The sequence below is a fragment of the Synechococcus sp. MU1648 genome (assembly GCF_023630615.1).
Classification (GTDB): domain Bacteria; phylum Cyanobacteriota; class Cyanobacteriia; order PCC-6307; family Cyanobiaceae; genus Parasynechococcus.
The window spans coordinates 1-57,671 of the sequence record NZ_JAKUHI010000007.1 but is presented as its reverse complement, the minus strand read 5'-3'; the positions used below and the strand labels follow the sequence as shown (position 1 = coordinate 57,671).

Genomic DNA, 57,671 nt, shown 5'->3' with positions numbered 1-57,671 from the left:
AACCTGATGGTGGTTCAGGCTCTGGCCTGCTGGGGAGCCGAGGTTCCAGAGTCAGTTGTAGTGAATTGCCTGCATCACCCAGGCCAACTGCACCGCCTCGCCGGTCTGCAACTGCTCAGCTTCCGGTCCCACTGCCTCGACGACGGCGAACTGCTGCAGTTCTGCCAAGAAGTCTTGAATGATTTTCGCGATCCAGTCGTTGTGGCCGCTATTCGGGTTCTGCAACGCCGCGATGGCGGGTTGATCAGCGAAAAGCTGGCAGAACTGTGTCGCAACGGTTCCCTCCCTGTTGCAGAGGCAGCATTCCGCGCGCTGGGTTGCATCGCCACACCTGCCAGTCAGCGCTGTCTGCTGGAACTGAGCGAAGAACTGAATGACGACACTCGAAGGAAGATGGCAAGCACCCAGCTCAGCCAACAGTTTCGCCAATAAAAAAGCCCCGCTTTTGCGGGGCCTTGATGTCTTTAATCAAGACAACTGGTTGTTCACCACTTTTTGTAAGGCAGAAACTTGCCGCACATGGTGATTTTGACCCGATCACCTTTGGGATCTTCCACTTTGTCGACATCGAGGGTGAAATCGATCGCGCTCATGATGCCATCACCAAAATGCTCCTGGATGACATCCTTCAGAGGCATTCCATAGACCTGCATGATCTCGTAGAAGCGATAGATCAAGGGATCGGTGGGGATCACAGGATCAAGACTTCCCTTGGTGGGGAACTCCTGCAAAGCCGCGGTGATGGCCGGATCAAGGGAAAGAAGCGCAGCCAGCTTGTCAGCCTCTTCCTTCGAGGCCGTGGCTTGACCGTAGAACAATGAAGCAATCCAGACCTCATCAAGGCCCATGGCCGCTTCCAGATCGGCAAAGCTCATTCCCTTGGCTTTCTTGGCAGCCATCAAGCTGGCTGTGACGGTCTCCTGAGAAGGAGCTGACAACGACGGGGTCGAAGGAACAGCTGAAACAGTCATGATTAAACGAAAAGTTGTTATTGCCGCCTCAAAAACAGCGTTCCAAACCGGAACGTCTCAGCAGCTCAGAAACTGTTGCGCAAACACTGACTTAACAATGAAGCATCAACTACAAAACAACAGCCTGTTTTGAAGCAATCGGCACAGCCAACAGGCTCATGGTGCGAGTGAAATTGAATTCAAAGAAGAATTTCGATGAGCCAATTTTTCCAATCCATGGCAAGCCTGCTTCAGGGGCAATTCCTTCCACCGACCACAGCACCCCAACTGATGCTGGAACGGCTCTATTACGCCGATGGCCGCCACCACCCGGAGCATCCACGTCATGGCAGCTTCGAGGGGCTATCCCGTCTAGGCGGGCCCTGAGCTTTCGTAGCAATTGCTACCCCTGCCGGGTCAGTCGCTCCTGAAGACTGACCAAATCTTTAGGCCGGAACTTTGAGATGAGCGGAGTTCTCTCCGGCCGCGACCGCTTCAAACAGCACCTGCGCAAGGTGGGAAGCGGTGAACACACCAGCAAGGGCATGAGTCGCGAGGAAGCGGCTGATGCCATGGAGCTGATGTTGCAGGGCGCAGCGACGCCCGCACAAATCGGAGCCTTTCTGATTGCCCATCGCATCCGACGGCCCGAACCCCAAGAACTCACGGGGATGCTCGACACCTACCGAACCCATGGGCCGGTGCTGCAGTCGATGGCCGGCAGTCGAGCACCGCTGTGTTTCGGGATGCCCTACGACGGACGCACGCGGACAGCTCCGATTTACCCGCTCACCACATTGGTGCTTCTGGCCTGTGACCAGCCGGTGGTTCTGCAGGGCGGTGACCGGATGCCGATCAAATACGGCGTCACCGCTGTTGATCTGTTCCGCCTTCTCAATCTCGACCTCTCAGGCCTGCCGATCAGCGCCGTTGCAGACGGGTTCCAGCAAAACGGCTTCGCCCTGATCCATCAACCGGATCACTTCCCCATCGCGGAAACACTGATCGGTTACCGCGAAGAACTGGGCAAGCGTCCCCCGGTCGCCAGCCTGGAATTGCTCTGGACTCCCCATCAAGGCGACCACCTTCTCGTCAGTGGCTTTGTGCACCCGCCAACCGAGGCCCGCGCCTGGGAAGCCCTCAAGCAAGGCGGCGAGACCGATGTCCTCACCGTGAAGGGTTTGGAAGGAGGAACCGACCTGCCCATCGGCCGTGCCTGCATCACGGCACGGGTGCGGAACGGTGAAGCAGAGCGGTTGATTCTGCATCCCCGCGACCATGGTTGCCATGACGCCGACGTGGAATGGGCTGACGAAAGCACCTGGGCCGAGCAGGCGCGGGACGCCCTGCAGAACAAAGGCCCTCTCTGCGATGCCCTGCGCTGGAATGCCGGCGCCTATTTATGGTTCTCCGGCTGCAGTGAATCCCTGGAACTGGGCATTCAACGGGCGGAATCCGTCATGCAGACGGGGCAGGCCCAAGCCAGGCTGGATCAACTGTGCGCTTGGCGAAGCAGCTTGACCATCCGATAGCGCTCAAACGGCACGCCTCCGATCAGGATTGTTTCCGGCGACTCCACCACCCAGCCACGACGCTGCAGCAACGATCGGCTGAGCTGGCTGGCCTCCGTCCGCAATTGCAGGACGCCGGACGCCAACGCATCAGCCTCAATCTGGTTCAGAAGGGCACTGCCATGGCCGCGCCGCGATGCCCGACCGCGGCAGTAGAGCAGCGACAGACGGTCTTCGGGATGACGGATCGCAAAAGCTGAACCGTCCGTGGTCAGCCAACCCGAGCCATCCCGGAACGTCGCATCCAGCACACCGGGCAACCAGGCCAGGGCTGCCCAGGCTCTGACTTGTTCCTCTGAATAGAGAAGAGGGGCCTGCGATTCGATCGCGTCGGCATAGATCTCCCGCAGAAGCGATTGATCCTCCGGAGCAATCGGACGCAAAGCCATGGCAACCGCCTGTGGGAATGTGAGTCTCTCCTGTGTGGCGACAAGCTTGCAGCGTCCCCGGATTCCCACACTGCTCAGCGCATTTCTCACGCTGCTCAACGACCGGCTCAGCGAAAGCATTGTTTTTCCGCTGTTGCCATTTCTCCTGGCCCAGTTCGCCCCAGACGGACGAACCCTGGGCCTGCTGGCGGGGAGCTATGCACTCGCTCAATTCCTGGTGACCCCGTTGATCGGAGCGCTGAGTGATCGTTACGGGCGCCGACCCGTGATCAGCATCTGCGTCGCAGGCTCAGTTCTTGGACTCGGGCTGTTTGCAGTAACCGTTTCCCTGCCTTGGCCCAGCCAAAGCCTTCTGCCCTTGCTGATGCTGTTCGCAGCGCGGATCATTGACGGCATCAGCGGCGGTACGGCTGCAACGGCTAGCGCAGTGCTTGCCGACATCACGCCTCCTGACAAACGAGCCCGTGCCTTCGGATTAATCGGCGTGGCCTTTGGCTTGGGTTTCATCCTTGGCCCCTTCGTTGGCGGACAACTGGCCCGGGTGGCGGTGTCACTTCCCGTTTGGGTCGCCACAGGATTCGCTGCACTCAACCTCTTGGTGGTGCTCAATCTGCTGCCGGAGACCCATCCCCAAGACTCCCGCAAAAGCCTTCCCAGAAAACGCGACCTGAATCCGTTTGCACGGCTGAGCCAAGTGCTGATGAACCCCAGCGTGGGTCGACTCTGCGCTGCATTTTTCCTCTTCTTCCTGGCCTTCAACGGATTCACAGCCATCCTGGTGCTCTATTTCAAGCAGCGCTTCGGCTGGGGCCCTGAGCTGGCCACCACCGCATTCCTTGTGGTGGGAGTGGTCGCCACCGTGGTCCAGGGAGGGCTGATCGGTCCCCTGGTCAAGCGGTTCGGTGAATGGCGTCTGACCTTGCTCGGCCTGGGTCTGGTGATCATTGGATGCCTGCTGATCCCCAGCGTCGGCTCATCAGACCGAGCCGGCGCGATTTTTACCGCCGTCGGAATCCTTGCTCTGGGCACAGGCCTGGTCACACCAAGCCTGCGCAGCCTGGTGTCCAGACGCCTAGGCAGGGAGGGGCAAGGCAGCGCCTTGGGCAGCCTTCAGGCCCTGCAAAGTTTGGGAAGCTTTCTCGGACCCCCTTTGGCAGGGTTGAGCTACGACCTGCTCGGTCCTGTGAGTCCCTTTGCAGCAGCGGCAACCGTTCTGGTGCTTGTGATCGGCCTGGTCGCCGGAAGCCCTCTTCCAGACATCTCCGATACACGAACAAGCGAATCCTGATTGCTACGTTTTGGCTAACAACACGAACGCCGAGCCGTTCAGCCCATGTGCGCAGCAGCCCTAGCCCCGGAGCACTACATCAACCGGGAGCTGAGCTGGATCGCCTTCAACGAGAGGGTGTTAGCCCAGGCCCTTGATCCGCGCACACCCTTGCTGGATCAAGCGAAGTTCAGCGCCATTTTCAGCAACAACCTCGACGAATTCTTCATGGTTCGCGTGGCTTCCCTGAAGTCACAGGTGGAGGCCGGCGTCAGCAAACCGAGTGAGGATGGCAAGTCACCCCTGGAGCAGCTGCTTGCGATCCGAGAGCAACTCATTCCCCTGCTGAAGCAGCAACAGGTGCACTACCGCCAACACCTGAAGCCAAAGCTGCTGGAACACAACGTTGAACTGCTCGATTACAAACAACTCAACGAAGACCAGCGCACCTGGGTTGACAACACATTCCAGACGTCGGTGTTTCCGGTGCTGACGCCCCTGGCTGTGGACCCAGCTCATCCATTCCCCTTTGTCAGCAATCTGAGCCTGAACGTCGCCGCCGTGGTTGTTGACCCGGAAACAGGGCAACGTCAATTTGCACGCGTCAAAGTTCCGCAGAAGAATCTTGCTCGTTTCATCGCCATCCCCTCAGAACTGAGCGGAACTGAGGACAAACCAGTTCACACCGCCATTGCTCTCGAGCAGGTGATCGCCTTCAACCTTGAGGTGCTGTTTCCCGGCATGACGATCGAAGGTCACTACTTCTTCCGCGTGACGCGGGATGCGGATCTGGAACTGAGGGATCTGGAAGCCGATGACCTGATGCTGGCCCTGGAACAAGGGCTGCGGAAACGACGGATGGGCGGTGAGGTGGTGCGCCTCGAAGTTCCCAACGAGATGCCAAGAGACGTTGTGGAGATGCTGATGACCGGGTTGAGCGTGGAAGAGGAAGACCTTTACGTAATCGATGGACCCCTGGGCCTGGACGACCTCTTCGGGCTGACCGGGCTATCACTGCCGAAACTCAAAAGTCGTACCCAGGGAGGCCAAACACCGGCTGTGCTTGCACGCAGTCAGCAGCACCTGGTTGAAGAGGGCGCGATCAAAGCGGATGAATTCGAATCGATCTTCTCGGTGATTCGGCGTCAGGACATCCTTCTGCACCATCCCTACGAGCTCTTCTCCACAACCGTCGAAGAGTTCATCAATCAGGCAGCGGACGATCCCCAGGTGATGGGCATCAAGATGACGCTCTACCGCACCTCCAAAGACTCTCCGATCATCGCTGCCCTGATCCGCGCTGCTGAAAACGGCAAGCAGGTGATGGCACTGGTGGAATTGAAAGCACGATTTGACGAAGACAACAACATTCAATGGGCCCGGCACCTGGAGCAGTCAGGGGTTCACGTTGTCTACGGCGTGCTTGGGCTGAAAACGCACACCAAGATCGTTCTGGTGGTTCGTAAGGAGAAAGAAAAGCTACAGAGTTATGTGCACATCGGCACTGGCAACTACAACTCCAAGACCTCAAAGCTTTACACCGATCTAGGCCTGCTCACAGCCAACCAAGAGCTGGGACAAGACCTGGTTGAACTGTTCAATTACCTCACCGGTTTTTCGAAGCAGCAAAGCTTCCGTCGCTTGCTCGTGGCCCCCGTCACGTTGCGAAAAGGTATGGAGCTGTTGATACGCCGAGAGATTGAGCATGCCCAACAAGGCAGACAGGCCGTGATCCGCGCCAAAATGAATTCCCTGGTCGATCCCAGCATCATTTCGCTTCTTTATGAAGCGTCTCAAGCCGGAGTCAAGATCGAATTGATCATTCGCGGCATGTGCAGCCTGTATCCAAACCGCCAGGGGTTGAGCGAAAACATTCGGGTGATCAGCATCATCGGCCAATTCCTGGAACATTCGAGGATCTTTTGGTTTGCCAACGGTGGCTCTCCAGAGGTTTATATCGGCAGTGCCGACTGGATGAGCCGCAACCTGGACCGCCGTATTGAAGCGGTCACACCAATCAAAGATCCAGAACATCGCCAGAAACTGGAACGCCTGCTGCAGCTTTACCTGAATGACAACCAAGGCGCCTGGGACATGCAGAGCGACGGCACTTTTACACAGCGCAAACCAACGAATGAGGCCCCAGAACGCAATTCCCAGATTCAATTGGTCAAGGAATGGAGCAAGGGCATCCAATCCTTGTAATTCTTTGGTTTTTTCAAGAGCGCTGCGTCTGTGATGTCCGATACAACATCACTTCAAAAACAAACTTGAAGCAGCCACGATCACGCCCGCAACAGTTGCTTCGAGAACGAAAAGATTTAGATCCGGAAATTCTTCCGATTCGAAACAGTCATCGCTGTTGCTCGGTGCTAAGTTCAGCCCAAATTCATTCAGGAGACCAGGGTGATGGGGATCCCTCTGGAATCTTCCGGCACGACACATCAGTCGTCCCGGAAGGAACCTGCGTTGCCGTCCACTGGACGTCGACCATCTTCGCGACAAGGAGGGCGGCTCGCCACCGACTCCATCGGTTTTTACTTGAGCAGCATCGGACGTATTCCGTTGCTGACGGCAGCCGAAGAAATCGAACTTGCACATCATGTGCAAGCAATGAAACAACTTCAGGAGTTGCCTGAGGAGGAGCTGACCTCTCGGCATCGGCACAAGATCCGCATGGGCAAACGGGCCCGCGATCGGATGATGGCAGCCAACCTCCGCCTCGTGGTGAGTGTGGCCAAGAAATACCAGAACCAAGGTCTTGAACTTCTCGACCTGGTTCAGGAAGGTGCCATTGGCTTGGAGCGAGCGGTCGACAAGTTCGACCCCGCCATGGGCTACAAATTTTCCACCTATGCCTACTGGTGGATTCGCCAGGGCATGACGCGGGCCATCGACAACAGCGCCCGAACCATTCGCCTGCCGATCCACATCAGCGAAAAACTCTCGAAGATGCGTCGCATCTCCCGAGAACTATCCCACCGCTTCGGTCGTCAACCAAATCGGCTTGAGTTGGCGAGTGCCATGGGCATCGAACCCAGGGAACTGGAAGATCTGATGTCCCAGAGCGCACCCTGTGCATCCCTGGATGCCCATGCCCGTGGCGAGGAAGATCGCAGCACCCTTGGCGAACTGATCCCGGATCCCAATGGTGAAGAGCCGATGGAAGGGATGGATCGCAGTATCCAGAAAGAACATCTCGGTGGCTGGCTGTCTCAACTGAACGAGCGCGAGCAAAAGATTCTGAAGTTGCGGTTCGGTCTTGGCGGTGAAGAGCCTCTGACCCTTGCGGAGATCGGTCGTCAGATCAATGTGTCTCGCGAGCGCGTCCGACAGCTGGAAGCCAAGGCGATTCTCAAGCTGCGGGCCATGACAAACCACCAACAAGCCGCATAAGCAACTTGCTTTCCATCACCGGACCCATCGCCATCCTCTGCTGGATGGCGATGGTGACAGCGGGAGCCGTGTTGTGTCGTCGCCTTCGTCCGAACCAACGGGAACTCAGTCGAAAAATTGTGCACATCGGAACCGGAGCCGTGGTTCCGATGGCCTGGGTCTTTCAGATTCCTTTCGTTGTCGCCATCCCAGTTGCGATGGTGATCACTCTTGCTACGGCGATCAACCACCAATGGCGCTTCATCCCCGCCGTTGAGGATATCAATCGCAACAGCTACGGCACAATCGCCTACGGAATAGCGATCACAACGCTGCTTCTGCTGTTCTGGCCAACCCGAGCCGATGCCGTTTCCGCAGGGGTTCTCGTGATGGCACTGGGAGATGGGTTAGCAGGGTTGATCGGCAGGGGCGTCGACTCACCGAAATGGGAGCTCTTCGGTCAGACCAAGTCAACCGTTGGCACCATGACCATGGCAGGTGTCACGGGCCTGGTGCTGATCGGACTGGCCCGATGGTCGGGAGCTGACCTGCCCCTGCCAGCAGCCTTCAGCATGGTGGCCATCGCAACCGGCCTGGAACAGCTCAGCTGGCGCGGACTCGACAACCTCAGCGTTCCCCTCAGCGTTGGCGTTCTGTGGAGTCGACTGGTGGTCTGATCTCAAGCAGTGACCGTCTGTTTGCGACTGGTAACGGCCGCGGCCAGATCATCCAGCAGCGCTTCGGTGGTCTCGAGGCTGATGCAGGCATCCGTGACGCTCTGGCCGTAGGTCAGCTGCGACAAGTCGGCGCTGAGCTTCTGATTGCCTTCCACCAGATGGCTCTCAATCATGACGCCCATCACGTGATTGAACCCACCCCGCAACTGCTCGGCAACGCTGGCCAGCACCTCCGCCTGCCGCCGGAAATCTTTGTTGCTGTTGGCATGGCTGCAATCCACCATCAGACGATCCTGCAGACCGGCCTGGCTCAACTCGGCCGCAGCCTCCTGCACAGCCTCAAGGTGGTAGTTGCTGCCTCGGCTGCCTCCGCGCAGCACGAGATGTCCATAGGGGTTGCCCGTGGTGCTGACGATCGAGGCATGACCCTCACGATTGATGCCGAGAAAATGATGCGGCTTCGAGGCAGCCTGCATGGCATTGATCGCGATGATGGCGCTGCCGTTCGTGCTGTTTTTGTAGCCGATCGGCATCGACAGACCTGACGCCATTTCACGGTGGGTCTGACTCTCCGTCGTCCTTGCACCGATCGCGGTCCAGCTGATCAGATCAGCGATGTACTGCGGAACCACTGGATCGAGCAGTTCCGTTGCAGCAGGCATTCCCTCACGGGCGAGATCCAGCAGCAATCCCCTGGCCCGACGCAGACCCGTGTTGATGTCATAGGAGTCATCGAGATGGGGATCGTTGATCAACCCCTTCCAACCGACCGTGGTCCGGGGCTTCTCGAAGTACACCCGCATCACCACATCCAACTGATCCTTCAGGCGCTCACGGATGGGTGCCAAACGCTGGGCATACTCACGGGCTGCTTTGACATCGTGAACGGAGCAGGGACCCACCACCACCAGCAAGCGGTCGTCACGACCGCTGAGAATGTCCTGGATGCGCTGGCGGGCGGACGCCACAGTCTCGAGTGCCGCCACATCAATGGGCAGCTCCTGATGCAACACCGCAGGGGCAACCAGGGGACGTGTCTCCACCACATGCAAATCGGAGGTGGTGGCCATGAGTGGACGCGAGAGTCCGACCAAGGCTACGCACCCCGCTCACTGTCAACAGACACGGTCCGGAAGAATGGTGTTCGTCCCTGAATAGAGATCTCCATGCTGAGCGCTTACCGCGAGCTGGCTGCCGCACGGGAAGCCCAGGGCGTTCCCGCTCTTCCGCTCAACGCCGAGCAGACCCAGGGACTGACCGAACTTCTGCAGAACCCTCCTGCCGGCGAAGAAGCGTTCCTGATGCACCTGCTCAGCGACCGGATCCCCCCGGGTGTGGATGAAGCCGCTTACGTGAAGGCCACATGGCTCAGCGCCGTGGCCCAAGGAGAAGCCACCAGTCCCCTGGTGTCACCGCTCGAAGCCACGCGCCTGCTGGGGACGATGGTGGGCGGATACAACGTGGCCGCCCTGATCGAGCTGCTGAAGAACCCTGACGCTGCACTGGCCGGCTCTGCTGCAGAGGGACTCAGCCGAACGCTGCTTGTTTACGACGCGTTCAACGAAGTGATGGATCTGGCGGCAGACAACCGCTTTGCCCAACAGGTTGTGGACAGCTGGGCCGCAGCCGAGTGGTTCACCTGCAAGCCGGAACTGGCCGACAGCATCACCGTCACGGTGTTCAAGGTTGAGGGCGAAACCAACACAGACGATCTCTCGCCGGCCACCCACGCCACCACCCGGCCGGACATCCCTCTCCATGCCCTGGCGATGCTAGAAACCCGGGATCCAGAGGGTCTGAAAACGATCGCGACCCTGAAAGACAAGGGCCATCCCGTGGCTTACGTCGGTGACGTGGTGGGAACAGGAAGCTCCCGCAAGAGCGCCATCAACTCGGTGCTGTGGCACACCGGTAATGACATTCCCCATGTGCCCAACAAACGGGCCGGTGGCGTGATTCTTGGCGGCAAGATCGCCCCGATCTTCTTCAACACCGCCGAGGACTCCGGCGCCCTACCGATCGAATGCGATGTCAGTGAACTGAACACCGGTGATGTCATCACGATCCGACCCAATGCCGGCACGATCGAACGCGACGGCACCGTGGTGAGTCGGTTCGAGCTCAAGCCCACCACGATTAGCGACGAGGTGCGGGCCGGAGGTCGCATCCCCCTGATGATCGGTCGCGCCCTCACCGACAAGATACGCACCAAGCTTGGCCTCAGCCCTTCGGAACTGTTCATCCGCCCCTCGGCACCGGCGGACACAGGCAAGGGCTTCACCCTGGCTCAGAAAATGGTGGGCAAAGCCTGCGGCCTCGCCGGCGTCCGACCCGGCACCAGCTGCGAGCCGCTGATGACCACCGTCGGCTCCCAAGACACCACCGGCCCGATGACACGGGACGAAATGAAGGAACTGGCCTGCCTGGGCTTTTCCTCCGACCTAGTGATGCAGAGCTTCTGCCACACCGCCGCCTATCCGAAGCCGGTGGATCTGCAGACCCAAAAGGACTTGCCCGACTTCTTCGCCCAACGCGGTGGCGTGGCTCTGCGGCCGGGTGACGGCATCATCCACAGCTGGCTGAACCGGATGCTCCTCCCCGACACCGTCGGCACCGGCGGCGACAGCCACACCCGCTTCCCCCTCGGCATTTCCTTCCCAGGAGGCTCCGGGGTTGTGGCCTTTGCGGCCGCTATCGGCGCCATGCCGCTGGACATGCCGGAATCCGTGCTGGTGCGCTTCAGCGGGTCATTGCAACCCGGCGTCACCCTCCGGGATGTGGTGAATGCCATCCCCTGGGTGGCCATTCAGCGGGGGCTACTCACCGTTGAAAAGGCCAACAAGAAAAACCTGTTCAATGGCCGGATCATGGAGATCGAAGGTCTCCCCGACTTGAAGCTGGAGCAAGCCTTCGAACTCACCGATGCCAGCGCCGAGCGCTCCTGCGCCGGCTGCACCATCAAGCTCTCAGAAGACACGGTGAGCGAATACCTGCGCAGCAATGTGGCGCTGCTTAAGAACATGATCGCCCGCGGTTACAGCGATGCCCGCACCCTGGCCCGCCGGATCAAGGAGATGGAGGCCTGGCTGGCCAACCCGCAGCTGATGAGCGCCGACCCTGACGCTGAGTACGCCGAAGTACTGGAAATCAATCTGAACGAGCTCACCGAACCCGTGGTGGCCTGCCCCAATGACCCCGACAACGTGAAGTTGCTCAGCGAGGTGGCCGGTGACCCGGTACAGGAGGTTTTCATCGGCTCCTGCATGACCAACATCGGTCATTACCGAGCCGCGGCGAAAGTGCTGGAAGGCGCCGGTCAGAACACGGCGCGCCTCTGGGTCTGCCCCCCGACTCGAATGGACGAGGAAACCCTGAAAGCCGAGGGCTACTACACCACCTTCGAGGCCGCAGGGTCCCGCATGGAGATGCCGGGCTGCTCCCTTTGCATGGGCAACCAGGCCCGCGTGGAGGACAACACCACCGTGTTCTCCACCAGCACCCGCAACTTCAACAATCGCCTGGGCAAAGGTGCTCAGGTGTACCTGGGAAGCGCTGAACTGGCCGCCGTCTGCGCCCAGCTGGGTCGAATCCCCACGCCGGAGGAGTACAGCAGCATCGCGGCCGAGAAAATCGATCCCCTCTCCGACGAGCTCTACCGCTATCTGAACTTCGATCAGATCAGCGGTTTTGAAGACCAGGGGCGTGTGGTCAGTGCTGACGATGAAGCAACTGTTCTGGCTCAGGCCTGATCCCTAATCACCTCATCTGTGCCAGCCCTGAGCGAACCCAAACAACGACGCCACCTCCTGGGCTCCAGCCGGAGCATCAGGAGGTTGTTGGAGCGCCGCTGGCTGGTGGTGGTCCTGGCTCTAGCGCTCACTGGACTCGGAGCAGCCATCACCGGCCTGCTGTTCACCAGCGGTATCAACCTGCTGCGCGACTGGCGGCTCGATCTGCTCGATGAATTTCCTGCCTGGGTGGTGCTCCCCGCCCTCGGCGCCATCGGGGGCATGGTCTCCGCCTGGCTGATCACCAACCTGTCTCCAGCAGCTGGCGGAGCGGGGATCACCCACATCATGGGTTTCCTGCGCCACAGGTCGGTGCCGATGGGGCTTCGGGTGGGCCTGGTGAAGCTCGTGGCCGGCATCATTGCCATCGGCTCAGGCTTCCCTCTAGGCCCAGAAGGCCCAGCTGTGCAGATGGGCGGCTCCGTTGCCTGGCAGATGTCGCGCTGGCTACGGGCACCGGTGGCCTTTCGGCGGGTAATTGTCGCTGCAGGCGGCGGAGCAGGCATTGCCGCCGTGTTCAGCGCTCCCATCGGCGGATTCATCTACGCCATCGAGGAGCTGCTCCACTCCGCTAGGCCCGTGGTCCTGTTGCTGGTGATCATCACCACCTTCTCGGCCGACACCCTGGCGGATGTGCTCGGCTTCCTCGGTCTCGACCCTGGGGGCAGTGGGTTGAACAGCACCATCGGTTTTCAACTGGAGCGGGAATACACCCCCCTGGTGCGCTTCCTGCCTGTCGATCTGCTGTACCTGATCGCTCTCGGCGTGGTGATCGGCGTGCTGGCGGAGCTGTACACCCGCTACGTGCTCACCATGCAGCGGCAGGGCAACCGTTGGTTCGGTGACCGGCTGATTCTGCGCATGACCCTGAGCGGACTCGTGTTGGGCTGCGTCTATGCGGCCCTGCCCGACGCCTTCCACAACCCCAGCGAGCTGAAGCACCTGATCGGAGCCGGCAAGGCCGACATCAGCCTGGCCCTCGCCAGCTTTGTGGTGCTGTTCTTCAGTACCGGTCTAGCGGCGGGCTCAGGAGCACCGGGGGGACTGTTCATGCCGATGCTGACGCTGGGAGGAGCCATTGGTTTGGCCGGCGGCATTGGCGTTGAGGCCCTCACCGGCCACGTTCCCACCACTTACGTGTTCGCTGGCATGGGTGCCTTCGTTGCCGGCTGTTCGCGAACCCCGATATCAGCCATGTTCCTGGCGTTTGCGCTCACCAAGGATCTGCTCATCCTCAAGCCCATCCTGGTGGCCTGCCTCACCAGTTTCCTGGTGGCCCGGTTGTTCAATCCGGATTCCATCTACGAGCGCCAGATGGGTATGGAGCTGGCCTCCGAAGACCGAATGCAACTGCGCTTGAACCGTCACCGCCGACCGTTTGAAGCCCCCACACCAGCCAAAGGCCCTTCAGGAGATCCACTCTGAACCAGGAAACACTGCTGTTTGAGCCGGCCTTACCGGAGCCCGGAGCCCTGCAGGCCGTGTTGGCCTTTCCCAGCTCCTATTCCGTGGGGATCACAAGCCTGGGTTATCAGATCGTCTGGGCCACGTTGGCGCAGCGCAGTGATGTGGACGTTCGGCGACTGTTCACGGACCAGCACGATCCCTTGCCCCGCCATTGCGATCTGTTCGGGCTCTCCCTGAGCTGGGAACTCGACGGCCCTGTGCTGCCGGAGCTACTGCAGAACCAGCGGATTCCGATCTGGGCCCTGGAGCGGGGAGATGAAGACCCCATCGTGTTCGGCGGCGGACCGGTGCTCACGGCCAACCCCGAACCCCTGGCACCGTTCTTTGATGCCGTGCTTCTCGGAGACGGCGAACTTCTGCTGCCCGCCTTCATCGACGCTCTGCAGAGCTGCCGGCAGGCATCGCGGGCGGAACGACTCCGACACCTGGCTCAGGTTCCAGGGGTATACGTGCCGTCGCTGTATGCCCCGCAATACGACCCAGACGGCGAGCTGATCGGCATCGAACCGATTGATCCAACAGTTCCTGCCCTCGTCGAAAAGCAGACCTGGCGAGGCAACACCCTCAGTCACTCAACGGTGGTCACCCCTGAGGCCGCTTGGCCCGACATCCACATGGTGGAGGTGGTGCGCAGTTGCCCTGAACTTTGCAGGTTCTGTCTGGCCAGCTACCTGACCCTTCCGTTCCGGACGCCGTCGTTGGATGACGGTCTGATCCCAGCCGTGGAGAAAGGCCTGCAAGCCACCAAACGCCTTGGCCTGTTGGGTGCTTCCGTCACCCAGCATCCCCAGTTCGCCGACCTCCTCCACTGGCTGGATCAGGACCGTTTCGATGACACCCGCGTCAGCGTTAGCTCGGTGAGAGCAGCCACCGTGACCCCAGATTTGGGTCGAATCCTGGCCAAACGGGGCAGCCGCTCTCTGACCATCGCCATCGAAAGCGGCAGTGAACGGATGCGCGATGTGGTGAACAAGAAACTCACCACGGAGGCCATCCATGGGGCGGCCCGCCATGCCAAACAAGGCGGCCTCTCGAGTCTCAAGCTCTACGGGATGGTGGGCTTGCCGACGGAATCGGATGACGACGTCGAAGCAACGGCAGATCTCCTGCTGGCCCTCAAAAAAGGAACCGCCGGACTGCGCTTCACCCTGGGGGTGAGCACCTTTGTACCCAAAGCCCAGACCCCCTTCCAGTGGCAAGGGGTCAGACCGGAAGCTGAGAAGCGCCTCAAGCGCCTTGCCAAAAGGTTGAAACCGAAGGGAATCGAGTTCCGACCGGAGAGCTATGGATGGAGCGTGATTCAGGCCCTGCTCTCCCGCAGCGACCGTCGCCTGGCCCCGGTGATCGCGGCCGTTGGCGAAGACCGCAACAGCATGGGCGGCTGGAAAAAGACCTACCGGGCTGCTCTCAACGGTGAGCTCCAACCGATGCCAGGGCCAGCCCTGCCGCCGCCGCCGCAATGGAGTGCCGTGATCCACGAACCATGGGAGGCCTCACGGATCCTGCCCTGGACCCACCTCAGGGGCCCCCTAGCTCCGACGACGCTGCGGGACCATCACGATCAGGCCTTGGATGGGGAGTCTGCGCAACCTCCTGGTTGAAGGCAGCCAAACCCGCCAACAGCGTCCAGCCGAGAATATTGAGGCGACTGTCGAAAAACGGCAGGTCGGTGGCATGCATCGCCACCAACACCAGCGTGGCGGTCCACCAGGCCCGTTCCATCGGTGCTTTTTGCAGGATCCCCTTTCGCAGCGCCACAACCAGCAACAGGAGCACCGTTCCGACAATCAACAGCATCACCGGAAGGCCGTGGCTGATCGCCAACTCCAGCGGGAGATTGTGGGAATGGCCATGCCATCGCTTGGCCGCATAGATCGGATAAAGCACGCTGAACGCGGCTGCCCCCCAGCCAAGCCAGGGACGGGCCGCAACCAACTCCAAGGCATACCCCCACTGGCCCAGACGGGTGTGTTTCCAGGCGGTGGGCCCTCCCCGCTCCAGAAGCCGATCGAGAATCGGCTCCGGCACCACAGCCATGCCCAGTTGACGCCATCCAGGGGGGACACCGGGCAGCACCACCAAGAACAACGGAGAGGCCAACAACAACAGGAGGGGGAGCAACCAGAACCACTGCATCGGTCCCAGAACGAAGGGAATCGCCAAGGCCAGTGCTCCCATGGCATTGCGCGACTGGGTGAGCAAAACAGCAACAACCGTCGAAAGCGTGAGCAACAAAGCCGCACCACGCCGCCTCCACCCATCCGATCGCAGCACAGCCGCCAGCATCAAAGGCCAAACCACCCCGAGCCAGGCTCCCGCCATGTTGGCGTAATCAAACAGGGCCGAAAGCCGCCCTTGCGGCTGGCCACCGGGGGCGACGAACCAGATGATGGCGCCGCCTCCAAGTTGCCAGGGACCTTGCCAACCCAGAAACATTTGCCCCAGGCCGGTCAGCAGCACCGGCAAGGTTCCGGCCAGCAACATCCAAGCCGCCTGGAGGCGCTGCCGTTCGCTGGCGAGATGGGGCCGAAAGGCCCAGAAAGCCCAGAAAAATGGCAACCAATTGGCCAACCCAGCCCAGGCGAGGGATCCTGTTTCGGCCACCAGGGACCCCACCAGCATCAACAGGGAAGCGACAAGAAACGGTTGCGTCCAGCGGTCCTGCCAAACAGAACAATCCCTGCCCCGACTTCCGCTGACACAAGCCACAAGGAGACAGATGCCCGAGAGCAGAGCACTGGAGGGAAGCAGAAAAAGGCCGAGCTGGAACGCCTGACCGCCGCGAAGAGACTTCATGCAAAAACGGCAGTGCGTCCTCGGTAAACCATCACCTGACGGCGCAGATGCAAGCGAAGGGCCCGCGCCAGAGCAAGGCGTTCGGTGTCACGGCCCTTGCGGATCAGATCCTCCACCTCATCCCGGTGGCTGACGGGAACCGTGGTTTGCTCAATGATCGGACCATCATCCAGATCCTCAGTGACGTAGTGCGCTGTGGCGCCGATGAGCTTGACCCCGCGGTCCCAGGCCCGGTGGTAAGGCTGCGCGCCCTTGAACGCTGGAAGGAAGGAATGGTGAATGTTGATGACCTGTGGAAATCGCTCGAGAAACTCCGAACTAAGAACCTGCATGTATTTGGCCAGCACCGCAAGTTCAACGGCGTTCTCCTCAAGCAGCTGCAAGATTTGGTGCTCCGCTTCGGCCTTGGAATCCTTTCTGACAGGCACATAAATAAAAGGAATCTCGAACGACGCACACAGGGGTTCCAGATCCGGATGATTGGCGATGACCAAGGGAACCTGCATCGGCAGCTCTCCGCTTTGGACACGCCAAAGCAGATCCTGCAAACAATGGCTCTGCTTGCTGGCAAAGATCGCCACGCGGGGAAAGGCGTCTGAGAAGTGGAGCTGTGCCTCACCACCAAGCCGCTCTCCTAGGGCCTGAGCTGCCTCGGGCAGGCCATCCCGGGGAATGCCGAAACCCTTGAGCTGCCATTCGATCCGGCTGAGAAACAACCCCGCTCCGGCGTCGGTGTGGTGATCGGCATGGCGAATGCTGCCGCCATTGGCTGCCACCCAACCCGCTAATTCGCTGACCAAGCCCGGGCGGTCGGGACAGATCATCTGGAGGATGACCGTGGCGTCACTCACAACAACCTTTGAAAAACAAATTCTCCCGCGCAGGAGGGGCTGGTTAAAGTCGCAGAAAATTTTTTGATCACCATGCTGAAGGCTCTGAGACGCCTGGCTGCGTTCTGCCTCTGCGTCGCGTTGAGCATGGGTCTGATGGCCCCGGCTTCTGTCGATGCTGCCGGCATCAATCCTGATGATCTGGGCGTGATCCGCCGCCAGGCCGCAGCATTTGAAGACGCAAAATCCCGTCTGCCTGATCTGGCCCGGCTGGTGAGCGAAAAGGATTGGGTCTTCACCCGCAACCTTCTGCATGGCCCCATGCAGGAAGTGAGCCGTGAAATGCTCTACATCAATCAGCGCCTCGACAAGAGCGAGCGTAAGGAGGCCACCAAGGTGGCCCGCTCCTTGAAAGAAGCTCTGGCTGATCTGGATGAAGCGGCACGCCTGCAGGACTTCAGCCGCCTGCAGAAGTCCTACAGCGCCGTTGCTGCAGGATTTGATGCCTACAGCGATCTGATCCCTGCTGAGGCCTTCAGCTGACCCGCTCCGTTGGAGTGATTGGTGCTGGGGCCATCGGCCTCGGCACCGCCTGGCATCTGACCAAGAGAGGTCACTATGTTTCTGTTTACGACCCACGTCTGAACGCGCCCGTTCAGCGCCAGGGATCGGCAAACGATCTCAGTGGAACATCGGCATCCCTAGGGGTATTGATGGGTCATGTGTTTCGCCGCAGCAGCGGACGGGGCTGGAGGCTGCGCCGCCGGAGCATGGAGCTCTGGCCGCAGTGGATCGAAACGCTGCAGGTCCACCAACCTGATCTCAAGCTCCATCTGGGCCTGCTGCAAATCCCGGAGGACGAACGAACGGCTGAGCGAATGGCGTCGCTGGCTGCCCAACGCGTCGACCTGGGCCTGGAAATAGTCTCCAAAGAAGCGCTGAACAAGGTCTGGCCGACGGCCAGCCACGGTGGCCTCCACTCGCGCCACGACGGGCGGGTGGATCCACTGCTGCTTCAACTGGCCCTGCGACAGGCGCTGGCAGGGCAAAGCGTGGATCTGAATGCCGAGGCAGTGGTCCACCTGGAGCGCAATAACAACCAGTGGAGTGTGCATCGAGCTGACGGTGAGAGCACAATCCATGACGTCGTTGTGCTGTCCACAGCACTGACCACGGATGCTCTGCTGGAACCCCTGGGCCACGCCCGAGCGATGACGCCGGTGTTGGGCCAGGCTCTGTCACTCCAGCTAACGACGGGGCCAACGAGCTGGACCCACTGGCCCTCAGTGCTGGTGGATCAGGGCTTCAACCTGATTCCCACATCACCCGGGCGCTTGCTGCTTGGGGCCACCGTGGAACCGGGTGATTGCGCTTCGGCAGACCCTCTGATCTTGATGCGCAGCCTAAATGAACGGGCACCTGCATGGCTGCGCACTGCCACTGTGGTGAGCCACTGGAGCGGCCTGCGAGCACGACCCGTGGATCGCCCTGCACCGCTGCTGGAGGAGCTGGAGCCTGGACTGATTCTTGCCAGCGGGCATTACCGCAATGGCGTGCTGCTCGCACCTGCCACAGCGGAGTGGGTTGCCGCTGCACTCGAGCAGCCATGAAAAAAGGGCCCCGCGGGGCCCTAACGCGTCGATGGATCAACCGATCACTTGGTCTCAGTGAACTCCGCGTCGATAACGTCGTCGCTGGCGTCACCACCACCGGCGTTAGCACCGGCACCAGCACCGGCATCAGCACCAGGAGCTCCGCCGCCCGCTGCAGCACCCTCCTGCTGATAGACGGAAGCACCAACGGTGTAGAGCTCCTGCTGCAATTCCTCCAGCAGGGTCTTCATCGCGTCGTAGTCGTCTTTCTCGGTGGCTTCCTTGAGCTTGAGGCGCTTCTCCTCCAGCTTCGCCTTGGCGTCAGCATCGACTTTGTCGCCCAGTTCGCCCATCTGCTTTTCAGCTTGATAAACGAGGGTTTCGGCCTGGTTCTTAAGGTCGATCTTCTCGCGCTTCTCCTTGTCAGCGCTGGCATTGGCCTCGGCGTCCTTCACCATCTTGTCGACTTCGTTATCCGACAGGGTCGAGGCACCGGTGATCGAGATGGACTGCTCCTTGCCGCTGCCCTTGTCCTTAGCGGTGACGCTGAGGATGCCGTTGGCATCGATATCGAAGGTCACCTCGATCTGAGGCACGCCACGGGGTGCCGGAGGAATGCCATCAAGACGGAAGGTTCCGAGCGACTTGTTGTCGGATGCCATCTCGCGCTCGCCCTGGAGCACGTGAATCTCCACGTTGGTCTGACCATCCACAGCCGTGGAGTAGGTCTCTGTCTTCTTGGTGGGAACGGTGGTGTTGCGGGTGATCATCTTGGTCATCACACCGCCGAGGGTCTCCACACCCAGAGAGAGGGGCGTGACGTCGAGAAGAAGGATGTCCTTCACCTCTCCGGCCAGAACACCGCCCTGGATGGCAGCTCCAACAGCCACCACCTCGTCGGGGTTCACCGTCTGGTTGGGATCTTTACCGGTGATGCGCTTGACCAGTTCCAGCACCGCCGGGATGCGGGTGGAACCACCCACCATCACGATCTCGTCCAGCTCACCGGAAGAGAGCTTGGCGTCCTTGAGCGCCTGCTCCACGGGCATGGCACAACGATCAATCAGCTTGGAGGCCAGTTCCTCGAACTTGGCGCGGGTCAAGGTGAGATCTAGGTGCTTCGGACCCTCGGGCGTTGCCGTGATGAACGGCAGGTTGATCTCGCTCTGAGTGGCATTGGACAGCTCAACCTTGGCCTTTTCAGCGGCCTCGGTCAGACGCTGCAGAGCCTGCTTGTCCTGACGAAGATCAATGCCTTCGTTGGATTTGAAGGTCTCGGCCAGGTGATCCACGATCACCTTGTCAAAATCGTCACCGCCGAGGTGGGTGTCTCCGGCGGTGGAGAGCACCTCGAACACGCCGTCGCCGACTTCCAGAACGGAAACGTCGAAGGTGCCGCCGCCGAGGTCGAAGACCAAGATGCGCTCATTGCTCTTCTTGTCGAGGCCATAGGCCAGAGCGGCAGCGGTGGGCTCGTTGATGATGCGCAGCACCTCAAGGCCAGCGATCTTGCCGGCGTCCTTGGTGGCCTGGCGCTGGGAATCGTTGAAGTAGGCGGGAACCGTGATCACCGCCTGGGTGACGGTTTCACCGAGATACTTTCCGGCATCCTCAGACAGCTTGCGCAACACCTGCGCTGAGACCTCCTCAGGCGCGAATTGCTTTTCGAGAACCGGGCACTTCACCTTCACGTTGGAGCCGGCCTTCTCAACGCCGTAGCTCACCTCCTTCGATTCCTCGTTCACCTCATCGACACGACGGCCAATGAAGCGTTTGACGGAATAAAACGTGTTGTCCGGGTTCATCACCGCCTGACGTTTGGCGATCTGACCCACCAACTGATCCTGGTTCTTGGTGTAAGCAACCACGGAGGGCGTCGTGCGGAAGCCCTCGGCGTTTGCAATCACGGTGGGCTTGCCGCCCTCCATCACGGAAACACAGCTGTTCGTGGTGCCAAGGTCAATGCCGACAACCTTTCCCATCGTTGCCCACCTCCTGAGATGGTGATTTGAATGGGCTCATCCTCCACATCAGACCCGGTGACAGGCGAGGTGTGGTTCCCGAACAGGCAGGCTGGTGGAGCGATCCGGCCCTGGCAATGATCAACGGCGGCACCAGCCTTTTGGGCCTGCTCGGCAATCCAGTGCGCCACTCGCTTTCGCCGGTGATGCACAACGCAGCCCTCGAATCAATGGGGCTCAACTGGCGCTACCTGGCCCTTCCTTGCAAAACCGAGAGCCTTGATTTGGTGTTGCAGGGTCTCAGGGCCGTTGGCTGCCAGGGCCTCAACGTCACCATCCCGCACAAGCAGGCCATCGCTGAACTCTGTGATGAGCTGAGCCCTCTGGCGCGGCGACTTGGTGCCGTCAACACCCTGGTCCCAGGGGTCGACGGTGGCTGGTACGGCACCAACACCGACGTGGAGGGCTTTCTGGCACCACTTGGTGCCAACGAAGACTGGGCCGGACGCGATGCCGTGGTGATCGGCTGCGGCGGATCGGCCCGTGCGGTGGTCGCCGGCCTGCAAAGCCTGAAGCTGAACACAATCACCGTGGTGGGACGACGAAGCGAAGCCTTGCAGGCCTTCAACACCGATCTGCAACAAGACAATGCCCCTTTAACGGCCTGCCTCGAGAACGGGCCCCAGCTCAAAGAAGCCGTCGCCCAAGCAGCTCTCGTGGTGAACACGACCCCGGTGGGAATGGCACAGCACGGTGACCCCAAAGCAATGCCCCTGGGTGCGGAACTCTGGTCAGGGCTGAGCCCAAAGGCGGTTTTGTACGACCTCATTTACACACCAAGGCCCACCAGCTGGCTCACTGCCGGGCAACGCCGCGGCCATCGATGCATCGATGGCCTCGAGATGCTGGTGCAGCAGGGCGCTGCATCGCTGCGGCTTTGGAGTGGACGCCATGACGTTCCAATCGAGGCGATGCGAAGCGCCGCCGAGACTGCTCTTGCGACCTAACGTCGCAGTAAGTCCTAGCCCCACCGTGCAGATTCCCCTCTGGCAGCGGCTACTCGCACCGCTGGTGTACCTGCTCCCCTGGAGTGACGCCATTCCCTTTGGCCTAGGGGCTGACGGTGTGTTTAACCAGATCCCTTTGCTCAGACTGCTGATCGTTCCAGCAGTGCCTCTGATCCAACTGAATCGGGGGGTGCCTTTTGGTGGCCTGCTGCTGTTCTTCGTGCTTTTTCTGGCGGTGGTTCGGAATCCAGCCGTTCCCTACTTCCTGCGATTCAACACTCTGCAGGCCTTGCTCACAGACATCGTGATCGTTGTTCTGAGCTTTGCCTTTGGAATCCTGCTCCAACCGATTGCTGGAGGCAGCTTGCTGCTGAGCACCCTGTCCAGCACGATCGTGATCGCGGTGCTGGCCATTTTGGTGTTCGCTCTTGTGGAGTGCTGGCGAGGGCGTGAACCGGATCTGCCAGGCATCAGCCAAGCCGTGCGCATGCAGCTCTACTGAAGGTGGAGGGGCACACCAGGGGATAAGGTGTTGGATCCGTCGCTCACTCCGGTGAGCCTGAAGCCCCGTTGGAGCTGCCCATGACGCACGATCCGTACTACGAAACCATGTACATCCTCCGTCCGGACATTCCGGAAGAGGAGGTCGAAAGCCATGTCACCAAGTACCGCGACATGCTCGTGGAAGCCGGTGCTGATGTGCTGGACAACCAGATGCGCGGCAAGCGCCGCCTGGCCTATCCGATTGCCAAGCACAAGGAAGGCATCTACGTGCAGCTGAGCCATAACGGTGATGGCCAGCACGTTGCTGTTCTCGAGAAGGCCATGCGCCTCAGTGAGGACGTGATCCGCTACCTGACCGTGAAGCAGGAAGGTCCCCTTCCCGCACCTCGGGTGATGCCCGGTAGTGAAGCCGCTCAGCAACAGCAAGCCGAAACAGCTACAGCTGCAGCTGCATCAGCTGACTGATCAGCATTGTGTGATCCATGGGTGGGCGATAGCGTCCGCCCATGGATTCACAACCTGATCAGCGTCATTCAACAGAACCCGCTTGGAACGAACGTCATGGCGACGTTGAGGTTGTTGGGTTGTTGAAGAAAAGAATCACAGAGCTCGAAGCCGAGATCAAGGCTTACGAAGACCTTCTTGCAGAACTGCCCGACGTTTTTGAGCGTCGATTCCAACAGCGACTTGAGCCGTTGATGGAGCGGTATGAACTACTGGCTGAACAGGTTGATCAAGAACAGATCGAGCGCCCCCAGCAGGCAGCTCTCCCTGGAACCTCAGAACCGGATAACGTCGTGCGCTTTCCGGGCCTGAGGCTCCCCAAGTTCCTGCAGAGGCAGCAGCGTTCAGCCTGAACGACGGTGGGATGCTGACCAGAGCCGGGTTGGCAGACCCCAGACGTAAATGAAACCCTCCGCAGCACGGTGATCGAACTGATCCTCACTGCCGTAGGACGCCATCTCGGGAACATAAAGACTGCTGTCCGCTGAGCCGCGACCGGTGACCGTGGCTGTTCCCTTGTGGAGCCGGAGACGAACGACACCATTGACGGTGGTCTGGGTGCGATCCATAAAGCCGTCAAGAGCATCCTTGAGGGGGCCATACCAAAGACCTTGGTAAACGAGGTCAGCCCACTGCATCTCCAATTGCCGCTTGCTACGCAGAACATCGGCGGCCAGGGTCAGGCTTTCCAGTTCCTGGTGGGCCTGGATCAGAAGCAACAGCCCAGGCGTTTCATAGATCTCCCGGGATTTGATTCCCACCACACGGTTCTCGATCATGTCGAGACGACCAATGCCGTGGGTTCCCGCCAAACGGTTGGCTTCACGGATCAACGCCACAGGATCCAGACGCTGCCCATTGATCGCAACAGGATTGCCGGCTTCAAAAGCAATCTCGATCTCTTCTGAGGCATCGGGAGCAGCCTCCACCGATCGTGTCATCGCGAAGACCTCTTCCGGCGGAGCCACCATCGGATCTTCCAGAGGTCCAGCCTCGATGCTGCGGCCGAGCAGATTCAGATCAATTGAGTAGGGCGATTTCTTGCTCACCGGGGCGGGCATCCCAAAGCGTTCGCCGTAAGCAATGGTCTCCTCACGGCTCATGCCCCACTCACGGGCGGGGGTGAGGACCTTGAGATCAGGCGCCAGCGCTGCGATGGCCACATCAAAACGCACCTGGTCGTTGCCTTTGCCTGTACAGCCATGGGCGACAGCATCAGCACCCACTTCCCGGGCCACCTCGACAAGGCGCTTGGCGATCAGAGGCCTGGCCAGAGCGGTGGAGAGGGGGTAACGGCCTTCATACAGGGCATTGGCACGAATCGCCGGAAAAGCGAAATCCTTGATGAACGGCTCGATCAGATCTCCCACCAGCGACTGACTGGCACCAGCATCGAGCGCTTTCTGACGAATCGGTTCCAGCTCATCGCCCTGGCCGAGATCTGCAGCAAATGTGATCACGTCCTCCACGCCCCATTCCTGCTTGAGGTACGGGATGCAGACACTGGTATCCACTCCCCCGGAATAGGCGAGTACCACCTTCTTGGCGCGGCCCATCAATGGGTCTCCTGATCACACTCCTCTGATTCTCTCGTCTCGCCGGCCGCATCCTTAGGTGAGGTCACAAGCAGCCATGCAGCCAACCCCGCAGCCGGAGCAAAGACCAGGAGCAGCGCAAGGATCCAAGAGGTCTGCAACGGTTCAGGCCGCTGCAGACCCCACCAGTGCAAGCCAGCACTGATCATCAGAGCCAGACCCCACAGGACAACCAGAAGCGCAGGTTTATTCAGCTGGAGCTCAAAAACAGCACGTGGTCTATCTTGGTTGATTGGCCTGTGTCCGTCCCTGCATGAGCGATCTGGTTGATTTAAACGCCCTGGACAGCGTCAACCCGTCCCTCACCCGCTACGGGCGCCGTGACCCAGCACCCGTGCTGCCCCTGCGAGAGGAGCCCGATCTCCTGTCCTGGCTGGAAACCAGCGGCCGTCTCGTTGCCGACGAAGCATCCGGTTCCCCCGAAGTGAGCACTGTGGAAGAGGAAGAACTCTCGGCGCTCATGGGTGAGAAAGAGGATTACAACAAGGATGACGAGCAAAATGAGGAGCAGTGGGAGGACTGATGTCCCCCAACCACTGACTGGTCGTCAATGAGCGACTCATCTAGGGTCCCAGCGACCAGTCCAGTGCTGCTTTGCAATCCACGGATTCGATCCATCGTCCTTGGTGGGAGAACGGCTCGATTAGTGCCAGCTTGCTCATGCTGGTGGTCTTGGCGACCAGCTTTGCAGCCGACAAATGGATCCCCAATGCGCAGCTGAGCCTGCCTCTGTTGATTTCAACGGTCTGCGCAACCGCTACGGCAGCTTTAGGCATTCCGCTTCTGCGTCGCTTGAAGATGGGGCAGTTCATCCGCGAGGAGGGACCGGAATCCCATCGGAGCAAAGCGGGAACGCCAACGATGGGGGGTCTGCTCGTGGTTCCCGTCGGAGTCATTCTCGGCAGCCTGATCACGCGGGACCCCGTGGCATCGCAACAACTGCTCAGCCTGGCTTCGCTGACGTTGGCATTCATGCTGATCGGCGGCGTCGATGACTGGAGCAGCCTCACCAAACACACGAACACAGGTCTGACAGCGCGAGGGAAATTGCTGCTGCAAGCCCTTGCGGCCCTTGTCTTTCTGGTCGTCGCAGCCTGGCAGGGCTGGATCAGCAGCAGCATTGCCTTGCCTTTGGGCCTTGAACTTCCGCTGGGGATCCTGATCTGGCCTTTGGGGCTGTTTGTTGTTCTGGCGGAGAGCAATGCCACCAACCTCACCGATGGCCTGGATGGTCTGGCCAGCGGCTGTGGAGCTCTGGTGTTTACGGGTCTGGCGCTTCAGCTAATGCTGCGAGGGGACAGTGGAGATCCCGCCCTAGCTGGATTTTGCATGACCATGGCAGGGGCGTGGCTGGGATTTCTTGTGCACAACCGAAACCCGGCTCGAGCCTTCATGGGCGATACCGGATCCCTCGCGATGGGGGCAGCCCTGAGTGGTGTCGCCCTGTTGTCCAACAGTCTTTGGCCACTACTGGTGATGGGAGGCGTCTTCGTGGCTGAATCCCTCTCCGTGATCATCCAGGTTTGGGTGTTCAAGGCCACGAAAGGGCCTGATGGACAAGGCCGACGCGTGTTCCGCATGGCGCCACTCCATCACCATTTTGAGCTAGGAGGCACCGATGAGCGCAGCGTGGTGCCTGCGTTCTGGCTGGTCACAGCAGGTCTTGTGCTTCTGGGGCTGGTGATGCATCCCTAAGCGTTGATCTTCGATCAAATCCTGGGAAACATCCTTTTTGGAACGATCTCAATGATGAAGCAGTTCAAATCGTCAATGAGCCAAACTTGAATTCGTAACACAAAAAATCAATATCTTTTTCGAAAGAGTGATCGTCAACTAGCAGAAACAAGTGACGTTTTAAAGATTAGAAGATGACCACAACACTGCCTGCGAAATAGAAGGAGGCGTGAACTAAAAATCCTGAACTGAGGAGATTTCTACATCCAGCACGAAAGCTTTCTTCGGCTCACATCCCTTAAAGTCATGCTTTCGAGGCATCAAGGCAGGATGACCTATTTCACCTGGCGTGAATCCGGTCTCACAGCTGACTGTTCGAGCCTCGAGGCGATGGCTGCCCGCTTTGAGGAGTCAGCCAGTTTGATGCGGCGCATGTCCAGCGAAGGGTTCCAGCTGGAACGGCATGGAACAGAACAGCGCATCACCCATCCCGATCCCACGGTGTTTGAAGCCTGGGGATTCGTCAGCGAAGAATCGCCGGTCCGCCAACTCACGCTGATCCCCGATCTTCAAAACTGATGGAAAACCTGCTTGCCAAAACCGCTGAGCTGCTCGCCAGCGCAGCGGCTGATCCCGATCGGGTTCTGCGTTGGGTGCTGATCTATTTTGGTGTGTCGTCGCTTGGATTCATGGGCGTGTGGTTGATCGGAGAAGTGCGTCGTCAGAGCAACAACGCCGATTCGAACTGAGCCCTCAGCGGCTCGCCTCCACCGAACGCTGACGCCACTGAGGCGTCTGTTCCATCGATTTCAGCTGCTCAGCACTGGGACTTTCAAGCGCGTCGAGGAAATGCAGCGGTTCCGCTTCAAAGTGAAGGTGAGGTCCGGTCGACCAGCGACCCGTGTTACCGCAAAGACCAATGATCTGGCCACGGTTATAGGAACCAGCGGGAGCTCCAACACTCAGATGGCTGTAGCGGGTCTTGACACCGGCAGCAAAGCCAGCGCCTCTGCATCACTCAGCCAGGGAGCAACCGGTGGAATGGGATCAGCAGGCCTGGCTCTTGCCGCCCCGAGCTGAAGACATCCCCCAGCGAGAACCGCCAACAATGTCGCCCGAAGCACTGGACTCCATCAAGAACTCATCCTTGACGTAGCAGCACATCGAGCCCTGCACTCCCAGGCTGCGGAAAGTCTCAGGACTTGCGTTGATTGATGATGCGGCCAGCCATTCAAAGATCACCATGCCGTCGTTTCCTCGCACCGTGATGCTGCTGGGCAGTGGGGAACTGGGCAAAGAAGTGGCCATCGCTGCCCAACGACTTGGCTGCCGGGTGATCGCCTGTGATCGCTATGCAGGTGCTCCAGCAATGCAAGTGGCTGACATGGCGGAAGTGCTGCCGATGACCGATGCCGATGCCTTGCTCGAAGTGGTCAGGCGCCACCAGCCCGACGTGGTGATCCCGGAGATCGAAGCGCTCGCAGTTCATGCGTTAGCGGAACTGGAACAGGAGGGAATCACCGTGATTCCAACGGCCCGTGCGACGGCCGTCACCATGAACCGAGACCGCATCCGCGACCTGGCAGCCGGCGAACTCGGTCTCCGCACGGCCCGATTCGCCTATGCCTCCAATGCTGAGGAACTCACAGAGGTAGCGAAACCTCTGGGCTGGCCCGTCGTGGTGAAACCGGTGATGAGTTCCTCGGGCAAAGGGCAGAGCGTGGTGAAAGGCCCTGATGACTTGAAGCAAGCCTGGGATATCGCCATGGCCGGCGCCCGCGGCACCTCAGACCAAGTGATTGTTGAGGAATTTCTCAGCTTCGATCTGGAAATCACCCTGCTCACCATTCGCCAGCGCAACGGCGAAACCCTCTTCTGTGCACCGATCGGCCACGAACAGGAAGGAGGGGACTATCAGTGCAGCTGGCAGCCCGCCCAACTGACGGAACAGCAACTGAATCAGGCCCAGGCCATGGCCAGGACGGTGACCGACAACCTCGGCGGTGCAGGTCTCTTCGGTGTGGAATTTTTCCTCTGTGGTGATGAGGTGATCTTTTCGGAACTCTCTCCCCGCCCCCACGACACCGGCCTGGTCACATTGATCAGCCAAAACCTGAGCGAATTCGAACTGCACCTGCGTGCCGTTCTTGGCCTGCCGATCCCCGAGATCACCGCAGCTGATGCCGCTGCCAGCCGTGTGATCTTGGCCCAAACGAATATGGACTCGGTCGCTTTTGAAGGGGTCGAACAAGCGCTGACGGAAGCTGACACCCAATTGCTTCTGTTCGGCAAGCCCACGGCCCGCCCTGGTCGGCGGATGGGTGTGGCACTGGCAAGGGGAGGAGATCGGAAGGAAGCACAAGCAAAGGCCGACAGGGCAGCCGCCTGTATAACCGTGATCCCGGGATCAACGGCTGCCTGAAAACCGGTAGTGGGTTAAGCCATCCAGCACGGCTCCAACACTGGGGCGTTTCGACACGTACACCCGCTGCTGGATCCTTTGACCCAACAAACAAGGATCGTGATCCGCAGGCACGACCGTGGCGGGTAAGCCATCCAGCAACTCTCCATCCCCTTGCTGACTGGCAACCACCAGAACCCGCTCCAGGGGGAGCCCCCAAGACTGAGCAAGGAAGCGAATGGCCTCGCTGCGGGAGGCCCGCTGCGGCAGAACATCCAAAAACCAGTGACAGCGGAGCTGGGGTTCAGCCTGCAAAGCATGGCGCCGCAAGCACTGACGGGCCAATCCGATCAACCCACGGTTGGAGGCACGCAACAAGTAGCTGACCTTGAAACGACTTTGATGATCAAGGTCCTGAAGCCGGATGTGTTCCTGCAGGTGACCCATCGCTGCAAGAACAGCATCGCGATCCCAGGCCTCACTGATCCGCTGCGCCCAAACGGGGTCCGCTGCACGATCCAAACCATGGTGGATCTCTGTTCCAGCCCGGCAGATCCAGGCCTTGGGATCGGGAAGGTGCAACTCGTGGTAGCGCTGACGTGCCTGAGCCAGGGAGCGACCCGTAAGGATGACCAACCCTGTCGAGGCGGAAAAGGGTTCGGCTTGAAGCCGATCGCGCAGATGCGCAAGGGAGCTTTCCTCCGGTAACTCCAAACTGCTGTCAAGATCCAGCGCCAGGAGCCTGGAGACAGGACTGGGCCGCCGCACCACCGACAACGCTCGAACAGGTGACGAACGAATCCTTTTCTGCATCAGGGCGAGGTATTGGCACACATGGGCATCCCAACTGAAGTGGCGACTGATCGCCTCCACCCCGTTGTCACTCCAACGTCGCCAACGGGGTCCATCACTGCCGGCGAGTTCCAGGGCTTCCTGAAGTGCCCCAGGATCGGTGACGTCTGCCAAAAGACCGTTGTCGCAACGGTGTTGGATATCCCGTGGCCCCCCATCGTCGGTCGCCACCATCGGCAAACCACAGGCCGCGGCCTCCAGCAGGGTGAGTCCGAAGGGTTCCGTCAAAGCCGGATTCACAAACAACCCGCCACGACGGGCAGCCCAGCGATACAGGGCGGGAATCTGGGCACGACTGTGTTGTTTGGGATATGCCACCTGGCCATAGAGGTCAAAGCGATCCACCAGATCGAACACCTGCTGAAGCACATCGCGCTGCTGCTTCTCGAGCTGACGCGGGTCATCCCGACATCCCAGCACAAGCACGAGGTTGTGACGCTGCCGCAGCACCGGTGACTGGCCATAGGCCTCCACAAGCGCAGGAATGTTCTTGCGACGAACCGCACGGGAAATCGCGAGCAGGGGTGCGCGATCTGGCTCCCTCAGGAAAGGCTGCAACAGGCTTTCCACAGCAGAGCATTCCTGCGACGAGCCGTGGGGATGGAACCGTGTGGCATCGACCCCGGGGGGGACCACCTCCGCCTGAGCCGCCTGAAAGTGGCCGTAACGCGAGTACTGCTGATCAGCTTCCTGACGGGTGCTGGTGATCACCAGATCGGCTTGCGCCAGAGCGCGCTCTTCGGCATCGATGCGACGGCTAATGGCATAGGTCTGCTCAATCTGAGAGCGATCAAGACCACCGGCGAGGAGGCGACGCTGTTTCTCCCGGCCGAGAGAGTGCCCGGTGAACACCAGCGGAATGCCCAGCCGCTGACTGACCAGAGCACCCACCAAGCCGGCATCGGCGTAGTGGGCATGAATCCAGTCCACCCTGTGGCCAGGCTGGCTCAGATGTTCCACCAGTTGATCAGCCAGCTCCTCGAGATGGGGCCAAAGGAGCTCCTTCCGCAGATACCGCTTCGGTCCGAATGGGAAACGCAGGATGCGGGCACCCGGACAAATGACCTCCTCCCGTTTGCTGTAGTCGAGATCAAAACGACGGTCCTGAATCAACCGCGTCACCACATCAACCTGCTCAACCTCGGCCCGCTGCGCCAGGCTGCGCGCAAGCTCGAGGACATAGAGCGTCTGGCCACCGGTATCAGCATCCCGTCCGAGTTCGAGCTCATGAGAACGAAACAGACCGTGAAGATGCAGATGCAACAACCGGATCCCCATTCGCTCACCTCACAAACAACAACGGAACACAGATTCAGTGCCGTTGGTTTTTCTTTAGAGGCGGAAGAAGAGCTAAAAAATGAAAAAAACCTTAGAAGGCACGCAAATCAAACAGCTAAAAAAAGCCGACTCTCATTCTCTCGCAGGTGATCTGAGCTCAAGAAACTGCACTCATGCCGACTGCTGTATGTAACAACCCGGCAATGTCAGAGGCGGTCGCTCACATCGACCAGGCTGCCCTGTTCGTCACCCCAACCACCCCTGGAGAAGGTGATCGCGCCATCCACCTCAAGCTGCTCGTTGATCCAGCCAAGGATGGCCGGCCCAACGCGTGCCGGAGACGCTTCACCACGAAAACTGCGGAGGCTGAAGTGGTCAGCACCCTGCACCAACACCAAACGGTGACCGAACTGCACGGCCTTGCTCTCACGCATCGGAGCGATGGCTTCCGGACCCGAAGGCACCACCCAATCGCGGGTACCGCTGATCAGCAGCAACTTGGCTGGAAGGCTCTCCAAGCGGCTGCCGTCGAACAACAAACGCAAGGGCGGGCTGACGGCCACAACAGCCTTGACCCTTGGATCGGCAACAGCGGCTTGGTTAACCCCCGACAGCCAACTGCATTGGAGCACCCAGCTGATGTTTCGCTCCGGATCCTTGAGGTCGTTGCAACGGGCTTTGAGTCTGTAATCAATAGGAACACCACCGGCCAATTGGAGCGTGGTGGTGGCTCCCCAGGAATGACCCACCACCGCTACGGCATCGGTATTCAAGTTGGCGTCTGCCAGAAGACGGCGTGCACTGATGGCATCCAACAAAGCGGACACATCAAGGGGCCGAAGACGCAATTCTTCAGGACCCGGCGGCGGCGCATCACCAGCGAGCATCGCCTTCTGCTGATTGAGATCGCTGCCGGGGTGGTCTGGCAGCAGCACGGTGTAGCCATGGGCAGCCAGCACCTCACCCCAACCTTCAAAGGATTCCGGATCGTCCCAGAGCCCGTGGGAAATCAAGACCAAGCGACCATTCCCAGGCGCTGCAGGCTGAAGCATCAGAACCCGCAGGGGTTTCGGCCGATGGGGCACAGGCACCTGAACAACCTCACGGGACCAACTGGGCCGCAGTGGACCCCGCAGAGCAGCCGTCACTGATGCGGGCTCAACGGAACGGGCCAAAGCAACCCCCTCCTCAAGATTGGTTTTAAGCCGATTGGCCACCTCAGCGAGACGCGACAGATCGATCGATGCCTGTTCTCCAGGCAACTCCCGCAAAAAACCAAGGATGTTGGGTTGCCCCCGGAGTTCAGCACGAATCAGGGCCTCGGTCAGCATCCGCCCGCTCACATCCGGCTCAACTCCTTCAAGAGCCACCACCTGCGTCGCCGCATGGAGGGCCTGCTCCAGAAGCGGCTGACCGGTCGATCCCGCCAGCAACGCCTTGGTTTCCAAGGGCAGTGGCGTGAGGAACACCTGGCGCAACAGCGGCAACAACTTGCCACCACTGGCCAGTTCCAGATCCTGCAGATCCGGACTGGACTGGATCAATTGTTCAGCGGACTCACCGTCATCGAAGTTGATCGTGATCTCCGTTTCCAGGAACGGCAGTCGCAACACCAGCCGCTCCAATGCTGAAGCGGGACCCCCTGCCAAGGCCAGCGAGATGCCAACACCCAGGGCGGCCAGGTGTGTCCGAAGTCGAGCCATCAAGCTGCCAGGGGAACGGGAAGTTCAGGGGGATGCTGCTCCAAAACCCGGCTGAGATAACGGCCTGTGTGACTGGTGGGGTGCTGGGCAACCTCCTCTGGAGTCCCCGTGACCAAGATCTCGCCTCCACGATCACCACCTTCAGGGCCGAGATCGATGACCCAGTCACTGCAACGAATCACATCGAGATTGTGCTCAATGCAGATGATTGAATTGCCCTTGTCCACCAATCGCTGCATCACGTCCATCAGCTTGTGCACGTCATAAAAGCTGAGACCGGTCGTGGGCTCATCGATCAGATAGAGGGTCTTGCCGGTGGCCCGCCGTGACAATTCCGTCGCCAACTTCACCCGCTGGGCTTCACCCCCCGAAAGAGTTGGCGCCGGCTGGCCAAGTTTGACGTAGCCCAAGCCCACATCCACCAGCGTGCGTAACCGATCTGCAGCCTGAGGAATTGCATCGAACACCTCAGCGGCCTGCTCCACCGTCATCTGGAGCACATCAGCAATGGTGTAACCCTTGTATTTGACCTGCAAGGTTTCGCGGTTGAACCGAGCGCCCTTACAGACATCGCACTGAACGTAGACGTCCGGCAGGAAGTTCATTTCAATCACATTCACGCCCTGACCGCGGCAGGCCTCACAGCGGCCGCCCTTCACGTTGAAACTGAATTGCCCCACCTGGTAACCACGGGCCTTCGCCTCCACCGTGGCAGCGAACACCTGCCGGATCGGATCAAAAGCACCGGTATAGGTGGCCGGATTGGATCGGGGCGTCCGTCCAATCGGGCTCTGATCGATCACGATCACCTTGTCGATCGACTTCAGGCCCCGCAGCTCCCCCACACCCTGCGGGAAGGGCACTTTGAAACCCAGGCCGTTTTCCAGAGCCGGATGCAAAAGCTCATTCACCAGGGTGCTCTTGCCGCTGCCGCTTACACCGGTGACGGACACCAGCCGTCCCAGTGGAAACTCAACCGAAACGTTCTTGAGGTTGTTGCGATTGCAATCGATCAGCTTGAGGGAACGTGAACCGCTCTGGCGGCGTTCGGCCGGCGTGGGAATGGAACGGCGGCCGCTCAGATAGGCACCGGTGAGGGATTCGCTGCTCGCAACCAAGTCATCAAAACTTCCCTCGGCAACGATGTGGCCACCATGAACACCGGCACCGGGACCAATATCCACCACGTGATCTGCAGCACGGATGGTGTCTTCATCGTGTTCCACCACCACCAGGGTGTTTCCAAGATCCCTGAGCCTCACGAGAGTGTTCAGGAGACGATCGTTGTCCCGCTGGTGCAGGCCGATGCTCGGCTCATCGAGCACGTAAAGCACCCCTGTGAGACCAGCGCCGATCTGAGTGGCCAACCGAATGCGCTGGGCCTCACCGCCGGAGAGCGTCATCGCCGGACGATCCAAGCTGAGGTAATCCAGACCGACATCCAGCAGAAACTTCAAGCGCAGGCGGATTTCCCTGAGCACCAGATCACCGATCTGAATCTGACGGGGACTCAATAAAGGCTCTGAACCCTCATAGGCACCAACGCCCATCAATTTTTCGATCCGTTCCAGGGTCTGACCGACGCTGACAGCAGTGAGTTCTGGAATCCGATACGGGCCGACCGTCACAGCCAGGGCTTCCGGTCGGAGCCGCTGACCGCCACAGGCTTCGCAAGGTACGAGCTCGAGATACTTCTCCAACTTCTGCCGTTGGGCTTCACCGCTGGCATCGCGAAGCTGCCGCTCAAGAATCGGAAGAATGCCTTCGAAAGGGCGGGTGTATCCCCCTTTGCCCTTGCGATACCGGCTATCGGCCTGAATCAGAATCGGTTCACGGCTTCCGTTGAGCAGCACATCCCGCTGGTCATCCGTGAGCTCATTCCATGGGGTCTTGATCTCAAAGCCGAAGGCTTCACCAACCGAGAACAACAGTGAAAAGTAATAACTGTTGTCTTTCTCTGCCCAAGGGGCAACGGCGGAATAAACGGGCTGACTGGGATCCGGAATCACCCGGTCCACTGTGAATTTGCGCAAATGCCCGATGCCATGGCAAGCCTCACAGGCGCCATAAGGGCTGTTGAACGAAAACAGTCGCGGCGATAGTTCCTCCATCACAGCGCCGTGAACGGGGCAGGCGAAGTTCTCGGAGTAGAGCCGCTCCCGTTCAACGCCGTCAGGAAGCTCCTCACCTTTCTTGGGCACCACCTCCACAAGCGCCAAACCATCGCCACGTTTGAGAGCCGTGCGCAACGAATCGGTCAGCCGTTCCTGCACTCCCTCACGGGACACAAGGCGATCGACCACCACCTCAATGTTGTGGCTGTGGTTCTTGTCGAGTTCAATGTTGTCGGCCAGTTCGCGCACCTCACCGTTGATGCGCACCCGAGCAAAACCCTCAGCCGCCAGGCCACTGATCAGCTTTGTGTGGGTGCCCTTTTTGCCACGCACCACCGGCGCCAGCAATTGATACCGGGTTCCCTCCGGCAACAAAAGAATCTGATCGACCATCTCGTCGATGCTCTGCGGCTTAATCGAGCGACCGCATTTGGGGCAATGGGGTTCGCCAGCCCGGCCGAACAGCAAACGGAGGTAGTCCTGAATCTCCGTAACGGTGCCCACCGTGGAGCGCGGATTGTGACTGGTGGATTTCTGATCAATGGAGATCGCGGGGGACAACCCTTCGATGGCATCGACATCGGGCTTGTCCACCTGGCCTAGGAACTGCCGGGCGTAAGCCGACAGACTTTCGACATAGCGGCGCTGCCCTTCCGCAAAGATCGTGTCGAACGCCAGCGAGCTCTTACCGCTGCCACTCACCCCGGTGAAGACCACCAACTTGTTGCGGGGAATCGTGACGTCGACGTTCTTGAGGTTGTGCTGTCGAGCACCCCTCACCCGAATCACGTCATCCTGATTCGCCAGCGGGTCAGCTGAGTCAGTGATCTTGGCAGCAGCTCGCGCCATCAGGACCCGTTGGAAGGCCCAAAAGCTTAGGAAGAACCGAAGCCTTCAAGCTGTTCGCTGGTCCAGCAGGCTGGCTGCATAGGCATCGGCCTGATCGCCACCAGCGAGATCAGCCAGCTCCTGGCGACGTTCCTGGGTGTCCCGCAGTCGGGACACTCGCGAATGGGTCACGCCATCCTCAACATGCTTGCTGACCCGGAAATGATGATCAGCAACCGCTGCCACAAGCGGTTGGTGGGTGACGCAAAACACCTGACGCTGACGGGCCAGAGTCTGAAGGAGATTCGCCATCGCTCCACTGACGCGTCCACTGACGCCGGCATCAATCTCATCGAACAGCAGCGTGCTGGACCCATCCACAGCGGCAAGGGTGGTCTTGAGGGCCAGCAGAAAACGGGACATCTCACCCCCAGACGCCACCTCCGTCAACGGTGCCATCGGCTGGCCGGGATTGGCAGAAAACAGGAACTGCACAGCATCCGCACCATGCTCAGCGGGATCACAGGGGGTGAGATCCACCTTGAAACGCACGTTGGCCAGCCCCATGGGAGGCAACAAGTCCAGCAACGAGGCCTCCAGAGCCTCCGCCGCCTTGGAACGCTCGCGATGCAGTGCCGCATTGGCCTGATCACGCGTCTGGCGTCGGTCGTTCTCGTCCTGGTGCAGGCGAGCGAGATCCGCCGCGAATCCCTCAGCACCCAGACGATGAAACAGGTCATCTCGACGCTGAATCAAACCGGCCAGATCAAGGCCATAGCGGCGCTGTAGGCGTTTTAAAACCGACAGTCGGTCTTGGATCCGCTCGAGATGGTCTGGATCGCTCTCAAGTGCAAGACCGTAGTGATCGAGGGAACGCAGCAAAGCATCCACACCAGCCTCAAGATCCAGAGCCTGATCCCGCAGGGACTCAAGCGAACCATCCAACTGGGCCATGGCCTGCAGCTCCTGGATGCACATCGCGAAATGATCCTGCAAAGAAGGCCCCTGATCCGCGCCATCGCGGAGACGCCCAAACAGCACGGCCAGCCCCTCCAACAGCCTCACGCCATGAACAAGGCGGTCCTGGTCCTGTTCAAGCCGCTGCTGTTCGTCGGGGTCTTCCAGATCGGCAGCCTGCAGCTGCTCCAGCTGCTCCTCCTGTTCAGCCCGCTCCTGTTCGGAACGTTGCTGCTCCTGCTCGAGGGCCATCAGAGCATCAGCAGCCAGGCGCCATTTGCTCCAGGCATCAGCCACTTGCTGTTTAATCGCCGCCAGCTGGGAGCCACCGAGACGGTCCAACCAAAGACGTTGTTGCCCAGCGCGTGACAACAACTGGGTCTGGCCTTGAACGGTGAGATCAATCAGCAGTGGTCTGAGCTCAAGCAACTGCTGACGGTTCACCGTGCTGCCGTTCAGACGGCAGCGACTGGAAAAGCGATCACCGTCTTGCCGTTTCCACTCACGGCTAATCAGGAGCTCCTCTTCAGGGTCAAACTCCGCCGCAACCAGCCACTGTTCAAGGGATGGGCTGAGTTGAAATGCAGCCTCAATCCTGGCTCGATCAACCCCAGCGCGAAGCAGACGAATACCACTGGCACCCTGGGCTCCCCCAAGAACCGCATCGAGGGCATCAAGAAGAATCGACTTGCCTGCGCCGGTTTCACCGGTGAGCACCGTGAAGCCGGAGCTGAACTCCAGTTCAAGACTCTCGATCAGAGCGATGTTCTGCAGCAGCAGACCGGTGAGCACATCCAGCCCTGTGGTGATGCCGACCGTAGCGGCGGCCTGGGTCGTTTAGAAGGGGGGTCGCACATCCCTTTTATTGATGGCGCAAGAGCTCGGGGATTTCATCGAAGCCGCGGGGTTGCTCGAGTACGACCCCGCCGCCATCACGCGGATTTATGCAGGCCATCCCCAGCGGCTGATCCGACGGCTCTGGCAAACCCTGGTGCCCATCGGCTTGTTGCTACTGGGTGTCGTCTTCGACTGGATCTTCCAGTTACTGAAAGACGAGCAACGGGCCCGGGATCGAGCCCGCGAGTGCGCAGAACTGCTGGTGGATCTCGGCCCCGCCTTCATCAAAGCCGGCCAAGCACTCTCCACCCGACCGGACATCGTCCCGCCGCTGCTGCTGGAGGAACTGGCCCAGTTGCAGGACCAACTGCCTGGCTTCGACAGCGGCCTGGCCATGGCCTGCATCGAGGACGACCTGGGGGCACCGGTGGATGACATTTTCGAGCAGCTTGACCGGGATCCGATTTCCGCCGCCTCCCTGGGACAGGTGCACAAGGGAACCCTCAAGGGTGGCGCCAGGGTTGCGGTGAAAGTGCAGCGCCCCGGCCTGCGCGAACAGATCACCCTGGATCTGTACATCGTGCGCAACATCGCAGCCTGGCTGAACAGCAACATCGGACTGATCCGCAGCGACCTCGTCGCCTTGATCGACGAACTGGGGCGACGGGTGTTCGAAGAAATGGACTATCTCAACGAGGCCTCGAACGCTGAGACCTTCGCTGAGCTGCATCAGCACAACCCTCGAATCGCTGTTCCGACGATCTACCGCAGCGCCACCAGTCGCCGCGTGCTGACGATGGAATGGATCGACGGCGTCAAACTCACCAATCTGGATGCCGTTCGGGAACTCGGTGTAGATCCAGACGACATGGTGGAGGTGGGCGTGAATTGCAGCCTTCAACAGTTGCTGGAGCATGGCTTCTTCCATGCCGACCCCCACCCCGGCAATCTCCTGGCCCTCGAGGATGGACGCCTCTGTTATCTCGACTTCGGGATGATGAGCGAGGTCAGCCGCGAGTCACGCACGGGTTTGATTCAAGCGGTTGTTCATCTGGTGAACCGGAACTTCGGGAAGCTCTCCAAAGACTTCGTCACCCTTGGTTTCCTGGCGGAAGACGTGAACCTGGAACCGATTGTTCCGGCCTTTGAGAAGGTCTTCAGCCAAGCGTTGGAAGCCGGCGTCAACCGCATGGATTTCAAAGCGGTCACCGATGACATGTCCGGTGTGATGTACAAATTCCCGTTCCGGGTACCGCCCTATTACGCCCTAATCATTCGGTCACTGGTCACCCTCGAGGGCATCGCTCTGAGTGTGGATCCGAACTTCAAGATTCTCGGTGCGGCGTATCCCTACTTCGCGCGTCGGCTGATGGAAGACCCGGATCCCCAATTACGTCAGAGCCTCAAGGAGATGCTGTTCGACGGAGATGCCTTCCGCTGGACCCGTCTGGAAAATCTTGTGTCTAGCGCTGCAAGTCAGGCCCAACTGGACCTGGAAGCGCTACTCGACCAACTGCTCGACTTCCTGTTCTCTCCCAAGGCGGGACTGCTTCGGGATCAATTGGTGACCGCCGCCGTGGAGAGACTGGACGCTCTGGGGTGGTCCACGATGCAGCGCCTGGGTCGACGTCTACCTAAACGACTGCAACCCTCCGCCATCGCCCAGACGCCTCCAGGGCTCTCGGATCCACTGATGCAACTGGAGCCAGTACGAGAATTGATTCAGGTGTTGCAGTCATTGCCGGGGTTCAAACCGGAACTTCTGCTGCGACGGATGCCCAGAGTTCTGAATGAGCCGGACACCCGCCGTATGGGATTCCAAGTGGCTCAAGGGCTGGCCGAACGAGGAGTTGTCCGCCTGGTGCGGGTCGCCGCTGGAGTTCCTGCCTAAGTTCCTGAGAACACCGTCAGCGTGATGCTTCTCAAGCCCTTCACCCGTTCGTCACTGCTGGCCATGGCGGCAGGACTTGGAATCGGTTGGAGCAGCGTCATGCAACCTCTGCATGCCGCCACGGATGTAGCCCTTGTCAGTGGTGCCTTCCGCCGCTCGATTCCCGTCAAGGAATTTGAACACCTGGCCGAGACCGGTGAAGCCATCGGCCTGCTGGGCAATCTGCTTGAACTGTCCGGGCAGAACCCTCAGGAGGTATCGCGGATGCTGAATCAGAGCCTCGAACTTCCGCTAGTGCTTACCAGCCGTTTAATCAATACACGGATCGGTGAAGCCATCCTGCGCCGTGCTTCACGCATCATCTACCCCATCTACACACCGGAACCCGAGGTCAGTGTTCCGGCGATCCGAGCAGGGGTGATCAGTGGATTGCAAAGCGAGGAAGGCCTCACCGCTGTGAGCTTTCTGAAGGGGTATCCCAATGCCGTTATGGCGGTGAACCTGCCAGCTTTGTTTGGGGTGATTGAGAAAGCGGAATCGATTGCCGGCCTGGTGCAGTTTTTCTCCGACTCCCCCTTGGACGGACTGAAGGACGCGCAACCCTGACCAATTCCTGAACGGACGCCGCCTAGATTCCGGAAATCCCCCCATCCCAGCCGGTGTCCCTGTTTCAGAACCTCCGTCGGCGTTTCACTGCCACCCCTGTGATGCAGGACTGGCCTGGACTGATTGAGGCCTATCGCAGCTGGCTTCCCGTCACCGATGCAACCCCGGTGATCACCCTTCGGGAGGGAGCCACTCCTCTGATTCCCGTGCCATCGATTGCGGAACAGATCGGCAAGGGCGTGAAAGTGTTCGTGAAATACGACGGCCTGAATCCCACAGGGTCCTTCAAGGACCGGGGCATGACCATGGCCATCAGCAAAGCCAAGGAAGCCGGTTGTGAAGCGGTGATCTGTGCAAGCACAGGCAACACCAGTGCAGCAGCAGCGGCCTATGCCCGGCGGGGAGGAATGCGGGCCTTCGTGTTGATCCCTGATGGCTATGTCGCCCAGGGAAAACTGGCTCAAGCTCTGGTGTATGGCGCTGAGGTCTTAGCGATCCGCGGCAACTTCGATCGTGCCCTGGACATCGTTCGGGAAGCGGCGGAGAAGTATCCGGTCACCCTGGTGAACTCGGTGAACCCCTACCGGCTTCAGGGCCAAAAGACGGCTGCTTTCGAAATCGTGGATGCCCTCGGAGACGCACCCGACTGGCTTTGCATTCCCATGGGCAACGCAGGAAATATCACCGCCTATTGGATGGGTTTTCAGGAATATCAGCAGGCGGGCCGGAGCCGGAACCTGCCCCGGATGATGGGCTTCCAGGCCAGCGGATCAGCTCCTCTGGTGAACAACACGACGGTGACGGACCCCGAAACCATCGCCACAGCCATCCGCATCGGCAACCCGGTCAACCGAGCCAAGGCCCTGGCGGCACGTGAAGCCAGCAAAGGAGCATTCCTGGATGTCACCGATGCGGAAATCATCGAAGCTTACAAGCTCTTGGGCGGCCAGGAGGGAATCTTCTGCGAACCCGCCAGTGCTGCATCTGTGGCAGGCCTGCTCAAACGCAAGGATGAAGTACCAGCTGGCTCAACGGTGGTCTGCGTTCTGACCGGCAACGGCCTCAAGGATCCCGACTGCGCCATCAGCAACAACGACGCCGCCTTCCACACCGACCTCAATCCCGATCTCGACACCGTTGCCAATGTCATGGGCTTCTAAAACGGCATTCCCTCGACGTCCTTCAGCCCCCTCAACGGGGGCTTTTTCATGGCCATTGGACAAAACCAGCCGACAAAGCGGCTGCAGAAAACAACCAAAAACCGAATGCACACGCTGTGGAAAACGGGTGAAAACAACTCCTCCGGCCAAGTGGATGGTTTTCCACCTGCTGTGAAGACGTGGAAAACAGGTCTGCACTCCCCATTCCGTAAAAAATTCTCCTCAAGCATTGGTGAAGCAGAACTCTCTTGACCACTGACTTTCAAGCAGCTTTCCCCCTTTTCCCCAGGCCCTACTACGACTGTTTTAATTTTATTTTTTAAATCCATAAGAACAAAACAGCCGAAAAGAGGATCCCGTTGCGCTGGCCATTGCACTTCCCCTCAGCCTGTGAAACGGTGGGGCACCTCAGCGCACTCAGGTCGTCAGGACGATGAAGGTGGTCTGTTCACAGTCCGAACTGAATAGCGCCTTGCAATTGGTGAGCCGTGCGGTGGCAACCCGGCCCACCCACCCCGTTCTGGCCAATGTGTTGCTTACGGCCGATGCTGGAAGCAATCGCCTCAGCCTGACGGGGTTCGATCTGAGTCTGGGGATTCAGACCTCTCTCGCCGCCAGTGTGGAAACCAGTGGAGCGATCACGCTTCCGGCCCGATTGCTGGGAGAGATTGTCTCCCGTTTATCCAGCGATTCTCCAGTCACTCTCGCGGTAGAAGATGCCGGCGAGCAGGTTCAGCTCACCAGCCTGAGTGGCAGCTATCAGATGCGCGGTATGAGTGCTGATGACTACCCCGATCTCCCGATGGTGGAGAGCGGCATGACGCTCAAACTTCAGCCTGAACGGTTGGTGCAGGCACTCAAGGGCACCCTGTTTGCGAGCAGCGGCGATGAAGCGAAGCAACTGCTCACCGGTGTTCATTTGAAGTTCAACCAGCGGGCTCTAGAAGCTGCTGCCACCGATGGACACCGCCTTGCTGTACTCAATGTTGACGAAGCTCTGCAGGATGCGGCCATCGCTGATGCCGTTGATGAACAGGGTTTCGCGGTGACCCTCCCCGCACGTTCTCTTCGAGAGGTCGAGCGTTTGATGGCGTCCTGGCGTTCCGATGAACCCGTCAGTTTGTTTTGTGATCGTGGCCAAGTGGTGTTTCTCGCTGCCGACCAGATGGTCACCAGTCGCACGCTGGAGGGCACCTATCCCAATTACGGCCAGTTGATTCCCGATGGATTCACCCGCACGTTCGGGATGGATCGTCGTTCATTGATTGCTGCTCTGGAACGCATTGCTGTTCTTGCTGATCAACACAACAACGTCGTGAAATTCAGCAGTCAGCCTGAGGAGGGTGTTGTGTTGATCAGTGCTGATGCACAGGATGTGGGCAGCGGCTCCGAGTCACTACCAGCCAGCCTTGATGGTGATGCCATGCAGATTGCTTTCAATGTTCGCTATTTGCTGGATGGTCTCAAGGCCATGGGCTCTGATCGGATTGTTCTGCACTGCAATGCACCCACCACGCCGGCTGTGCTTCGTTCCGATGAAACGTCTGAAGCTTTCACGTATCTGGTAATGCCCGTTCAGATTCGTTCCTGATGTGTCTCTTCCGGATCAGCTTCTCCTCAGTGATCTTCTGAGTCATACCGTCCGCTGTGATCTGGGCTTGGATCACGGACCTGGGGTGATGGCCTGGATGCATCCGCCCGTGCATCGGTTGCTGGGTTGGGTCAGCCGACCGTCAGCTCTGCGTATGTCTCGCGATGTGTGGCGTTTGAACCAATGTTGTGGTTTTACGGATCAGCAGGTGTTTGTGCGCGGCGAACCGGCGGTCACCGATCAGGTGATGCTGGAACGCTTGCCGACGTTGATGGAGGCAACGTTGCTTGATCGTGATGGTGAGCGAATTGGCAGCGTTGTTGATCTTGATTTCCGACCAGCGGACGGCGCGATTCTTCACTATCTGATCGCCCGCAGCGACCCGCGACTTCCAGGGAGTTCCCGCTGGCGTTTGGCTCCGGATCGCATCCTTGACCAGCAACCGGGTCAGATTCAAACCGCCCTGATGGGATTGGATGATTTGCCGATGGCCCGCGCCAGTGTCCGTCAAGACCTGCTCCAACGCACCCAACGTTGGCGGGACCAGTTGCGCGTCATGGGTGATCGGGCCGGCGATCGCCTGGAGGGTTGGTTGGAGGACTCACCAATGGATGATCTGCGGCCAGAGCCCATCCGCTCTTCGCTAGGGGACGTCGAATCAGAGGCCGTCTCTGAGCGTGAATCTGAGGTCTGGGACGACGACAGCTGGGAGGAAACTCCGTCCCCCCGCCGCCGACAGGACGAAGACCCCTGGGTCTGACGGTCGGTCGGCAACACTGGGGGGAGGTGCTCCGCGATTCGTGGTTTCCTCCCCTGCGTACGACATAGCTGCAGCCCTGAAGCAGGAAGGGCTTAAGCCCAGTGACTGGGATGAGATCTGTCGGCGGCTCGGTCGTGAGCCGAACCGAGCTGAGTTGGGCATGTTCGGTGTGATGTGGTCCGAACATTGCTGCTATCGCAATTCCCGGCCCTTGCTGAGTGGTTTCCCCACTGAGGGACCGCGCATTTTGGTAGGACCTGGAGAAAATGCTGGCGTGGTCGATCTCGGTGGGGGCCACCGGTTGGCATTCAAGATCGAAAGCCATAACCACCCCTCCGCCGTTGAACCCTTTCAGGGGGCGGCAACAGGGGTGGGCGGGATCCTGCGTGACATCTTCACGATGGGGGCCCGTCCGATCGCGCTGCTGAATGCCCTGCGCTTTGGTCCCCTTGAGGACTCCGCCAATGTTGGCCTGATGGAAGGTGTGGTGGCTGGCATTGCCCATTACGGCAATTGCGTCGGCGTGCCGACGGTGGGAGGTGAGGTGGCCTTTGACCCCTCCTATTCCGGTAATCCCCTGGTGAATGCCATGGCACTCGGTCTGATGGAGACCGAGGAGATCGTCAAATCCGGAGCGATCGGCGTTGGCAATCCCGTGGTTTATGTGGGCAGCACCACCGGTCGGGATGGCATGGGGGGAGCCAGCTTTGCCAGTGCTGAGCTGAGTGCCGATTCCTTGGATGATCGCCCCGCTGTTCAAGTGGGTGATCCGTTTCTGGAGAAAGGGCTGATCGAAGCTTGTCTTGAGGCCTTTGCCAGTGGTGATGTGGTGGCAGCGCAGGACATGGGTGCTGCTGGGCTCACCTGCAGCTGTTCGGAAATGGCCGCCAAAGGGGGTCTGGGGGTGGAGCTGGATCTCGACCGCGTTCCGGCCCGTGAAACCGGGATGACGGCTTACGAGTTTCTGTTGTCGGAATCCCAGGAACGGATGTTGTTCGTGGTCAAGGCCGGGCGGGAGGAGGCGCTGATGCAGCGGTTCCGTCGCTGGGGATTGCAGGCGGCGGTTGTGGGCAAGGTGCTCCAGGAGCCGATTGTGCGGGTGTTGCATCACGGTGCTGTTGCTGCTGAGGTGCCCGCCACAGCTCTTGCCGATGACACCCCGATCGAAAAACATGCTCTGTTGCAGGAGCCCCCGGCGGATCTTCAGGCCCTCTGGAGCTGGACCGAGCAGGAGCTTCCTGAGCTGAGCGATGCAGCTGCAGCTCTGCTTCAGCTCTTGGACGATCCCACCATCGCAAGCAAGCACTGGGTTCACCGTCAGTACGACCAGCAGGTGTTGGCCAACACAGTGGTGTCATCCGGCGCAGCCGATGCCGCTGTGGTGCGGCTGAGACCTCAGCAGGGTGACGGATCGATGGCTGCGTCCAACCGTGGTGTTGCCGCCACGGTGGACTGCCCCAACCGTTGGGTCGCTCTTGACCCCGAACGTGGTGCGCAGGCGGCCGTCGCTGAAGCAGCACGCAACCTCAGTTGTGTGGGAGCTGATCCCCTGGCGGTCACCGACAACCTCAATTTCCCTTCACCGGAAACGCCGAAGGGGTTTTGGCAGTTGGCCATGGCCTGTCGGGGGATTTCCGACGCCTGCCGCGCCCTTAATACCCCCGTTACCGGCGGGAACGTCTCCTTGTACAACGAGACCAAACAGGATGACGGCACGATGCAGCCGATTCATCCCACGCCGGTGATCGGCATGGTTGGTTGTGTGGATGACATCAGTCGTGTGACTGGTTTGGCTTGGCAGCAGCCCGGCGATTCAATCTTTCTCATCGGCGTTCCGCCGGATGATGTTGCAGATCCCAGCCTTGGTTTGTCGGGCAGTGCTTATCAGCAGCAGAGCCTTGGGTCTCTGGCAGGACGTCCGCCCCAGCCCGATCTCGTTGTCGAAGCCGCAGTGGGGTGTCTGGTTCGTGAGGCCATCGCTCAGGGTCTGCTGGCCTCCGCCCATGACTGCAGTGATGGTGGTCTCGCTGTGGCTTTGGTTGAATCTTGCATCGCCTCTGATCTCGGCATCAATGTGACGTTGACGACAGGTTCAGCGCGTTTGGATCGGGTGCTTTTCGCTGAAGGCGGCAGTCGCGTCATTGTGTCTGTGAACGCAGCCTGCCTCCCTGGCTGGGAGCAGTTGATCGGAGCCCGTGCAGGACTCTCTGTCACTTCGCTTGGCAGCGTCACAGCGGAGCCTCGCGTGGTGATCCGATCTGAATCTGCAGTTCAGCTCGATCTTGAGGTTGAACGGTGCGCAGCTGTCTTCCGTGATGCGTTGCCCCGACGGATTCATTCGGAGTGATTGAGTCAGGCGTTTCCTGACGGCCGATTCTCTTCCTTTTCTCTCTGTCTACGGATTCATCATGTGCGGCATTATCGGCATGTTCTGTGTTGACTCAGTCAACCAACAGATCTACGACAATCTGCTTCTGCTTCAGCACCGTGGGCAGGATTCGGCTGGGATTGTCACGATGGATAATCACACCTTCCATGTGCACAAACAAAAGGGACGTGTGCGTGAAGCGTTTCGCACCCGAGACATGCGAAAGCTTTTGGGCAATGCTGGTATCGGTCATGTTCGCTATGCGACGCGTGGTGCTGCTGCTTCTGAGGAGGAAGTTCAGCCCTTTTATGTGAATGCTCCCTATGGCATCACCTTTGTTCACAACGGTAATCTCACCAACACTCTTCAGCTCGAGCAGGATCTATTCAGGATTGATCGTCGTCATACAAATTCGACGAGTGATACGGAGATGTTGCTCAATGTGTTGGCTACCGAGGTTCAATCTCAGCTCACGGGACGAGATCTCACGCCGGATCAGTTGTTTGATGCGGTGGCATCTCTGCATCACCGCGTTCAGGGCTCCTATGCGGCCATTGCTCTGATTGCGGGTCATGGAATGCTGGCGTTCCGTGATCCCTATGGAATTCGTCCTCTGATTTTGGGTAGGCGTTTATCCGACCAGGGTCAGGAGGAGTGGATTGTCGCTAGTGAGTCGTTGGTGATTGAAAACAGTGGTTACGAGATCGTTCGCGATGTTGATCCTGGTGAGGCCGTATTTATCGACGTCAACGCCAACTTGCACCAGCGTCAGTGTGCAGATTCTCCTCGGTTGATTCCTTGTGCTTTTGAGTACGTCTATCTGGCACGGCCGGATTCTCTAATGAACGGTATTTCAGTCTATGAGTCGCGTTTAAGGATGGGTGATCGTCTTGCTAAAACGATTTCTGAAACATTACCGGCTGGAGATATCGATGTTGTGATGCCGATTCCGGATTCAGCGAGGCCGTCTGCGATGCAGGTCGCCAAGCAATTGGGTCTTGACTATCGCGAAGGTTTTTATAAGAACCGCTATGTCGGTCGAACCTTCATTATGCCGGGTCAGGCGGAACGAAAAAAATCAGTACGTCAGAAACTAAATGCCCTTGGTCCTGAATTCGCCGGCAAGAATGTGTTAATTGTCGATGATTCTATTGTTCGCGGTACCACCTCCCGCGAAATTGTTCAGATGGCGCGTAGTGCCGGTGCCAACAAGGTGACATTTACATCAGCGGCTCCCCCTGTCCGCTATCCCAATGTTTATGGAATCAACATGCCGACCAGGGCGGAACTCCTTGCCCATGGTCGAACAATTGATGACATTTCAGATGTTCTTGGTGCTGATCATGTTGTTTATCAGACCGTTGAGAATTTGCTGGAAAGCATTGTCGAAAATACCGACATCAAGGATCTAGAGATGTCCTGTTTTGATGGGCATTATGTAACTGGTGGTATTGATGAAGAGTATTTCAGGTGGTTGGAGCAGAATTGCAGCTCCTAATGATCAGCTATTCAGTTGAATTGTGTTGATCACTTCAACGATTGTTTCACCATTCTGAAGAGAAGTTTGTTGGCTTAATCTTTCTCCTGGTTGTGTGATGTTGATGTCGTCCGGATCCATGCGCCCGTGACGCTCTTTGCTTGTCCGCACTCCCACGAGTCCGGTTTGATCGCTGATCCCGACAAGACGATCAGATTCGCTGTCAATCTCAACGGCCATGCTGCCGAGATCGCCGCGTTGGTTGTATCGCAGGCCTGAGCAATCGACACGGCTGATCAACCCCTGTTTGCTGATCAGCATGAGTGGTGTCTGTTCTGCGCAGACAGCTCCGATGATCTGTTCCCCTGGTAGCAATCGCATGGTCATGGGTCCCTGTGCCAATCGACCCATCAATGGAAGGGAGTCCTCGGTGACCCGCAGACGCAACAGCCGACCGATGTCGCTGATCAGAACCAGTGTTCCCTGGTCGCGGCAGATCACAGCAGTGTTGAGCTCGACGCCTTCCTTCAATTTGAGAACGCTTGTGGCTCGACCGGAAAGGTCCACGACCTCGCTCAGAGGAATTCGTTTGAAGCGACCATCGCTGCTGAGTAAGCCCAGACTGTGATCATCTGTGTTTTGGTGGGGCAGCGACAGAAGGGAGACGATGCGGTCTCCATCGAGGCCGGTGGGCAGGAAACGCCCGATCTGACCAGGCTGTTGTCCGGCAAATTCCCAACGAACCTGGGCAATGCGGCCGCCGGCACTCACCGCCAGAAGTCGCGGTGGGGGTTCGATCGGCAGGATCACCTGTGCCGGAGACGGTGCGTCGCCAATCGGGCAAGGATCATTGAGATGGAGGCGTCCCAGCACCTGAGGGGTGACGATTTTTACTTGTCCATCGGCTTGGATCAGCACCCGACCATCCCCAGGCAGTGCGGATAGGGCCTGCTGACGCAGGAGTTCTGTATTCGGCCGTTGGCTGGCTGCCCGTTCGGCCATCAGTGCATCGCCACCTTCCACGAATCGGGTTCGACGGGGGGTGTTGAAGCGCTTCTTCAACCCCTTGAGTTCCGTCACCATCGCGTCAAGCAATTGATCCCGGTTGTCGAGCAGCAACTTGAGGCGTTGACGTTCCGCCCGCAGTTCATCCAGCTCCTGTCGCAGGCTTTCCTGCTCGAGTCCCGTCAGGCGCCTGAGGGGCATGGCCAACACTGCATCCGCCTGACGTTCGCTGAGGTCGAGCCGCACCATCAAGCTCGCGCGGGCCGATGCAGCGTCATTGGCCTCTTGAATCATGGCGATCACGGCCTGAAGATTGTTCAGGGCCGTGATCAGTCCTTCTACGACCTCAAGCCTGTCTTCTGTCTTGCGGAGCGCATGACTGGTGCGTCGAATCAGCGTCAGTTCCCTGAAATCGAGAAAGGTCTGCAGCAGTTGGCGTAAGGAAAGCTGCTGGGGTTGTCCATCAACGAGGGCCAGCAGGATGGCTCCGAAGTTGCTCTGCAGAGCCGTTCGTCGTTGCAGATCCTTCAAAACCTTGTCTGGATCCGCATCACGGCGCAGTTCCACCACAACGCGCATGCCTTCCCGGTCGCTTTCGTCACGGATATCGGCGATTCCACCGATCTTTCCGTCGTTGACGGACTCGGCCAGCTTTTCAATCCAGCCGGCCTTGCTGAGCTGGTATGGCAATTCCGTGACGACAACGGCATTGCGCTTGTGGCGCCCTTTGCCGGGTTGCACCTCTTCGGTGTGGGCGACGCCTCGCATCGGGATACTGCCGCGTCCACGCAAATAGGTGTCCTGTAGCCCCGAGCTGATCAGCACTTCACCGCCGGTTGGAAAGTCCGGCCCTGGGATCAGTTCCAGAAGCTTCTCGTCACTCACTTCCGGCTTCCGGACCAGGGCGATCAGACCATCCACCACTTCTCCCAGATTGTGTGGCGGGATGCTGGTGGCCATGCCGACGGCGATGCCAGAGCAGCCGTTTAGCAGCAGGAAGGGGAGCTGGGCAGGCAGAACGGTGGGTTCCTGTTGGGATCCATCGAAGTTCGGCGCAAAATCAACCGTGTCTTCACCGATCTCCTCAAGCATCGCCTGGTGGGAGATGGGCGCCAGGCGGGTTTCGGTGTACCGCATCGCCGCCGGTGGGTCGTCGTCCACCGAGCCGAAATTGCCGTGGCCGTCAAGCAGTGGGTGACGGCTGGAGAAGGTCTGAACAAGCCGCACCAGGGCGTCATAAACCGCCTGATCACCGTGGGGGTGGTACTTGCCCAGCACGTCACCAACGACCCTCGCGCATTTGCGGTAAGGACGGTCTGGGGTGAGCCCCAGTTCCTGCATCGCGTAGAGGATGCGTCGTTGGACGGGCTTCAGACCATCGCGGGCATCGGGCAACGCCCGACCCACGATCACGCTCATCGCGTATTCGAGGTAGGAGCGCTGCATCTCCTGATGCAGAGCGATCGGTTGAACGCGCTCCTCAGCCATTCGGTCTGTCGATCTCCGACCGGAAGGCGCTCAGCCTACAGATGATCACTGGCTTTTCTTCCACGTTGCGTTGGCTTGGGCCCGTTCAACAATGTTGGTGAGCTCCGGCTCACCGAGCAATTGTGCCGTCGCTTCACGGATGCGACGACCCCAGAGCTGTTCCGCTTGGTGCAATGGCAAGACGTAGTTGGGGTTTTGGGCCAGTGCTGTTGATGCCAGCTGGATCGCTTCTGTCTGCTCACCTTGTTGGTGCAGAGCTGCGGCCAGAGCCAGCATGGGTTCTGCATTGGCCTCCAGCTTCAACACCCGGCGCCAGCGACGCACGGCTTCTTGATGCTGGCCTAGCTCATAGAGAACCAGCGCTTGGTTGTTCAGGGCTTCCCAGAACGCCGGTTTCAGTGCCGTGGCTTTTTCAAACGACTCCAGTGCCAGTGGCAGTTCGTTCTGCATGATCCTGGCGTTGCCGAGGTCGAAATAGGCCGCAGCATTCTTCGGATCCAACTGAAGTCCGCGGGCAATCAAAGGCACAGCGTCATCCGGTCGCTCTGCCCGCAGGGCGATCGCTGCTTCGGCAAACCAGAGGCCAGCTTTCTCGGGATTCAGTTCCTTGGCGCGGGCCAGAGACCGGCTCGCATCCTTGAGGTCGTTGTTGCGGAGTTGCGCCTCCGCCAGGATCGACCAGAACCGTTCGTCATTCGGATTGAGCCGAACCGCCAGAGCCGCGAGTCGAGCCGCATCTTTGGCCTGCCCTAGCTGCAGCAACTGAGCAGCAGTCCGTCCGATGCCGATCGATGAACCTTTGAGCTCCTCTTCGGTGGGCAGATAGACGTAGGGAATGAGGGCGTTGGCTGCCGGCGCGCCGAACCAACCGCCGAGGACCATCAGTGCAGCCGCCAGCGTTCGACTGAAGCGAATTCGACGCAGCACTGGTTCGTTGTTGGAGTGGCTAAAGCGTAGGTGTGGGATCCGGTTGTGCTGCAGCGGCATTGCGGCGCCACATCCAGGGTTTAATCCGCCGCAATGCCGACCCTCGCAGGTTCTGGTCCCAGACCTTGTCATCCCAGTGCTGGACGTCGTTCCGGTGCAGGTTCAGCAGCCACGGGCGCGGCTGCACATCGGGATCGTTGCTGTGGGGCAATGTCCGATGGTTCCAGGGGCAGACGTCTTGGCAGATGTCACACCCCGCCACCCACGGCCCAAGGGCAGCGCGAATGCTCTCCGGTAGAGCCTCCGCTCGGTTTTCGATTGTGTGAAAGGCCAGGCAGCGCCTTGCATCCACCACAAAAGGTTCACGGATCGCATCCGTCGGGCATGCATCCATGCAGGCGGTGCAGCGTCCACAGAGGCTTCGCGCTGGTGGGTCGGCGTCCAGGGGCTCGGTGGTCAGGAGATGGCCGATCACCATCCACGAGCCCCGTTGGGGGTGAATCAGATTGCTGTGCTTGCCGATCCAGCCCAGCCCGGCTTCCTCGGCCCAGGCCTTGTCCAGCAGCGGTGCAGCGTCAACACAGGCTCGCCAGCCACATTCGGGCCGCTGTTCAGATAGCCAACGACCAATCCTCCGGAGCCGTTGATCAACAACACGGTGGTAGTCCCGTCCCCAGCCATAGCGGGCGACCTTGAGGGATCCGGGGGAGGGTTGGTCGTTGACGTAATAGTTGAGGCCGACGGCAAGCACGCTGCTGAGTCCTTCCAACAGAAGTGTTGGATCTCGACGTCGGGGGGCTGCCATCCAGGCCATGTCGGCCTGATGCCCATGGTCCAACCAACGCTGTAGGGCTTCCGTACGCAGCTGCAGCCGTGGACTTCCCGGGATCCTGGCAATCCCAACAGGATTGAAGCCCTCCTCGGCGGCGCGGCGCTTCAGGGCCTGACTTAACCGCGTCTGTTGATCGGTGACATGCCCTTGCATCGACCTTAGTGTTGGGCGCTATTAAGCATCTTCTTTGTGACCGGCACCGAGACAGGACGATTTGCACCCTTGCTGCGGTGGCTCGGCTTGACCCTTGTGGTGATCCTCGTGTTGCAGATGGTGGCTGTTTTGGTGGGCGTCGACTGGAGCGCGGATGCTCCCCGCCCGCAGGTCACCGGCCCCCTGGTGGCCCTGGCTCCTCTGGGTTTTGCCGGTTTGCTGATCTGCCTGATTGGGTCCCGGCTGGATCACCCTCAGCAGCAGCGCAGTCCTCTGCGCCTGCTGGTTGCCGTTTGTTCAGCACTGTTAGCTCTCGGCATGGTGATTGCCGTTCCCATGTCGATGGATGGTGGAGCAGGTGACGTTGCCCGTTTGCGCAATCTTGAGCAGGGCCGCGAAGCCCTCAAGGATGCTCGGGCCTTCCGCGCCGATGAAGCGCAGGTGACGTCCCTGGGTGAGCAGCTGGCCCAGGCTGGTCAACTCGCTGCGGATGCCTCCGATGAGGACAAGTTGCGGGCTGCCGAAACGATGGTTGACGATCAGATCGCACAGATGGAGAAGCAACTCAAGACCGTTGAGGCCGGCCAGACACGCGAATCCAGGCAGAGGTTCATTGGTGGAACCATCAATGCTGTGGTCCTCGCCGTCGCTTTTGTGCTCCTTGCTTTCACGGCAGTGCTCTGACCGCTGGTTAGGTTGGTCAGACTTCATTCAAAGCTGGGCGCAGAGGCTCCTTGGTCCAGTCCAATCCCAGACCTGATCTGCCGCTGTCCGCAAGGCTTCGGCAGGATCTGAAGAACGACCTGATCGCAGGGTTGCTCGTGGTGATCCCACTCGCGACCACGATCTGGTTGTCAACAATCGTCAGTCGCTTCGTTCTGGCGTTCTTGACCTCGATCCCGAAGCAGTTCAATCCCTTCATCACCCTGAACCCACTGCTTCAGGATCTGATCAATCTGGCTCTCGGTCTCACGGTGCCTCTGATGGGCATCCTCCTGATCGGATTAATGGCCCGAAATATCGTTGGTCGCTGGCTGTTGGAGTTCGGTGAAGGCACCCTGAGCCGGATCCCCCTCGCTGGGTCGGTTTACAAGACCCTGAAGCAGTTACTGGAGACCTTTCTTCGCGACAACTCCACCCGGTTCCGTCGAGTTGTTCTGGTGGAGTACCCAAGAGAGGGGTTATTCAGCGTCGGTTTTGTGACCGGTGAGGTGGGTCCCTCGCTGCAGTCCGATCTGAAGGAGCCTCTTTTAAGTGTGTTCATTCCCACCGCTCCGAATCCAACCACCGGTTGGTACACCCTTGTTCCTGCGGGGTCCGTCCGGGAGCTTGAGATCAGTGTTGAAGAGGCCTTCCGAACGATCATTTCTGCTGGCATCGTCAACCCCGATGATCGGGAAGCACCTGTGAATCGAAGTTTCTCCAGCCTCATGGCCCAGTTGCGGGCTTCTGCATCTCCTTCCAGCTGAGTCATGGCGACACGATCTCTTTCACGCGAGCTAGCTCTGCTCGTGCTCGGTCAGGTGCCGGAACAGAAGTCAGCCTCAGTGGCTGATTTGGCCCTTGATTCCATCCTTGATCAGGCCCTCGACACCCTCACCCAGCATTGGCGCGAATCGCTCGATGCCAGTGCTGCAGAGCTGGAGCAGGCGCAGCAGTCATTGCTGGACAGCGAGTTGCAGCAGGGCGAAACCGGAACCCATGACGCTGTGCGCACCCATCTGCGCTCATCCTTGAGTGCGGCTGAACAGGTGCTGAACGGATTGTCCGCCAGCCTTGAGTTGCCTCGGCTGTTGTTGCTCGGGGACCAGGAGCAGATTCGCCGTGGTGCCATGGAGCGGGTTCAGAAGGTGCTGACCCAGCGCGAGGGCATCGACACACGGCTGGATCAGGTGATGGAGGGCTGGAGACTGACGCGTCTTCCGCGGATTGACCGCGACATCCTCCGGTTGGCTGTTGTTGATCTTGAAAGCCTGCGAACTCCAGCCCCGGTGGCGTTTAACGAAGCGGTTGAACTGGCCAACCGTTACAGCGATGAGCAGGGTCGCCGGATGATTAACGGTGTCTTGCGCCGGTTTCATGACGCTCAATCCAAAGCATCAGCCTGATGGTGTTCAACTGGTTCGAACGACAGGCTGAGGAGTCTCCGAAGCCAGAGCCGACGCCCACCCCGGCGCCTACATCGGAGCCGTCTCCTGCCCCGGAGCCCACGTCGGTTTCTTCTGAAGTTGCTGTCACCCAACCAGAGCCGACCCCAGCTCCTGAAGTCAACGAGGAGGAAGATGAGGCCCTGGCTTGGGCCCGTGAGGCTTACGCCCGCTTGAAGGCACAGCAGCAGGCCGCGACGCCTCCAGCTGAAGCTGTCCCCGAGCCCACTCCTGAGCCGAGTCCCGAACCAACCCCGGCACCAACCCCGGTACCGGCACCGGTATCCCTACCGACTCCGTCCCCGCTACCGAGTCAGCCACCAACCCAGGCGCCGTCCCCAACACCAGCACAAGGGCTGTCGTTGCTGGAGCAAGCCGCGGCTCAACGCCAGCAGCGTCAGCAGGATCTGGACAACAGAGCCTTCGAGGCTCCCCCTGCACCCACTCCGGCTCCAGCGCCCGAGCCCACCGTCGACTCGGATGAGCCACGGCTGGGTGACTTTGATCAGGATTTCACCTGGTCGGCTGAGGTGCTTGCGGCCCAGGGCCGTCGTGTCGATCAGGTTTCCCTCGAGGAAATTGATTGGTTGGGCCGGCTTCGCCGCGGCCTCGAGAAGACCCGTCAGGGTTTTGTGACCGGTCTTCTCGAGAACCTTGGTGACGATCCGCTGACGCCTGAGGTTCTCGACGATCTCGAAACCTTGTTGTTGAGGGCTGATGCTGGCGTCCAGGCCACTGATCAGGTGCTGGATGCCTTGCGGCAGCGGATGAATCAGGAGGTGGTTGACCCTCAAGAAGGGATTCGCTTCCTCAAAGAACAGCTGCGTGGCCTGTTGGATGCGCCCATTCAGGCCAGTGGTGTTCCCCTTCTGGCTCCGGAACGGGATCGCCTCAACATCTGGTTGATGGTGGGGGTGAATGGCGTTGGCAAGACAACGACCCTTGGGAAATTGGCCAACCTCGCTGTTCGCAGCGGTTATTCGGCTTTGATCGCGGCCGCAGATACCTTCCGTGCTGCTGCTGTCCAGCAAGTTGAGATCTGGGGCGAGCGCAGCGATGTCCCCGTGGTGTCGAACCCCAGCAGCAATGCGGATCCAGCTGCCGTTGTGTTCGATGCCATCGGTGCGGCCCGTTCGCGGGGGTCGGATCTGCTGCTGGTGGACACGGCCGGACGGCTGCAGACCAAGCACAACCTGATGGAGGAACTCCAAAAAGTCAGGAAGATCATCGACCGTTTGGCGCCGGAGGCGAAGGTCGAATCGTTGCTGGTTCTTGATGCAAGCCAGGGTCAGAACGGGCTTCGTCAGGCCATGGCTTTTGCTGAGGCGGCCGGGCTCACTGGCGTTGTGATCACGAAACTGGACGGCACAGCCCGTGGAGGCGTGGCTCTGGCGGTTTCGTCTGAGGCTGGCTTGCCGATTCGTTTTATTGGCGCTGGTGAGGGGATTCGCGATTTGCGCCCCTTCAACAGTTTTGAATTCATTGAGGCTCTGCTGGCTGGACGCTGAAGCGTTGCTACCTTGCGGATCCCGGTGGTGCGAGGTTGAGCAGCAAGCCGCCCGGACGTCATCCCAGGCCCTCGCAGCGGACCGGGAATCCTTCGCCCCAGGCGATCGACTCGTTGCGTCAGCTTTTTGACAGCCTCAGCAGCGAACAGCGCCGCAACCAGGACCTGTTGGTCTCCTTGGGGTTTGCTCTGCGCAGCTTCACCAATCTCCAACGCTTTCTTGAGCTTGTGCCTGTCGTGGCCTCGCGTCTGGTGGGGGTTGAGGGTGCCCTGCTGGTTCCGTTTCAGACGGATGGTCGCCTCTGGCGTGATCAGTTGCAGGGTATTCCGGTGGAGCCTTCACAGGATCTGTTGCGGCGGCTGGCTGCTTTTGAACCTGGGTCTGCAGCAGGGTTTGGCAGCGACGACCAGCAGGTGCTGGCGCTTGATCGTCTGGTCCAACGCTGCCTTCCCAAAGCGGGTCTGTTTGCCACGTCTGTGACGGCCCGTGGTCGGTCGCGGGGCCGCCTTTACGTCTATGCCCGCAACGGTTCATTGGTCTGGACCGAGGTGCATCGTCGGCATGTCCAGTTAGTGGCGGATCTCGCTGGTGTTGCGATCGAAAACGATCAGATGCTGCAGGATGCCCGCCGTCATGAGCGGGTTGACCGACAACTAAGCATCGGAGCAGAGATTCAGGCCCAGTTGTTGCCGGATCGGTGCCCCGTGATCGAGGGCGTCGACTTGGCTGCGCGGTGCCGGCCTGCTTTTCAGGTGGGCGGTGATTACTACGACTTCATTCCCACCCGTCCGGAACTGATCGGCCGTCGTCGAGAGCGGGGTCGCTGGGCGCTGGTGATGGGAGATGTCATGGGCAAAGGCGTTCCTGCCGGGCTGCTGATGACGATGTTGCGGGGGATGCTGCGTGCTGAGGTTCTCAGTGGGTTGCCGCCGGACCGGATTCTTCATGACCTCAACCAGTTGGCTCAAGAGGACCTCGCGCAATCCCACCGGTTTGTGACGCTGTTTTATTCCGATCTGGATCCGCGCACGTTGCGGTTGCGCTATGCCAACGCGGCCCATAACCCTCCCCTGCTCTGGCGTGCTGAACGACGGGTGATCATGCGGCTGGATGCCGCAGGGTTGCTGATCGGTCTTCAGCCTGAGGCTGAGTTTGCCCTTGGTGAGGTTCGGCTCGAACCGGGAGACGTGTTGCTCTATTACACCGATGGCGTGACGGAAGCACCGGGGATCACCGGAGATCGTTTTGATGAGGCGCGGCTGATTCGTGCCCTTGAAACGGCATGTCGCAGTGGTCAGGGGGCGCAGGGGATTCTTGAAAGCCTGTTTGAACGCTTGGACCGCTTTGTGGGTTCGGATCGCCAGCTGGAGGATGACGCTTCCCTTGTGGTGCTGAAGGTTCCGGAAGCGGTCACGTTGCCGAGCGTGCAGGGACGGTCAATCGCCTGACAAGCTGAGGAAATTGACGGATGAACTGATGGCTGGTGGGGTGACCGGTGGTGCTGCAGGGACCTGGAGCGATCGTTTTGAGCAGGGTTTGCATCCCTTCATCGAGGCGTTCAATGCCTCCATCGGTTTTGACCTGACGTTGCTTCAGGAGGATCTGGATGGATCGATCGCCCATGCCCGGATGTTGGCTGGCGCGGGAGTGATCACCGAGGCGGAAGCTGAGCAACTGGTGGAGGGCCTTGAGACAGTTCGTGCTGAGGCGGCGTCCGGCAGTTTTCAGCCCGGTTTGGAGGATGAGGATGTTCACTTCGCTGTGGAACGTCGCCTCATTGCTCTGCTGGGTCCAGTGGGCAAGAAGCTGCACACCGGACGCAGCCGCAACGATCAGGTCGGTACCGATTTACGGCTCTGGCTGCGGCGACGGCTGGATGGTCTGGATCAGGATCTGCAGCGGTTGCAGGGCGCGCTGCTGACCCAGGCGGATCGTCATCGCCGCACGATGATCCCCGGGTACACCCATCTGCAGCGGGCGCAACCGCTCTGTCTCGCCCATCACCTCCTCGCCTACGTCGAGATGTTGGAGCGCGACCGTGAGCGGCTCCAGGATGTGCGGAAACGTGTGAACATCTGCCCGCTTGGGGCTGCTGCACTGGCGGGTACACCGGTGCCGATTGATCGCCAGCGCACGGCGAAGGAACTGGGTTTCTCAGCGGTTTACGCCAACAGCCTTGATGCTGTCAGCGACCGTGATTTCTGCGTTGAGTTCTCTGCTGCTGCGTCCCTGGTGATGGTGCATCTGAGCCGTCTGGCGGAGGAGGTGATCGCCTGGGCGTCGGAGGAATTCGGTTTTGTGCGTCTCAGTGATCGTTGTGCCACCGGCAGCAGCCTCATGCCTCAGAAGAAAAATCCAGATGTTCCCGAATTGGTGCGGGGCAAAACCGGTCGTGTCTTCGGGCACTTGCAGGGGTTGTTAACCATGATCAAGGGTCTTCCACTGGCCTACAACAAGGATTTTCAGGAAGACAAGGAGGCCCTGTTTGATGCCTTCCGCACAACGCGTGATTGTGTTGAGGCGATGGCGATTTTGTTTGAGGAAGGCCTTGATTTCAGAGTTGAGCGCCTTAATGAAGCGGTGGAGCAGGACTTTTCCAATGCAACCGATGTGGCCGACTATCTGGTGTCTCGTGGTGTTCCATTTCGCGAGGCCTATCAATTGGTTGGCGCTGTCGTTCGGCGCTGTCTCGAGCAGGATTGTTTGTTGCGTGACCTTGATCTGAGTGCCTGGAAGGAACTCCATCCGGCCTTTGAGGCGGATCTGCATGACGCCCTGGCTCCCCGGGCGGTTGTGGCTGCTCGTCGCAGTGAAGGGGGAACGGGATTCGAGCGTGTTGAT

Annotated in this window: 51 protein-coding genes (1 of these 51 running past the window's edge); 35 read left to right on the top strand and 16 right to left on the bottom strand. The window is 59.6% G+C overall.

What is annotated here, in order from left to right:
* A protein-coding gene (locus NCN06_RS08840; RefSeq protein ID WP_226422874.1) for a HEAT repeat domain-containing protein crosses the window boundary here: on the top strand, positions 1-432 show its 3' portion. 291 nt of this gene lie to the left of the window's left edge; 432 of the gene's 723 nt are visible here — the last part of the coding sequence; its start codon lies beyond the left edge, outside the window; it ends in the stop codon at positions 430-432.
* Between the two features lie 53 nt (positions 433-485).
* Here NCN06_RS08840 and cynS read toward each other — a convergent pair whose 3' ends face one another.
* Entirely contained in the window at positions 486-971 is a 486-nt protein-coding gene (gene cynS, locus NCN06_RS08835) for a cyanase (RefSeq protein WP_170951222.1), read from the bottom strand.
* A 195-nt stretch (positions 972-1,166) separates the two neighbouring features.
* On the opposite strand from cynS, the gene NCN06_RS08830 reads away from it, so the two are divergent.
* Both NCN06_RS08830 and NCN06_RS08825 read left to right on the top strand, forming a co-directional pair.
* On the top strand, positions 1,167-1,337 hold the full coding sequence (locus tag NCN06_RS08830) for a cyanate hydratase (RefSeq protein WP_226422783.1): 171 nt from the start codon (positions 1,167-1,169) through the stop codon (positions 1,335-1,337).
* Between the two features lie 77 nt (positions 1,338-1,414).
* Positions 1,415-2,482, top strand: a complete 1,068-nt coding sequence (locus NCN06_RS08825; protein WP_226408605.1) for an anthranilate phosphoribosyltransferase family protein — start codon at positions 1,415-1,417, stop codon at positions 2,480-2,482.
* Here NCN06_RS08825 and NCN06_RS08820 read toward each other — a convergent pair.
* The gene (locus NCN06_RS08820; RefSeq protein ID WP_226422784.1) at positions 2,443-2,910 is read right to left on the bottom strand and encodes a GNAT family N-acetyltransferase; all 468 of its coding nucleotides are present in this window, start codon (positions 2,908-2,910) and stop codon (positions 2,443-2,445) included. The two genes, NCN06_RS08825 and NCN06_RS08820, sit on opposite strands and share 40 nt — an antisense overlap.
* Between NCN06_RS08820 and NCN06_RS08815 the strand changes: the two genes are divergently transcribed.
* The 4 genes from NCN06_RS08815 (at position 2,909) to NCN06_RS08800 (ending at position 8,229) form a co-directional block, all read left to right on the top strand.
* Complete coding sequence (locus NCN06_RS08815) at positions 2,909-4,198, top strand: MFS transporter (RefSeq protein ID WP_115024678.1); 1,290 nt, start codon at positions 2,909-2,911, stop codon at positions 4,196-4,198. The genes NCN06_RS08820 and NCN06_RS08815 overlap by 2 nt on opposite strands.
* Positions 4,199-4,243: 45 nt before the next feature.
* On the top strand, positions 4,244-6,382 hold the full coding sequence (gene ppk1 / locus NCN06_RS08810; protein ID WP_250398865.1) for a polyphosphate kinase 1: 2,139 nt from the start codon (positions 4,244-4,246) through the stop codon (positions 6,380-6,382).
* 204 nt (positions 6,383-6,586) lie between these two features.
* Entirely contained in the window at positions 6,587-7,573 is a 987-nt protein-coding gene (locus NCN06_RS08805; RefSeq protein WP_226397537.1) for an RpoD/SigA family RNA polymerase sigma factor, read from the top strand.
* Positions 7,574-7,578: 5 nt separating this feature from the next.
* A complete protein-coding gene (locus NCN06_RS08800; RefSeq protein ID WP_226397538.1) occupies positions 7,579-8,229 on the top strand; it encodes a diacylglycerol/polyprenol kinase family protein in 651 nt (216 codons plus the stop codon).
* Positions 8,230-8,231: 2 nt separating this feature from the next.
* Here the strand turns inward: NCN06_RS08800 and NCN06_RS08795 are convergent, their stop codons facing one another.
* Positions 8,232-9,299: a 3-deoxy-7-phosphoheptulonate synthase gene (locus NCN06_RS08795; RefSeq protein ID WP_226397539.1), complete on the bottom strand. Its 1,068-nt coding sequence runs from the start codon at positions 9,297-9,299 to the stop codon at positions 8,232-8,234.
* Between the two features lie 96 nt (positions 9,300-9,395).
* Here NCN06_RS08795 and acnB point away from each other — a divergent pair, with 96 nt between their 5' ends.
* From acnB to NCN06_RS08780, 3 genes are read left to right on the top strand one after another with little or no spacing between them, the layout of a single operon-like run.
* Positions 9,396-11,978, top strand: coding sequence for a bifunctional aconitate hydratase 2/2-methylisocitrate dehydratase (gene acnB, locus NCN06_RS08790; protein ID WP_226397540.1), 2,583 nt, complete (start codon positions 9,396-9,398; stop codon positions 11,976-11,978).
* Positions 11,979-11,996: 18 nt separating this feature from the next.
* Positions 11,997-13,442 (top strand): ClC family H(+)/Cl(-) exchange transporter, encoded by a 1,446-nt coding sequence (locus tag NCN06_RS08785; protein WP_115024683.1) that lies wholly within the window; start codon positions 11,997-11,999, stop codon positions 13,440-13,442.
* A 56-nt stretch (positions 13,443-13,498) separates the two neighbouring features.
* Positions 13,499-15,085: a B12-binding domain-containing radical SAM protein gene (locus tag NCN06_RS08780; protein ID WP_226397541.1), complete on the top strand. Its 1,587-nt coding sequence runs from the start codon at positions 13,499-13,501 to the stop codon at positions 15,083-15,085.
* Here NCN06_RS08780 and NCN06_RS08775 read toward each other — a convergent pair.
* Both NCN06_RS08775 and purU read right to left on the bottom strand, forming a co-directional pair.
* The gene (locus NCN06_RS08775; protein WP_226397542.1) at positions 15,003-16,280 is read right to left on the bottom strand and encodes an O-antigen ligase family protein; all 1,278 of its coding nucleotides are present in this window, start codon (positions 16,278-16,280) and stop codon (positions 15,003-15,005) included. The genes NCN06_RS08780 and NCN06_RS08775 overlap by 83 nt on opposite strands.
* Positions 16,277-17,131 (bottom strand): formyltetrahydrofolate deformylase, encoded by an 855-nt coding sequence (purU, locus tag NCN06_RS08770; RefSeq protein ID WP_226397543.1) that lies wholly within the window; start codon positions 17,129-17,131, stop codon positions 16,277-16,279. The genes NCN06_RS08775 and purU overlap by 4 nt, the downstream gene beginning before the upstream one ends.
* 72 nt (positions 17,132-17,203) lie before the next feature.
* Between purU and psbQ the strand changes: the two genes are divergently transcribed.
* Positions 17,204-17,653 (top strand): photosystem II protein PsbQ, encoded by a 450-nt coding sequence (gene psbQ / locus NCN06_RS08765; protein WP_226397544.1) that lies wholly within the window; start codon positions 17,204-17,206, stop codon positions 17,651-17,653.
* A 14-nt stretch (positions 17,654-17,667) separates the two neighbouring features.
* The gene (locus NCN06_RS08760; protein WP_250398864.1) at positions 17,668-18,720 is read left to right on the top strand and encodes an NAD(P)/FAD-dependent oxidoreductase; all 1,053 of its coding nucleotides are present in this window, start codon (positions 17,668-17,670) and stop codon (positions 18,718-18,720) included.
* A 44-nt stretch (positions 18,721-18,764) separates the two neighbouring features.
* Here the strand turns inward: NCN06_RS08760 and dnaK are convergent, their stop codons facing one another.
* Positions 18,765-20,684, bottom strand: a complete 1,920-nt coding sequence (dnaK, locus tag NCN06_RS08755; RefSeq protein ID WP_226397546.1) for a molecular chaperone DnaK — start codon at positions 20,682-20,684, stop codon at positions 18,765-18,767.
* Positions 20,685-20,800: 116 nt separating this feature from the next.
* Between dnaK and NCN06_RS08750 the strand changes: the two genes are divergently transcribed.
* From NCN06_RS08750 to NCN06_RS08735, 4 genes are all read left to right on the top strand, one after another.
* Positions 20,801-21,670 (top strand): shikimate dehydrogenase, encoded by an 870-nt coding sequence (locus tag NCN06_RS08750; protein ID WP_226397576.1) that lies wholly within the window; start codon positions 20,801-20,803, stop codon positions 21,668-21,670.
* A 25-nt stretch (positions 21,671-21,695) separates the two neighbouring features.
* Positions 21,696-22,172, top strand: a complete 477-nt coding sequence (locus NCN06_RS08745; RefSeq protein WP_115024690.1) for a Tic20 family protein — start codon at positions 21,696-21,698, stop codon at positions 22,170-22,172.
* Between the two features lie 80 nt (positions 22,173-22,252).
* Positions 22,253-22,639: a 30S ribosomal protein S6 gene (gene rpsF / locus NCN06_RS08740; protein ID WP_115025022.1), complete on the top strand. Its 387-nt coding sequence runs from the start codon at positions 22,253-22,255 to the stop codon at positions 22,637-22,639.
* A gap of 41 nt (positions 22,640-22,680) precedes the next feature.
* A complete protein-coding gene (locus NCN06_RS08735; protein WP_250398863.1) occupies positions 22,681-23,031 on the top strand; it encodes a hypothetical protein in 351 nt (116 codons plus the stop codon).
* Here the strand turns inward: NCN06_RS08735 and NCN06_RS08730 are convergent.
* Together NCN06_RS08730 and NCN06_RS08725 are read right to left on the bottom strand one after the other, a co-directional pair.
* On the bottom strand, positions 23,023-24,234 hold the full coding sequence (locus NCN06_RS08730) for an argininosuccinate synthase (RefSeq protein WP_226397548.1): 1,212 nt from the start codon (positions 24,232-24,234) through the stop codon (positions 23,023-23,025). The two genes, NCN06_RS08735 and NCN06_RS08730, sit on opposite strands and share 9 nt — an antisense overlap.
* Complete coding sequence (locus NCN06_RS08725; RefSeq protein ID WP_250398862.1) at positions 24,234-24,422, bottom strand: hypothetical protein; 189 nt, start codon at positions 24,420-24,422, stop codon at positions 24,234-24,236. The genes NCN06_RS08730 and NCN06_RS08725 overlap by 1 nt, the downstream gene beginning before the upstream one ends.
* A gap of 104 nt (positions 24,423-24,526) precedes the next feature.
* Between NCN06_RS08725 and NCN06_RS08720 the strand changes: the two genes are divergently transcribed.
* The 4 genes from NCN06_RS08720 (at position 24,527) to NCN06_RS08705 (ending at position 26,696) form a co-directional block, all read left to right on the top strand.
* Positions 24,527-24,796, top strand: a complete 270-nt coding sequence (locus tag NCN06_RS08720) for a DUF3134 domain-containing protein (protein ID WP_226397549.1) — start codon at positions 24,527-24,529, stop codon at positions 24,794-24,796.
* Positions 24,797-24,933: 137 nt separating this feature from the next.
* A complete protein-coding gene (mraY, locus tag NCN06_RS08715; RefSeq protein ID WP_226397577.1) occupies positions 24,934-25,968 on the top strand; it encodes a phospho-N-acetylmuramoyl-pentapeptide-transferase in 1,035 nt (344 codons plus the stop codon).
* A 309-nt stretch (positions 25,969-26,277) separates the two neighbouring features.
* On the top strand, positions 26,278-26,526 hold the full coding sequence (locus tag NCN06_RS08710) for a hypothetical protein (RefSeq protein WP_115094718.1): 249 nt from the start codon (positions 26,278-26,280) through the stop codon (positions 26,524-26,526).
* Positions 26,526-26,696 (top strand): hypothetical protein, encoded by a 171-nt coding sequence (locus tag NCN06_RS08705; RefSeq protein WP_170951220.1) that lies wholly within the window; start codon positions 26,526-26,528, stop codon positions 26,694-26,696. Before NCN06_RS08710 ends, NCN06_RS08705 begins: the two co-directional genes overlap by 1 nt.
* Before the next feature lie 4 nt (positions 26,697-26,700).
* On the opposite strand, the gene NCN06_RS12835 is transcribed toward NCN06_RS08705, so the two are convergent.
* On the bottom strand, positions 26,701-26,913 hold the full coding sequence (locus NCN06_RS12835; protein WP_350223189.1) for a M23 family metallopeptidase: 213 nt from the start codon (positions 26,911-26,913) through the stop codon (positions 26,701-26,703).
* Between the two features lie 277 nt (positions 26,914-27,190).
* Between NCN06_RS12835 and purT the strand changes: the two genes are divergently transcribed.
* Positions 27,191-28,369: a formate-dependent phosphoribosylglycinamide formyltransferase gene (purT, locus tag NCN06_RS08695; RefSeq protein ID WP_226397551.1), complete on the top strand. Its 1,179-nt coding sequence runs from the start codon at positions 27,191-27,193 to the stop codon at positions 28,367-28,369.
* Here the strand turns inward: purT and NCN06_RS08690 are convergent.
* From NCN06_RS08690 to recN, 4 genes are all read right to left on the bottom strand, one after another.
* Positions 28,355-30,478 carry an HAD family hydrolase gene (locus tag NCN06_RS08690; protein ID WP_226397552.1) on the bottom strand — a complete coding sequence of 708 codons (2,124 nt, stop codon included), beginning with the start codon at positions 30,476-30,478 and terminating at the stop codon, positions 28,355-28,357. The genes purT and NCN06_RS08690 overlap by 15 nt on opposite strands.
* Positions 30,479-30,684: 206 nt before the next feature.
* Positions 30,685-32,181 (bottom strand): alpha/beta fold hydrolase, encoded by a 1,497-nt coding sequence (locus tag NCN06_RS08685; RefSeq protein WP_226397553.1) that lies wholly within the window; start codon positions 32,179-32,181, stop codon positions 30,685-30,687.
* Complete coding sequence (gene uvrA, locus NCN06_RS08680; RefSeq protein ID WP_226397554.1) at positions 32,181-35,144, bottom strand: excinuclease ABC subunit UvrA; 2,964 nt, start codon at positions 35,142-35,144, stop codon at positions 32,181-32,183. Before uvrA ends, NCN06_RS08685 begins: the two co-directional genes overlap by 1 nt.
* A 45-nt stretch (positions 35,145-35,189) precedes the next feature.
* Complete coding sequence (recN, locus tag NCN06_RS08675) at positions 35,190-36,872, bottom strand: DNA repair protein RecN (protein WP_226397555.1); 1,683 nt, start codon at positions 36,870-36,872, stop codon at positions 35,190-35,192.
* A 76-nt stretch (positions 36,873-36,948) separates the two neighbouring features.
* Between recN and NCN06_RS08670 the strand changes: the two genes are divergently transcribed.
* The 8 genes from NCN06_RS08670 (at position 36,949) to purF (ending at position 46,791) form a co-directional block, all read left to right on the top strand.
* On the top strand, positions 36,949-38,808 hold the full coding sequence (locus NCN06_RS08670; protein WP_226397556.1) for an ABC1 kinase family protein: 1,860 nt from the start codon (positions 36,949-36,951) through the stop codon (positions 38,806-38,808).
* A gap of 24 nt (positions 38,809-38,832) precedes the next feature.
* A complete protein-coding gene (locus tag NCN06_RS08665) occupies positions 38,833-39,414 on the top strand; it encodes an alpha/beta hydrolase (protein WP_226397557.1) in 582 nt (193 codons plus the stop codon).
* 101 nt (positions 39,415-39,515) lie between these two features.
* Positions 39,516-40,574 (top strand): threonine synthase, encoded by a 1,059-nt coding sequence (gene thrC / locus NCN06_RS08660; RefSeq protein ID WP_115024707.1) that lies wholly within the window; start codon positions 39,516-39,518, stop codon positions 40,572-40,574.
* Between the two features lie 48 nt (positions 40,575-40,622).
* Positions 40,623-40,826 (top strand): hypothetical protein, encoded by a 204-nt coding sequence (locus tag NCN06_RS08655; RefSeq protein ID WP_226397558.1) that lies wholly within the window; start codon positions 40,623-40,625, stop codon positions 40,824-40,826.
* A gap of 181 nt (positions 40,827-41,007) precedes the next feature.
* Positions 41,008-42,165: a DNA polymerase III subunit beta gene (gene dnaN, locus NCN06_RS08650; RefSeq protein WP_250398860.1), complete on the top strand. Its 1,158-nt coding sequence runs from the start codon at positions 41,008-41,010 to the stop codon at positions 42,163-42,165.
* Position 42,166: 1 nt separating this feature from the next.
* Positions 42,167-42,925, top strand: coding sequence for an RNA methyltransferase (locus tag NCN06_RS08645; protein WP_226399043.1), 759 nt, complete (start codon positions 42,167-42,169; stop codon positions 42,923-42,925).
* Between the two features lie 40 nt (positions 42,926-42,965).
* Positions 42,966-45,272, top strand: a complete 2,307-nt coding sequence (gene purL / locus NCN06_RS08640) for a phosphoribosylformylglycinamidine synthase subunit PurL (protein WP_226399042.1) — start codon at positions 42,966-42,968, stop codon at positions 45,270-45,272.
* A gap of 61 nt (positions 45,273-45,333) precedes the next feature.
* Positions 45,334-46,791 carry an amidophosphoribosyltransferase gene (gene purF / locus NCN06_RS08635; protein ID WP_226399041.1) on the top strand — a complete coding sequence of 486 codons (1,458 nt, stop codon included), beginning with the start codon at positions 45,334-45,336 and terminating at the stop codon, positions 46,789-46,791.
* Positions 46,792-46,794: 3 nt separating this feature from the next.
* Here the strand turns inward: purF and NCN06_RS08630 are convergent, their stop codons facing one another.
* Genes NCN06_RS08630 through queG form a run of 3 tightly spaced genes read right to left on the bottom strand, consistent with a single transcriptional unit; the run spans position 46,795 to position 51,175 of the window.
* Positions 46,795-49,263, bottom strand: a complete 2,469-nt coding sequence (locus NCN06_RS08630; protein WP_250398859.1) for a DNA gyrase/topoisomerase IV subunit A — start codon at positions 49,261-49,263, stop codon at positions 46,795-46,797.
* Positions 49,264-49,308: 45 nt separating this feature from the next.
* Positions 49,309-50,190, bottom strand: coding sequence for a tetratricopeptide repeat protein (locus NCN06_RS08625; RefSeq protein ID WP_226408528.1), 882 nt, complete (start codon positions 50,188-50,190; stop codon positions 49,309-49,311).
* A gap of 19 nt (positions 50,191-50,209) precedes the next feature.
* The gene (gene queG / locus NCN06_RS08620; RefSeq protein ID WP_226422802.1) at positions 50,210-51,175 is read right to left on the bottom strand and encodes a tRNA epoxyqueuosine(34) reductase QueG; all 966 of its coding nucleotides are present in this window, start codon (positions 51,173-51,175) and stop codon (positions 50,210-50,212) included.
* Positions 51,176-51,211: 36 nt separating this feature from the next.
* On the opposite strand from queG, the gene NCN06_RS08615 reads away from it, so the two are divergent.
* The 6 genes from NCN06_RS08615 to argH form a co-directional block, all read left to right on the top strand.
* Entirely contained in the window at positions 51,212-51,859 is a 648-nt protein-coding gene (locus NCN06_RS08615; protein ID WP_226399038.1) for an HpsJ family protein, read from the top strand.
* 50 nt (positions 51,860-51,909) lie between these two features.
* Positions 51,910-52,644, top strand: a complete 735-nt coding sequence (locus NCN06_RS08610; RefSeq protein WP_115024716.1) for a DUF502 domain-containing protein — start codon at positions 51,910-51,912, stop codon at positions 52,642-52,644.
* 3 nt (positions 52,645-52,647) lie between these two features.
* Entirely contained in the window at positions 52,648-53,283 is a 636-nt protein-coding gene (gene nusB / locus NCN06_RS08605) for a transcription antitermination factor NusB (protein ID WP_115024717.1), read from the top strand.
* Positions 53,283-54,830: a signal recognition particle-docking protein FtsY gene (gene ftsY, locus NCN06_RS08600; protein ID WP_226399037.1), complete on the top strand. Its 1,548-nt coding sequence runs from the start codon at positions 53,283-53,285 to the stop codon at positions 54,828-54,830. Before nusB ends, ftsY begins: the two co-directional genes overlap by 1 nt.
* A gap of 35 nt (positions 54,831-54,865) precedes the next feature.
* Positions 54,866-56,278, top strand: coding sequence for a PP2C family protein-serine/threonine phosphatase (locus tag NCN06_RS08595; RefSeq protein ID WP_166016036.1), 1,413 nt, complete (start codon positions 54,866-54,868; stop codon positions 56,276-56,278).
* A 28-nt stretch (positions 56,279-56,306) separates the two neighbouring features.
* Positions 56,307-57,671 (top strand): argininosuccinate lyase (argH, locus tag NCN06_RS08590; RefSeq protein ID WP_250398874.1); only part of this gene is annotated, 1,365 nt, incomplete at its 3' end.

Coding starts and splice junctions, on each gene's coding strand:
- cynS (WP_170951222.1), bottom strand. CDS start 971: ATGACTGTTTCAGCTGTTCCTTCGACCCCGTCGTTGTCAGCTCCTTCT.
- NCN06_RS08830 (WP_226422783.1), top strand. CDS start 1,167: ATGAGCCAATTTTTCCAATCCATGGCAAGCCTGCTTCAGGGGCAATTC.
- NCN06_RS08825 (WP_226408605.1), top strand. CDS start 1,415: ATGAGCGGAGTTCTCTCCGGCCGCGACCGCTTCAAACAGCACCTGCGC.
- NCN06_RS08815 (WP_115024678.1), top strand. CDS start 2,909: ATGGCAACCGCCTGTGGGAATGTGAGTCTCTCCTGTGTGGCGACAAGC.
- NCN06_RS08820 (WP_226422784.1), bottom strand. CDS start 2,910: ATGGCTTTGCGTCCGATTGCTCCGGAGGATCAATCGCTTCTGCGGGAG.
- ppk1 (WP_250398865.1), top strand. CDS start 4,244: ATGTGCGCAGCAGCCCTAGCCCCGGAGCACTACATCAACCGGGAGCTG.
- NCN06_RS08805 (WP_226397537.1), top strand. CDS start 6,587: ATGGGGATCCCTCTGGAATCTTCCGGCACGACACATCAGTCGTCCCGG.
- NCN06_RS08795 (WP_226397539.1), bottom strand. CDS start 9,299: ATGGCCACCACCTCCGATTTGCATGTGGTGGAGACACGTCCCCTGGTT.
- acnB (WP_226397540.1), top strand. CDS start 9,396: ATGCTGAGCGCTTACCGCGAGCTGGCTGCCGCACGGGAAGCCCAGGGC.
- NCN06_RS08775 (WP_226397542.1), bottom strand. CDS start 16,280: ATGAAGTCTCTTCGCGGCGGTCAGGCGTTCCAGCTCGGCCTTTTTCTG.
- psbQ (WP_226397544.1), top strand. CDS start 17,204: ATGCTGAAGGCTCTGAGACGCCTGGCTGCGTTCTGCCTCTGCGTCGCG.
- dnaK (WP_226397546.1), bottom strand. CDS start 20,684: ATGGGAAAGGTTGTCGGCATTGACCTTGGCACCACGAACAGCTGTGTT.
- NCN06_RS08750 (WP_226397576.1), top strand. CDS start 20,801: ATGATCAACGGCGGCACCAGCCTTTTGGGCCTGCTCGGCAATCCAGTG.
- rpsF (WP_115025022.1), top strand. CDS start 22,253: ATGACGCACGATCCGTACTACGAAACCATGTACATCCTCCGTCCGGAC.
- NCN06_RS08735 (WP_250398863.1), top strand. CDS start 22,681: ATGGATTCACAACCTGATCAGCGTCATTCAACAGAACCCGCTTGGAAC.
- NCN06_RS08730 (WP_226397548.1), bottom strand. CDS start 24,234: ATGGGCCGCGCCAAGAAGGTGGTACTCGCCTATTCCGGGGGAGTGGAT.
- NCN06_RS08725 (WP_250398862.1), bottom strand. CDS start 24,422: ATGATCAGTGCTGGCTTGCACTGGTGGGGTCTGCAGCGGCCTGAACCG.
- NCN06_RS08720 (WP_226397549.1), top strand. CDS start 24,527: ATGAGCGATCTGGTTGATTTAAACGCCCTGGACAGCGTCAACCCGTCC.
- mraY (WP_226397577.1), top strand. CDS start 24,934: ATGCTGGTGGTCTTGGCGACCAGCTTTGCAGCCGACAAATGGATCCCC.
- NCN06_RS08710 (WP_115094718.1), top strand. CDS start 26,278: ATGACCTATTTCACCTGGCGTGAATCCGGTCTCACAGCTGACTGTTCG.
- NCN06_RS08705 (WP_170951220.1), top strand. CDS start 26,526: ATGGAAAACCTGCTTGCCAAAACCGCTGAGCTGCTCGCCAGCGCAGCG.
- purT (WP_226397551.1), top strand. CDS start 27,191: ATGCCGTCGTTTCCTCGCACCGTGATGCTGCTGGGCAGTGGGGAACTG.
- NCN06_RS08690 (WP_226397552.1), bottom strand. CDS start 30,478: ATGGGGATCCGGTTGTTGCATCTGCATCTTCACGGTCTGTTTCGTTCT.
- NCN06_RS08685 (WP_226397553.1), bottom strand. CDS start 32,181: ATGGCTCGACTTCGGACACACCTGGCCGCCCTGGGTGTTGGCATCTCG.
- uvrA (WP_226397554.1), bottom strand. CDS start 35,144: ATGGCGCGAGCTGCTGCCAAGATCACTGACTCAGCTGACCCGCTGGCG.
- NCN06_RS08670 (WP_226397556.1), top strand. CDS start 36,949: ATGGCGCAAGAGCTCGGGGATTTCATCGAAGCCGCGGGGTTGCTCGAG.
- NCN06_RS08665 (WP_226397557.1), top strand. CDS start 38,833: ATGCTTCTCAAGCCCTTCACCCGTTCGTCACTGCTGGCCATGGCGGCA.
- thrC (WP_115024707.1), top strand. CDS start 39,516: ATGCAGGACTGGCCTGGACTGATTGAGGCCTATCGCAGCTGGCTTCCC.
- NCN06_RS08655 (WP_226397558.1), top strand. CDS start 40,623: ATGGCCATTGGACAAAACCAGCCGACAAAGCGGCTGCAGAAAACAACC.
- dnaN (WP_250398860.1), top strand. CDS start 41,008: ATGAAGGTGGTCTGTTCACAGTCCGAACTGAATAGCGCCTTGCAATTG.
- purF (WP_226399041.1), top strand. CDS start 45,334: ATGTGCGGCATTATCGGCATGTTCTGTGTTGACTCAGTCAACCAACAG.
- NCN06_RS08630 (WP_250398859.1), bottom strand. CDS start 49,263: ATGGCTGAGGAGCGCGTTCAACCGATCGCTCTGCATCAGGAGATGCAG.
- queG (WP_226422802.1), bottom strand. CDS start 51,175: ATGCAAGGGCATGTCACCGATCAACAGACGCGGTTAAGTCAGGCCCTG.
- nusB (WP_115024717.1), top strand. CDS start 52,648: ATGGCGACACGATCTCTTTCACGCGAGCTAGCTCTGCTCGTGCTCGGT.
- ftsY (WP_226399037.1), top strand. CDS start 53,283: ATGGTGTTCAACTGGTTCGAACGACAGGCTGAGGAGTCTCCGAAGCCA.